The following is a 57671-nucleotide window of genomic DNA, read 5'->3' as shown; positions in this document are numbered from 1 at the left end:
TTGCTCTTGCGCAAACGTGCCGATGTCTGGGATGCCGCTGTTATACGCACGGCCTTTGTTACGTTGTGTGAAGCTTGCCAGCCCCTGGCTGAGCTCGTGCAGCACAAAACGTTGCGCTTCGTCGGCATTATTCATCCAGTCGGGCAGCTTGGTGTTGGCTTGCGTCGGGCTCTTTGGGCCAAACGTTGGTGGCGGGTTGACCAGGCTGTCGCCTCGATGCTGTTTAATGAGGGTGTTGGCCTGGGTGTCGAACATATTGCCGGTCAGTGCTGCATGGACATGCCCGGCTTTTTCGACGTCATCCCAGGAGTCGTAGGGGGTGATTTTTCCACTGGGCTCCACGAGCAAGAGAATGTTGCGGTTTGATTGCGACAGGTGTCGATGAATCAGCAGGTTCGGCGTAGCACCGCCCAAGGTATAGACGGTGGCACCCGATGAATTGCGGTCAAGTGGCGCGGGCCGCGTCGAGCCTTCGGGATGCCTCACGACCATGTCCACGGTTTTACGTTGTTCCTCATCCAGGCCGGGCTGCTGCATGCTGGCCAGTTGCAGGTTGCTGCGCAGAATATGACTGATCAACGTGCGACGGCTGTCGGGGAAGACGCTGTCGGCGTTGGTCGGAGAGCTGAAGGCCGGTTTGTTCCAATAGTCCTGCGAATCAGCCTCGTAGGCTGAGTTCAGAAGGCCCGGCAGTGCCCCTATGGCAGCGCTCACGGCTGATAAATCGAGGACCAGCGGCACCTCGGGATCGTTGCCGGTATGGGCAAATAAATCCGGGCGAGTGTCAAACGCTCTGTCGGTGCTGGTGAAGTTCGGGGCGTCACCGCCGGCCAGGTAGTTCAAGGCAAGCGCCATCAATTGTGTTCGCTTAACGTTCCCGGGGTTGTCCGGGTCGGGCGTTTCAATGGCGAGCTGGTTGACGTCGACGTCCAGTGACGGGGCCGCCTGTTTTATCCGCTCGCCGAGCAATCGCGCGACCACCGAGTACAGGTTGGGCTCGCCGGCAAACTGACGGCGTGCAATCGCAGCCACGGGGTTGAGGGCGGCGGTGGGCGTTTGCGTCGGTGCGGCAGGCACTTCAGGTTCCGTGGCGCTTGGGTTTTCGAGCCTCTGGATGGCAGCGCGTTGCTTTGCCTGGACCGCGCGCAAGTGTTCATCTGTTGGCGGGTTGTCTTTGTTCAAGGCGCGAAAGCCATCGCGAGTGAGCCTTGACGCATGTGTAAGGGTGCCCACCAACGTAAGGTCGCTGGGGGCCGGCTCAGCGTAAAACTCACTTATCGCGGCGAGGCTGATCTGCGCGTCTTTGCCAGGCGGCACCTGCGCGTTACGCAGGTGTTGCCCCAGGGTTGAGTATTCAGGTATTTCCGAGAATAAAAAGCCAGTGCGCGGGCCTTTGCCGTATGCGGCCATTTCGGGCCGCCGGCTCAACAAGGCACCGCTGTACATTCTGGCCATTTCCCGATCTGCGGCCTCAACCGACGGTTTGGGCGTGCGTTGCGAAGGGGAGAGCAGCTCGGGCTTTATTGCGATTTCCCCGCCAAAATCTTCTATCGCTTCGCGTTGTTGCTCTCGGATGCGCGAATAAGTCGCAGGGTTGAACTCGGGTGCCTTGGAGTCAGGCTCACGCAGCGAGTCGAAGGTGAGGTGATGTTGCTGCTCGGTGATCAAGCGGAGCGCGTTCGCCTGTGTGCCGTCCTGGCGCACGCCGTAGAAGTTGCCTATTACCTCGGTCGAGGCACGGTTTGCGCCGGTATACAGAACCGATGATTTAGGCGGCGAGTTGAACGCTCGAGCGGCGGCGGTAACGGCAGCCGTAGCCTGTTCATAGCCCTCATCATAAGTGCTGAAAGAGGCACGTTTGCCGTTTGCAATGCAATCAATAACCCAGCCTGACTGCGTGTTTATTTGGAGGGTTGATGTGTCTATTTTGTGTTTGCTTGCGAAACTTGCAAAAGGTTCGCTTTGAATCGCATGGGTAAGCTGAGCCCAGGCTCTACCGAACGTTGAGACCGGAGGAATATCGGAAATAACCGAGCTCTGCACCGGCAGATACTTGCCAGTGGGATTAGTCATGACTTCATCCATCAATGCCGCGCTATGCAGAGAGGAGAGGGCGGCATCGCCCGCTCTGATCAGCGTGGTGGCGGCTTTTTTTGTTTCCAGATCCACCACCGAACTGGCGCGTTTGGGCCGTGCATGCTCAACAGAGGAAATTTCGGACTGGGTTTGAGTGGCGGGTGTAAAAGAGGGGAGCAGGCTAGAGCGTAAGGGTTCGATTTTCATCAGAGTATCTTCCTGGGCGGTACGACAGCTGACTTATAGGCTGTAGTTTTTAGTGCGTACCTTGCGAATACGCGTCTTGGAAACTTATCGTTTAACCGTAGGATGATTGGTTTTGAGACGGCAGAAGTTCACCTTCTGGTATTGCAGGGTGTGAGGTGGGGCAGGCAATGGGTTCGGTAGGATGCAGCGCGGTGAGGCACGGGTTCACCCACAATCAGGGGAAAAGCCCTGCCGTTCAAACGCAGTGACTATTTCCCCTTTGGGTCAGGCAAGGCCTGCCCACTCGTTCCAATCTAATGTGACTGGCTTACTGTGCCGTTGACTTGGACGCTTTAACCGCTTGCACCAGCTTTTCAAGTGGCGACGGTGTTGCGTCGTACCTCTGACCGATTAAAGAAAATCGATGGGAGTGTGCTGACGGGAAGCCTAGGCCACTGTTCAACTTTCTGACTTTGGTCAATAAGGAATCGAGATTTTTTTTCTCCCACTGGTGTTCTGGCGCCTGATGTTGGGCGGGCATGCTTTCTTTGTAAAAGTCCATGACCTCTTCCAACGTTGCCTTGGTTTTGTTGTGAATCCGGCTGAATGAAGAAGCCTCAGGAATGTTGTCGAGCATGATCGGTGACTCGTGCTCTCCCATACTTGGAAGCAATTTTGCCAGTGCTTGCGCGCACAGTGCTTGCAACGCCTCATCGGGGGTTTTGAACCTAGGGATGCCACCTTTAGTTTCGAACGTGGCAAGAAGCGCGTTGAGCGGTTCCTCCTCAAGCTGCTCAATGCGTTGCACGGCCGCCTGTTGGAGCTGCTTGATGGGCGCATCGAGTGGGGCGTTACTGCTCAAACTCGGGAACGTCTGTTCGCGTAACAGTTGGCCGATGGCGGCCGTCATGGAATCGCTGTTGGTGGTGTCCACAGGCAAGCCGTAGAACTGGGCGATGGTAGCAATCGATGTCACATCTTCTTCGTAGCCTAAGTAGCTTATCCCAGCGGAAGGGTTGAGCGCGTCCTGGTAAGGCCCCACGAGGTCTTTGGCGGCGGCGATAACGGCTGCCGTAGCGGCTTTTGATTCGGCGCTTGCGTTCGCATCCCAGGTCCTGGGTTGTTTGCCGCTAAAATGGGTAATCGTTCCATTGGGGTGAACGACCATGTCGTTCAGATCGATGTTGTTTTTTTCGGCATAGGACTTGAACGGTTCCGATACCACGGCTTGATCGAACTTGGCCCACAACCTGCCGAAGGTCGATTCAGGCATAACATTCGCAATTTTATCCCAGCGAGTTGGTTTACCGGAGTCAATCGCTTGCCGCAGGTCCATCAACCTGTTCGCGACACTACTGGCCTGTTCCTGGTCAGCGTTTTTAACCACCGCATCGGCGAACGTGTGCATCAGTGTAGTGCTTGGCGGTTTCTGCGGATCCAGGCGCAGGCGCAACAAGCTATTGAGCGCGCCCGATGCGACGGGTGGTTGGTCAGAGGGTTTTGCCTGATCCTGTTTTGGCGGGTTGGGCGTGCTTGGCGGGTTCGGGGTGTGTTCCCGCTGATTAAGCGGTGGCTTCGGCTCGGCAGGCTGCGGGGTGGGGGCAATAATGGGTTGTGGCAGGCCGTTGATCATGGGTTGTCCTTTTGCTCTAGCGTTAATGAGTGGCAGCACCCGTCGATTGAAATCGGGCGATGCCTTCGCTGAGTGGCAGGGACAGCAAGAGCGTTCCTCTGGGTGCGTGGGAAGGGGGCCGTTTTGGCCGGGGATTTATGTTCGAGGTGTGTCGCCGCTGTCAGGCTTAAGCCAGGTTCTGTTCGGTCAGCCGCTGCACCGCCAGGCGCCGGTAGTGGGACGGCGTCATGCCCTTGAGCTGCTGAAAGCGCCGGTTGAAGTTGGAGATATTGTTGAACCCCGACTCGAAGCACACATCGGTCACCGCCTTGTTGCCATCGGCCAGCAATTCGCAGGACTTGCTGATGCGCAGGCGGTTCACAAACTCGATAAACGTGCGGCCGGTAGCCTGTTTGAACACACGGGAAAAATAGGTGGGCTTCATGCCCAGGTATTCAGCGACCTCTTCCAGCGACAGCTCGCGGGCGTAGTGGGCAAATATGTAGTCCACTGCGCGGTTGGTGCGATCAATGCTGTGTTCATCGGCCAATTGCGGCGTGGTCACGCCGGACAACAACTGGTAGTCCTCACACGCGCTCAACACTTCCAGCAGAATAAAGAAGTGCCCCAGGCGCGCCATGCCTTGGGCGTCTTCGATGCGTTGCATCAACGTCATGGCTTGGGCGATGGTTTTTTTGCAGCGAAATTCGATGCCGTATTGCGCGCGTTCCAGTAGCGGCGCCAGAGTCTTGAGTTCGGTGAAGATCTGGCTGCCGCCCTCAAACAACTCGTCGGTAAAATTCACCAGCATGTCGCGCTTGGGCACCACTTCATCTTCCTCTACCTGGCTGATCCAGTTGTGGGGCAGGTTAGGGCCGGTGAGGAACAGGCTTTGCGGGTAGAAGTTGCCGATGTAGTCGCCGATAAACACCTTGCCTGCGCTGGCGACGATCAAGTGCAGCTCGTATTCCTTGTGGAAGTGCCAGCGCACCAACGGGCAAGGGAAGCCGTGTTGGCGATAAATGATGGACAGACCGTTGTGATCGTCCATCAACTCGTAGGAAGGGTCGGTGATTCGCGTTGCTCGGGTCATGCTGCCGTCGCTTTATTGTGGTTGCTGCCTGGGATAATGCCCCCTTGCGCGCGACCTCGCCAGCGTCGGTGTTTATACGCTGCGGTTTTTCGCCTCGATCCACTGCGACATGTACTGCGTACTCTTGTGCGCGTGATGTCGCAGCATGCTGCCGATGAAGTTGTCCCGGCGATGGGCGGCAAGGTTACGACGGCACTGCTCCAGGCATTCAATCAGCGCCGGGCCGTGGATTGCGTGGTCGTAGCGACGGGCAAGCAACTGGCGGCCATCTTCCTGGGCCTGGGCCCAGCGCATCGGGTCCTGATACAACGCCACCGCAGCAGCGGCCAGCGCCTGTGCGCTGTGCTCGATTGCGCCCGGCCATGGTTGTTCATCGCCCATGCCTTCGGCGCCAATCGGCGTGGTGATGTTCGGCGTGCCGCAGAGCATGGCATCCGCCAGCTTGCCCTTGATGCCGGCACCAAAACGCAGCGGCGCCAGGCAGATACGCGCGGCGCTCATCACCTGCAACGCGTCTTCGGCCCAGTTCATGATGTGAAACCCCTGGGCGGGGTTGTGCAGGGCAGTGGCCTTGGGCGGCGTGTAGGAACCGTAAATGTGCAGTTGGGCGCCGGGCAATTGCTGGCGGATCAACGGCCAGAGGCTGTTCTTCATCCATAGCACCGCATCCCAGTTGGGCGCGTGGCGGAAATTGCCGATGCTGAGAAAGTGTGCACGCTCTTCAAAGGGCGCGAAGGCCTCGGCCGGTGGTGTCAGCATCAGCGGGCACCAGTGGAGCAGGGCGGCGGGCACCTTGAACTGTTCGGTGAGCAGCCGGGCTTCGACGTCGGAGATCATCAAGTTGATGTCGCAGCGTAAAATCGCCGCGATCTCGCGCTTGGCCACGTCCGTGTCGGCCATCAACTGGAATTCTTCCACCAGCGCCGGGGCGAACAGTGCGCTGAAGTCGTCGTTGTGAGGGTGTGCCTTGAGATGCTCCTTGAGGCGCTGCTGGCGCGCGTCGCGCAGGCTTTGCAGGTCGCAGGTCTCCAGCACACGCAGGGCATCAGGGCAGTGTTTTTCGACGCGCCAGCCGAACTGTTCCTCCATCATGAAACGGTCGAACAGCACGATATCCGGGGCCAGCTCGCGGATAAAATCATCGAAGCTGCTGTTATTGAGTTCGATGGCGCACTCATGGATGCCCAGTGCCGGCAAGTCGGCCTTGTGTTCGCCAACGGTCGCGGGGCTTGCGAAGGTAACGTCCCAACCTTGTGTCAGAAACGTTTCGAGAATCTGCATCATGTGCCCGCCGGCGGCCGAGGAGCGGGGTTCCGGCCAGACATAACCAATGACCAGGACTTTAGTGGCGGGCTGATTCATCAACAACGGATTCCTTGAGGGCTGGGTGAAAAGCGCGCAATTAAACCATAGCCGCCGTTAACAAGGCGCAGGCAGGACAATTTACGTTCGGCCATAGGTAGCCACGGCAGTTTGTGGTTAACTTCTGCCTCTCGAATTCGTTTTAATCAAACCCAGCATAAGGATTCCGTTCATGGCTCAAGTCACCCTTCGTGGTAACCCTGTCCAGGTTGAAGGCGAATTGCCGAAAACCGGTTCCACCGCCCCAGAGTTCGCCCTGACCACCGTTGATCTGTCCGAAGCAACTCTGGAAACCTTCGCCGGCAAGCGCAAAGTGTTGAACATCTTCCCAAGCGTTGACACCCCAACCTGCGCGACCTCGGTACGCAAGTTCAACGCCCAGGCCAACGACGTCAACAATACCGTCGTACTGTGCATCTCCTCAGACCTGCCGTTTGCCCAGAAGCGTTTCTGCGGTACCGAAGGTCTGGACAACGTGCTGAGCCTGTCGGATTTCCGCAACGCCGACTTCGCCGTTGACTACGGTGTGTCTATCGCTGAAGGCCCGCTGCAGGGCCTGACCGCCCGTGCCGTGGTCGTACTGGACGAAAACAACAACGTGCTGCACAGCGAACTGGTCAGCGAAATCGGTCAAGAGCCGAACTACGAAGCGGCCCTGGCTGTTTTGAAGTAACTGTTTCAGCGCATTACTGTCTTTTCGCAGTAACACGCTTGATAGATGATTGCGGCCTGGCCTAGTCCAGGCCGTTTTCATTTGGCGTCAGCGGTTTAGCGAAATAGCGGACGGACTAAGCTCAGAAGTTAAAAGTTGTAATCCAAGGTAAATAGCCGGTAAAGGCGCTTTTCTTAAGGCGCCCCAGTGCTTATCTTTCAGCCTCCCAAAGTAGAAGCTCTCGCGCCCAATGGTTGATCACTCCATGCAATCCTCCCCCCGCAACTCCCGCCGCTGGCTGTTCGGCCTGCTCGTGCTGCTGGTTATCGCCGGCCTGTGCTGGAAATTCTGGCCTGGCAGCCATAAGGATGCCGCCGAGAAGAAACCGGCCGGGCACGCCGGTAAATCGGGGATGATGCGCCCGGGCTTCGGTGGTTCTACCGGCCCGATTCCGGTGCGTGTGGCGCCGGCGGTCACGGGCGAGTTCCCGGTGTACTACAAGGCGTTGGGCACGGTGACCGCGCTCAACACCATCAATGTACGCAGCCGGGTGGGCGGAGAACTGGTGAAGATCGCCTTTGAAGAAGGGCAGATGGTCAAGGCCGGCGACCTGCTGGCGGAAATCGACCCGCGCAGCTACCAGAACGCCTTGCTCCAGGCCCAGGGCACGCTGATGCAGAACCAGGCACAGTTGAAAAACGCCCAGGTCGATGTGCAGCGTTACCGCGACCTGTATGCCCAGGACAGTATTGCCAAGCAGACCCTGGACACCGCCGAAGCGTTGGTCCTGCAATACCAGGGCACGGTCAAGACCAACCAGGGTGCGGTGGACGACGCCAAGCTCAACCTCGAATTCACCAAGATCCGTGCGCCGATCAGCGGCCGCGTCGGCCTGCGCCAGGTCGACGTCGGCAACCTGGTGGCTGCCAACGACACCACCTTCCTGGCGGTGATCACCCAGACCCAGCCGATCAGCGTGGTCTTCACCCTGCCGGAAAATACACTCGACACCGTGCTCACTCGTTACCACGCCGGCAACAAGCTGCCGGTGGAAGCCTGGGACCGTGGCGACGCGAAACTACAGGCCGTCGGTGTGCTGCAGAGTCTGGACAACCAGATCGACGTGACCACCGGCACCCTGAAATTCAAGGGCCGTTTCGATAACAAGGACCAGGCGCTGTTCCCCAACCAGTTCGTCAACGTGCACCTGCTCGCCGACACCTTGCACAACGTGGTGCTGGCGCCGTCCGCTGCAATCCAGTTCGGCAACAATGGCACCTTTGTCTACAAGCTCGATGGCGACAAGAAGGTCAAGGTCCAGCCGCTGGTAGTCGGCGATACCGATGGCGACAATACCGTGATCAAGGAAGGCCTGGCCGCCGGCGACCGCGTGGTACTGGAAGGCACCGACCGCTTGAAGGACGGCAGCGACATCGAAGTGGTCAACGACAGCAGCGAAGTGCCGACCACGCCGACCGAACACCTGCAAGGCAAGCCCGCCGCAAAAGGGGAGACCGGCGCTAACGCCGGCAAGGCGCAAAAGGTCGGGTCATGAACCTGTCGCGACTGTTTATCCTTCGCCCGGTTGCCACCACGCTGAGCATGCTGGCCATTGTCTTGGCCGGTATCATTTCCTATCGCTTGCTGCCGGTTTCGGCCTTGCCCCAGGTGGATTACCCGACCATCCGGGTGATGACCCTGTACCCCGGCGCCAGCCCGGATGTGATGACCAGCGCGGTGACGGCGCCGCTTGAGCGTCAGTTCGGGCAAATGCCCGGCCTGACCCAGATGGCGTCCACCAGCTCGGGCGGCGCGTCGGTGCTCACGCTGCGGTTCAACCTCGACATCAATATGGACGTTGCCGAGCAACAGGTGCAGGCCGCGATCAACGCCGCGACCAACCTGCTGCCCAAGGATTTACCGGCGCCGCCGGTGTACAACAAGGTCAACCCGGCAGACACCCCGGTGCTGACCCTGGCGATTACCTCCAAGACCATGTTGCTGCCCAAGTTGAATGACTTGGTGGACACACGCATGGCGCAAAAAATCGCGCAGATCAGTGGCGTCGGCATGGTCAGCATTGCCGGTGGCCAGCGCCAGGCCGTGCGCATCAAGGTTAACCCCGAGGCCCTGGCCGCCAATGGCTTGAACCTGTCGGACGTGCGCACCTTGATCGCGGCGTCCAACGTCAACCAGCCCAAGGGTAACTTCGACGGCCCGACGCGGGTGTCGATGCTCGACGCCAACGACCAGTTGGTCTCGCCCCAGCAATACGCCGAATTGATCCTGGCCTACAACAATGGCGCACCGTTGCGCCTTAAAGACGTGGCACAGATTGTCGACGGCGCCGAAAACGAGCGGCTCGCCGCCTGGGCCAATGAAAACCAGGCCGTGCTGCTGAATATCCAGCGCCAGCCGGGCGCCAACGTGATTGAGGTGGTCGACCGCATCAAGGCGTTGCTGCCGAGCATCACCGACAACCTGCCGGCCGGTCTGGACGTGACGGTGCTCACCGACCGTACCCAGACCATCCGCGCCTCGGTCACCGATGTGCAACACGAATTGCTCATCGCCATTGCCTTGGTGGTGATGGTGACGTTCCTGTTCCTGCGCCGTGTCAGCGCGACCATCATTCCGTCGATTGCCGTACCGCTGTCGCTGATCGGCACCTTTGGCGTGATGTACCTGGCGGGTTTCTCCATCAACAACCTGACGCTGATGGCCCTGACCATCGCCACCGGGTTTGTGGTGGACGATGCCATCGTGATGCTGGAGAACATTTCGCGGTACATCGAGGAGGGCGAGACGCCGCTCAATGCTGCGCTCAAGGGCGCCAAGCAGATCGGCTTTACCCTGATTTCCCTGACCTTGTCGCTGATCGCTGTATTGATCCCGCTGCTGTTCATGGCGGACGTGGTGGGGCGGCTGTTCCGCGAGTTCGCCATCACACTGGCGGTGGCGATCCTGATTTCACTGGTGGTCTCGCTGACCCTGACGCCGATGATGTGCGCGCGGTTGCTCAAGCGCGAACCCAAGGAAGAAGACCAGAGCCGCTTCTACAAGGCCAGCGGCGCCTGGATCGACTGGTTGATCGCGCGTTACGCAAGCATGTTGCAGTGGGTGCTCAAGCACCAGCCGCTGACCTTGCTGGTGGCTATCGCGACCCTTGGCCTGACCGTGGTGCTGTATCTGGTGGTGCCCAAGGGCTTTTTCCCGGTGCAGGACACCGGCGTGATCCAGGGTATTTCCGAGGCACCGCAGTCGATTTCGTTTGCGGCCATGAGCCAGCGTCAACAGGAGTTGGCCAAGGTCATCCTGGCTGACCCGGCGGTGGAAAGCCTGTCGTCCTATATTGGCGTGGATGGCGATAACGCCACCCTCAATAGCGGGCGTTTGTTGATCAACCTCAAGGCCCACGGCCAGCGCGACTTGAGCGCGGCCCAGGTGATTACGCGGCTGCAGCCACAAATCGACAAGCTGGTGGGTATTCGCCTGTTCATGCAGCCGGTGCAGGACCTGACCATCGAAGACCGTGTGAGCCGCACCCAGTACCAGTTCAGCATGTCGTCGCCCGACGCCGAGTTGCTGGCGCTGTGGAGCGACAAACTGGTACACGCCCTCAGCCAGTTGCCGGAACTCACCGACGTCGCCAGCGACCTTCAGGACAAAGGCCTGCAAGTGTTCCTGGTGATCGACCGCGATGCGGCTTCGCGCCTGGGCGTGAGTGTGTCGACCATCACCGATGCGCTGTACGACGCTTTCGGCCAACGGCAGATTTCCACCATCTACACCCAGGCCAGCCAGTACCGCGTGGTGCTGCAGGCCCAGTCCGGTGAAACCCTCGGGCCGGCGGCGCTGAACCAGATTCATGTGAAAACCACCGACGGCGGCCAGGTGCGCCTGTCGAGCCTGGCCCATGTGGAGCAGCGCCAGGCGCAGCTGGCGATTGCGCACATCGGCCAGTTCCCGGCGGTGATGATGTCGTTCAACCTGGCCCCCGGTGTCGCGCTGGGCAAAGGCGTGGAGCTGATCAACCAGACCCAGAAGGACATCGGCATGCCGGTTGGCGTGCAGACTCAGTTCCAGGGCGCGGCGCAGGCATTTGAGGCGTCGCTGTCGAGCACCTTGCTGCTGATCCTGGCGGCGGTGGTGACCATGTACATCGTGCTCGGTGTGCTCTACGAGAGTTATATCCACCCGATCACCATCCTGTCGACCTTGCCGTCGGCAGCGGTGGGCGCCTTGCTGGCGTTGCTGCTCAGTGGCAATGACCTGGGCATGATCGCGATCATCGGCATCATCCTGCTGATCGGTATCGTGAAGAAGAACGCGATCATGATGATCGACTTCGCCCTCGACGCCGAACGCAACCAGGGCCTCGACCCGCAGACGGCGATCTATCAAGCCGCGCTGTTGCGTTTCCGGCCCATCCTGATGACCACCCTGGCAGCCTTGTTCGGTGCGGTGCCGTTGATGTTGGCCACCGGCTCCGGCGCCGAGTTGCGCCAGCCGTTGGGCCTGGTGATGGTCGGCGGGTTGCTGGTGAGCCAGGTACTGACCCTGTTCACGACGCCGGTGATCTACCTGTACTTCGACCGTTTGGGCCGTCGCTGGCGCAAAGAGCCGCAGAGCCTGGAGCCGGTTGAGTCATGAACCTGTCCGGACCGTTCATTCGCCGGCCGGTAGCGACCATGCTGCTGAGCCTGGCGATCATGCTGCTCGGTGGCGTCAGCTTCAATTTGCTGCCGGTGTCGCCACTGCCACAGATCGACTTCCCGGTGATCGTGGTGTCGGCCAGCTTGCCCGGTGCCAGCCCCGAAGTGATGGCGTCCACCGTGGCCACGCCGCTGGAGCGTTCGTTCGGCGCGATTTCCGGCATCACCACCATGAGCAGCTCATCGAGCCAGGGCTCGACGCGGGTGATCCTGGCGTTCGACTCCGACCGTGATATCAACGGCGCGGCCCGCGAAGTGCAGGCAGCCATCAACGCCTCGCGCAACCTGCTGCCCAGCGGCATGCGCAGCATGCCGACCTACAAGAAGATCAACCCGTCCCAGGCACCGATCATGGTGCTGTCGCTGACCTCCGACGTGCTGCAAAAGGGCGAGTTGTACGACTTGGCCTCGACCATCCTTTCGCAAAGCCTGTCCCAGGTGCCGGGCGTGGGTGAAGTGCAGATCGGCGGCAGCTCCTTGCCGGCGGTACGCATCGAGCTGGAGCCCAAGGCCCTCGACCAGTACGGCGTGGCCCTCGACGACGTGCGTAACACCATCGCCAACGCCAACCAGCGCCGACCCAAAGGCTCTCTTGAAGACAGCGAGCGTAACTGGCAGATCCAGGCCAACGACCAACTGGAAAAGGCCAAGGATTACGAGCCGCTGCTGATTCGTTACCAGAACGGCGCCGCCTTGCGCCTGGGCGACGTGGCGAAGATCAGCGACGGCGTGGAAGACCGCTATAACAGCGGCTTTTTCAACAATGACGCGGCGGTGCTGCTGGTGATCAACCGCCAGTCCGGCGCCAACATCATCGAGACGGTCCGGCAGATCAAGGCACAGTTACCGGCGTTGCAGGCGGTGTTGCCGTCCAGCGTCAAGCTCAACCTGGCCATGGACCGTTCGCCGGTGATCACCGCCACCTTGCATGAAGCCGAGATGACCTTGCTGATTGCCGTGGCCCTTGTGGTGCTGGTGGTGTACCTGTTCCTGGGCAATTTCCGCGCGTCCCTGATCCCGACCCTGGCGGTGCCGGTGTCGCTGGTGGGCACCTTTGCGGTGATGTACCTGTTCGGCTTCTCGTTGAACAACTTCTCGCTGATGGCGCTGATCCTGGCCACCGGCCTGGTGGTGGACGATGCCATCGTGGTGCTGGAGAACATTTCGCGACACATCGACGATGGCGTGCCGCCGATGAAGGCGGCTTACCTGGGGGCGCAGGAAGTCGGCTTTACCTTGTTGTCGATGAACGTGTCGCTGGTGGCGGTGTTCCTGTCCATCCTGTTTATGGGCGGTATCGTTACCAACCTGTTCCGCGAGTTTTCCATCACCTTGTCGGCGGCGATCATCGTCTCGCTGATCGTGTCGCTGACCTTGACCCCGATGCTCTGCGCGCGCTGGCTCAAGCCGCATGTCAAAGGCCACATGACCGGTTTGCAGCGCTGGAGCCACAGCATCAACGAGCGCATGGTCGCGGCCTATGCGACCAGCCTGGACTGGGTGCTGCGCCATCGGCGCCTGACCCTGCTCAGCCTGTTGCTCACCGTGGGCGTGAACATCGCGCTGTACGTGGTGGTGCCGAAAACCTTCATGCCGCAGCAGGACACCGGCCAGTTGATCGGGTTTGTGCGCGGCGACGACGGGCTGTCATTCAACGTGATGCAGCCAAAGATGGAGACCTTCCGCAAGGCGGTGCTCAAGGACCCGGCGGTGCTCAGCGTGGCCGGCTTTATTGGCGGCAACAACGGCACCAACAACGCCGTGATGCTGGTGCGCCTCAAGCCGATTGCCGAGCGCAAGATCTCGGCCCAGGCGGTGATCGAGCGTATTCGCAAGGAAGTACCGCTGGTGCCGGGCGGGCGCTTGTTCCTGATGGCCGACCAGGACCTGCAATTTGGCGGCAGTCGCGACCAGACCAGCGCGCAGTATTCCTACATCCTGCAAAGTGGTGACCTGGCGGCGTTGCGCCTGTGGTATCCGAAAGTGGTCGCCGCGTTGCGCGAGCTGCCTGAGCTGACCGCCATCGACGCCCGTGAAGGCCGTGGTGCAGCGCAGGTAACGCTGGTGGTCGACCGTGACCAGGCCAAGCGCCTGGGCATCGACATGAGCATGGTCACGGCGGTGTTGAACAATGCCTACAGCCAACGGCAGATTTCCACCATCTACGACAGCCTCAACCAGTACCAGGTGGTGATGGAGGTCAACCCGAAATACGCCCAGGACCCGATTACCCTGAACCAGATGCAGGTGATCACCTCCACTGGCGCACGGGTGCCGTTGTCGACCATTGCCCATTACGAAAACAGCCTGGCTGACGACCGCGTCAGCCACGAAGGCCAATTCGCCTCGGAAAACATTGCCTTCGACATGTCGCCCGGGGTGACGGTGGAGCAGGGCACGGCCGCCATCGAACGGGCGATTGCCAAGGTGGGCTTGCCTGAAGATGTGATCGCCAAAATGGCCGGCACCGCCGATGCGTTTGCGGCAACCCAGAAAGGCCAGCCGTTCATGATCCTCGGCGCGCTGGTGGCGGTGTACCTGGTGCTGGGCATTCTGTATGAAAGCTACATTCACCCGCTGACGATTCTTTCGACCTTGCCGTCGGCCGGTGTCGGCGCGTTGCTCTCGATCTACCTGCTGGGCGGCGAGTTCAGCCTGATCTCGTTGCTGGGGCTGTTCCTGCTGATCGGGGTGGTGAAGAAGAACGCCATCCTGATGATCGACCTGGCACTGCAGTTGGAGCGCCATGACGGCATGAGCCCGCTGGAATCGATTCGCAGCGCCTGCCTGTTGCGGCTGCGGCCGATCCTGATGACCACGCTCGCCGCCATTCTCGGCGCCTTGCCGTTGCTGCTCGGCTCGGGCGACGGCGCAGAAATGCGCCAGCCCCTGGGCCTGACCATTATCGGCGGCCTGGTGTTCAGCCAGATCCTGACCCTTTACACCACCCCGGTGGTTTACCTCTATCTTGACCGCGCGCGCCACCGCTTCAACGCTTGGCGCGGTGTGCGTACCGATGCTGCCTTGGACACTGCACTATGACCGATTCAACGCTTGCCAAATTGGCCATGAGCATGCCCCGTGGCTCCCGTGTCGCCAGCCTGGTGCTGTGTGTGGCTTTGCTCAGCGCTTGCGCCATCGGCCCCGATTACAAACGGCCGGACGTGATCGAACCGGCGCAATTCAAGGAGGCCCAGGGCTGGACTCAGGCGACACCCAGCGATTCGCTGGCGCGTGGCGCCTGGTGGGAGCTGTACGGCGATCGCCAGTTGAATGACCTGGTCACGCGTCTGAATACTTCCAACCAGACCGTGGCCCAGGCCGAAGCGCGTTTTCGCCAGGCCCAGGCCCAGGTGCGCAGCGCGCGCGGTGCATTTTTCCCCACCGTGGACCTGAGCGCCGGGAAAACCCGCGCCAGCCAAGGCACTGGCAGCAGTAGCGCGAGCCTCAGCAGTTCCAGCAGCGGTATCCGCGACACCCTCAACGCGCAATTGGGCGTGAGTTGGGAGGCGGATGTGTGGGGCAAACTGCGCCGTGGCCTGGAAGCCAATGAAGCCACGGCCGAGGCCAGCTCGGCAGACCTGGCGGCGATGCGTTTGAGCCAGCAATCGGAACTGGTGCAGGACTATCTGCAACTGCGGGTCATGGATCAACAGACCCGGTTGTTGCAGGCCACGCTGGACACCTATCAGCGTTCGCTGAAAATGACCGAAAACCAATACCGCGCGGGCGTCTCCGGCAAAGATGCGATTGCCCAGGCGCAAACCCAGCTCAAGACCACCCAGGCGAGCCTGATTGATCTGATCTGGCAGCGGGCCCAGTTGGAGAACGCGATTGCGGTATTGATCGGTGAGGCACCGGCCAATTTCAACTTGGCAGTGAGCAAGGACATCCCGGCGTTGCCACAGATTCCTGTGAGCCTGCCGTCGCAATTGCTGGAACGTCGTCCGGACATCGCCTCGGCGGAGCGTTCGGTGATTGCCGCGAATGCGAATATCGGTGTGGCCAAGGCGGCTTATTATCCGGATTTGACCTTGAGTTTGGCGGGTGGGTATTCCAGCAGCACTTATGCCGATTGGATCAGCTTGCCGAATCGCTTCTGGTCGGTGGGGCCGAAGTTGGCGATGACCTTGTTCGACGGCGGGCAGCGGTCGGCGGAGGTTGATCGGACGGTGGCGTCCTACGATGAGACGGTGGCGAAGTATCGCCAGACAGTACTGGATGGCTTCCGTGAAGTGGAAAACTACATGGTGCAGTTGAAGGTACTTGAAGACGAGGCGGTGGTGAGCAATGAAGCCTTGGAGGCGGCGCGGGAGTCGCTGCGGTTGACCGAAAACCAGTACAAGGCCGGGCTGATTGCTTATCTGGATGTGGTGACGGTGCAGGCGACGGCGCTGAGTAACGAGCGCACGGTGCTGACGTTGCTGCAGACACGGTTGGTGGCGAGTGTGCAGTTGATTGCAGCGTTGGGTGGTGGTTGGGATGGGCAGACTGCTCTGACGCAGAAGAAATGACCGAGTGCACATCGTCCTGATCTACTGAGATCCCACATTTGATTGAGTACAGCCTCAGGGAACAGTCCCACCCCCAACATTTCCCAGTCATTAGATTGGCGTCAAAACGCCACTAATGGCCCTGTGATAATTAATCAACTGTCCAATAATTATTCTCGCTACAATCGCCCGCTTTGCCATCTGGCACGGGCGTTCCACGCCCGTCAGTTCTGAGAAATCCCCATGCTGATCGGTAGCTATTCCCCCTCCCTGGTGGTGATTTCACTGTTCGTCGCGATCCTGGCGTCCTACACCGCGCTGGACCTGGCCGGCCGCATCGCGACCGCCAAAGGCCGCGCCGTCTATGGGTGGATCGCGGGCGGTGCATTGGCGATGGGCGTCGGTGTCTGGTCGATGCACTTTATTGGCATGTTGGCCTTGCGCCTGCCATTTGCCCTCGGGTTTGACCTGGGTATCACCACGCTGTCGCTACTGATTGCGGTGTTGTCCAGCGGCTTCGCCTTATGGCTGGTCAGCCAACCCCGTCTGCCGGCATGGCAGTTGGCGTTTGGCGCGCTGATCATGGGGGCAGGTATCAGCAGCATGCACTACACCGGCATGGCCGCCATGCGCATGACCCCCGGTATCGATTACGACCCAACCCTGTTTGGTGCTTCGTTGCTGATTGCTGTCGGGGCCTCCGGCGCTGCGCTGTGGATCGCCTTCAACCTGCGTCGCAACACACCTTACGTGCGCCTGGCGCGTGGTGGCGCAGCCGTGGTGATGGGCATTGCGATTGTGGGCATGCACTACACCGGCATGGCCGCCGCGCAGTTTGATGACAACAGTTTCTGCGGCGCCGCGTTGACGGGGCTCAGCGGCAAGGGCCTGGACAATCTGGTGCTGGTCACCAGCCTGGCGGTGTTGATCATCGCGCTGCTGACCTCGTTGCTCGACGCGCGCCTCGAAGCGCGCACCGCCGTACTCGCCGACTCCCTGACCCTGGCCAATCAGGAACTGACCCACCTGGCCCTGCACGACATGCTCACCGGCCTGCCCAATCGCACCTTGCTCGCCGACCGCATTCAGCAAGCCATCCAGGCCGTGAACGAGCAGGGCGGCTGCTTTGCCCTGATGTTTATTGACCTGGACGGCTTTAAACCGGTCAACGATGCCTTTGGTCATCACATGGGTGACCAATTGCTGCGCGAAGTGGGCTTGCGTCTGCGCGAGGATCTGCGCAGCCAGGACACGCTGGCACGCATCGGCGGTGATGAATTCGTGTTGCTGGTGCAATTGACCCAGCCGGACGATGCCATGGGCCTCGCCGAGCGCCAGGTCGGCCTGATCAATCGGGCGTTCACGGTGGCCGAGCATGAGCTGAAAATTTCCGCCAGCCTCGGCATCGCGCTGTACCCTGGCAATGGCGGCAACCCACAGGAACTGTTGATGAACGCCGACGCCGCGATGTACCACGCCAAGGGCATGGGCAAGAACGGCTACAGCTTCTTTGATGTGTCGATGAACACCAATGCGCGCAAACAACTGCAGTTGTTGCAGGACCTGCGCAATGCCCTTGAGCACAATCAACTGCGGCTGTATTACCAGCCCAAGTTCGACGCGCTCAGCGGTCTCCCGGTGGGTGCCGAGGCGCTGTTGCGCTGGGAGCATCCGCAGCAGGGCTTATTGTTGCCGGCCGCCTTTATCGAGTTGGCGGAGAAGTCCGGGTTGATCATCCCCATCGGCGAGTGGGTGCTGAATGAAGCCTGTCGTCAGATGCGCCTGTGGTACGCCCAGGGTTATGAAGACTGGCGCATCGCGGTGAACCTGTCGGCATTGCAGTTCTGCCATGCCGGGCTGGTCAAAAGTGTCGCCGCAGCGCTCGACCGCCATCAGTTGCCGGCCAATAGCCTGACCCTGGAAATCACTGAAACTACTGCCATGAGCGATGCCGACGCGAGCATGACGGTATTGCAGGAGCTGTCGGACATGGGCGTTGACCTGTCCATCGACGATTTCGGCACCGGCTATTCCAGCCTGATGTACCTCAAGCGCCTGCCGGCCAACGAACTGAAGATAGACCGCGGTTTTGTCCGCGACCTGGAACACGACAGCGACGACGCTGCCATCGTCTCGGCCATCGTTGCCCTCGGCCAGGCCCTTGGCCTGCGGATTGTCGCCGAAGGCGTAGAGACCGATATGCAACAGCGTTTCCTGACGCGCTTGGGTTGCAACGCTCTGCAAGGCTACTTGCTGGGGCATCCCCTGCCGGCCGACGGTTTCATGGCCGACATCCTGCGGGCCGAAGCTGCAGCAGCGCCTGACAAAAGCCGTGGGTGACGGGTATTCTTGGATCCAACCTTAAACAAATGGTTGAATCAGGAGACCGCACGCATGGACAAAGTCGTCATCATCACCGGGGGCAGCCGTGGTATCGGCGCCGAGACGGCATTGCTGGCCGCCCGCGAGGGTTACCGCATCTGCATCAACTATCAGTCTGACGAAGCAGCCGCCCACCGTGTGCTGGAGCAGGTTCGTGGCCTGGGTGCCCAGGCGATCGCGGTGCGTGCGGACGTCAGCATCGAGGATGAGGTTATTGCGCTGTTCCACCGCGTGGACGCTGAGCTGGGGCGTGTCACCGCGCTGGTCAATAACGCCGGCACCGTCGGGCAAAAATCGCGGGTTGATGAGATGTCCGAATTCCGCATCCTGAAAATCCTGAAGACCAATGTGCTGGGGCCGATCCTGTGCGCCAAGCACGCGGTGCTGCGCATGTCGCCCAAACATGGCGGGCAGGGCGGCAGTATCGTCAACGTGTCGTCGGTGGCCGCACGCCTGGGTTCGCCGGGCGAATACGTCGACTACGCCGCCTCCAAAGGCGCGCTGGACACCTTCACCCTTGGCCTGTCGAAAGAGGTGGCGGGTGAGGGCATTCGCGTCAACGCCGTGCGCCCTGGCTATATCTTTACCGACTTCCACGCCCTCAGCGGCGACCCGGACCGCGTCAGCAAACTGGAATCCGGTATCCCCATGGCCCGTGGCGGGCGCCCGGATGAAGTGGCGGAAGCGATTATCTGGTTGCTGTCGGACAAGGCTTCGTACGCCACGGGTACATTCCTGGATTTGGGCGGCGGTCGTTAACGTGTTGCCTGATCAGGTTGGCAGATAGCGCAGCGTTTCATAGCCGTGCCAGGAAAACTGCTGGAGCAGCGAGGCTTCCGAGTTGTGCAGGTTGCCAAAGCCGTCTTCGGAAAACCCGTCGATATAGCCGTTGCGGCTATGGCTGGCGTTCAGGGTTCGGTCGTCCACGTTATCGATAAAGCGCAGTACCTTGTCGAGGTCGTAGGCCGCATCGGCCCTGGCTTGCGGATCGGGGTTGGCATCCGTCCAGTCACCGACCTGCTTTTTGAGGTCTTCACCCACCTGGTAATGATCGCGGCCTTCCAGGAAGCGTTTCATGACCCGGCTTTGCTCGATAATCCGTTCTGCCGAGCGGTGGTCGCCGGGTGGCCGGCCCATGGGGCCGGTCATTTCGCGCACTTGATTTTGCTCCGCTGCACGCATGTAGTTGGGTGGGACAGGCAAGGGATTAAAACCTGAGGGCGATAAGGGGTTCATAAAAATCCTTGATGTTGACTAAGAAAACGCACATTCCAGTGTGGGAAAAGTGCGCCTTCCTATGTGGTCCAGGCTTCGATTTGGTTCCAGCTCAAAAAGAGCGAACGATCCGCCCCAGCGTCTCCATCGCCTTCTCCGACGCCTCAGTCCAGGGGCTGCCATAGTTCAAGCGGATGCAGTTGCGAAAGCGCTGGGTCGCCGAGAAAATCGGCCCCGGCGCAATACTGATGCCCTGGGCCAGGGCCATCTGGAACAACTTCAACGAATCGGTCTTTTCCGGCAGTTCCAGCCACAGAAAGTACCCGCCGGCCGGCTGGCTGACCCGTGTCTGTGCCGGGAAGTAACGCGCGATGGCCGCGAGCATGGCGCTTTGCTGTTCTTCCAGAGCGTAACGTAATTTGCGCAGGTGCCGGTCATAGCCGCCATGTTGCAGGTAGTCGGCAATTGCCGCCTGGGCGGGCATCGAGGGGCACAGTGAGGTCATCAGTTTCAAACGCTCGACTTTCTGCGCATAGCGCCCGGCCGCCACCCAGCCGACGCGGTAACCCGGGGCCAGGCTCTTGGCAAAGGAGCCGCAGTGCATGACCAGGCCTTCGGTGTCGAAGGCCTTGGCCGGCTTCGGCGCCTGTTGCCCGTAATACAGCTCCGCATACACATCGTCTTCGATCAGCGGGACTTGGTGGCTGCGCAGCAGTTCTACCAGTGCTTGTTTTTTCGCCTCCGGCACCGTGGCACCCATGGGATTCTGGAAACTGGTCATGGCCCAGCAGGCCTTGATCGGGTAGCGCTCAAGGCTTTGTGCCAAGGCGTTGAGGTCGATACCGTCGCGCGGGTGCACGGGGATTTCCACGGCCTTGAGCTTCAAGCGCTCCAGCACTTGCAGACAGGCATAAAACGCCGGTGCTTCAATCGCCACCAGGTCGCCGGGCTCGGTCACCGCCTGCAGGCACAGGTTCAGCGCTTCCAGGGCGCCGTTGGTGATGAGCAATTCTTCCATGGGCAGCATCAGCCCACCGACCATGTAGCGCAGGGCAATCTGCCGGCGCAATTGCGGGTTGCCGGGTGACATGTCGGTGACCACCAGGCGCGGGTCCATCTCACGGCTGGCACTGGCCAGGGAGCGCGCCAGGCGTGGCAGCGGAAACAGCATCGGGCTGGGGAAGGCCGAGCCGAAGGGCACGGTGTTGGGGTCTTTGATGGAATCGAGCACCGAAAACACCAGCTCACTCACGTCCACTTCAGTGGACTCATGCACCTGCTCGCTCACCACCGGCTCGGAGAATGGGCTCGGCGCGTGGGTGTTGACGAAGTAACCGGAACGCGGCCGTGCGCGGATCAGGCCACGGCGCTCCAGCAGGTAGTAAGCCTGGAATACCGTGGACGGGCTGACGCCGTGGGTCTGGCTCGCATAGCGCACTGACGGCACGCGCTGGCCGGGCCCGAGGACGCCGGAGCGGATCAGTTCTGCGATGTCATCGGCGAATTTTTCGTAGCGTTTCATGAGGGCCTAATTAGCTTTCTAAAATTAAACGCAGGATTAAATGTGGGAGCTCAGCGGTTCATCGGCGCCACAAAGCGGCTGTCGGCAGCACTGTAGACCCACGGTTCATCCACATCCGTGACCTTGAACCGCAAGGTCTGCGAACTGCTTGCCGGCTTATCGGCCAGCAACGCCACCGACACCGGCACATCGCTGATTTCCCCCGGCGCCAGGCTGATCTCGGTCTTGCCCTGCAACTGGAAACCTTCAGCATCGACCAGCTCCAGGCGGTAGTCCTGACGCTGCTGTGTTTTGTTGATGACCTTGAGGCTGTAGATGTTTTCGATCAAGCCCTGGCTGTTTTCGCGGAACATGCCACGGTCCTTGGTCACGTCCAGCGACACCATCGGCCGACCCACCAGGGCCACCACCAGGGCCGCGATCATCACCAGCAGCACGGCACTGTAGCCGATCAGCCGTGGCCTGAGCAGTTGGGTGCTACCGCCCTGCAGTTGATGTTCGCTGGTATAGCTGACCAGGCCACGGGCATAGCCCATTTTGTCCATGATCGAGTCGCAGGCATCGATGCAGGCTGCGCAGCCGATGCATTCCATTTGCAGGCCGTCTCGGATATCGATGCCGGTGGGGCACACTTGCACGCAGAGCTGGCAGTCGATGCAATCACCCAGTCCGACGTCGGCAGGCTTGGCTTCGCGTTTGCGTGGCCCACGGTTTTCTCCACGCGCGGCGTCGTAGGAAATGGTCAGGGTGTCCTTGTCGAACATCACGCTCTGGAACCGCGCATAGGGGCACATGTGCATGCACACCGCTTCACGCAGCCAACCGGCGTTGAGGTAGGTGGCAGCGGTGAAAAACAGCACCCAGAACAGGCTCACGCCGCCCATTTGCCAGGTCAGCAGCTCCATGGCCAAGGGGCGAACGGGTGTGAAATAGCCGACAAACGTCAGCCCGGTAAGCACGCTGATGCCCAGCCATAACGTATGTTTGGCTGACCGTCGCGTCAGCTTGTTCAGGCTCCAGGGCGCCGCTTGCAACTTGATGCGCTGGTTGCGTTCGCCTTCGGTGACCTTTTCACACCACATGAACAGCCAGGTAAACGAGCTTTGCGGGCAGGTGTAGCCGCACCACACTCGACCTGCGAAGACGGTAACGGCAAACAGGCCGAAGGCGCAGATGATCAGCAGCGCTGACAACAGGATGAAGTCCTGAGGCCAGAACGTCGCACCGAAAATATGGAACTTGCTTTCAGCAAGGTCCCACAGCACCGCTTGGCGCCCACCCCAGTTCAGCCACACAGTGCCGAAAAACGCCAGAAACAGCAGGCCTGCACCGCTCACGCGCAAGGTGCGGAACAGGCCGGTGAAACTGCGGGTATGGATCAGGTTGTCACTGGATTTGGCCTTCACCTTCTTTGGGTGTATGGGCTCAAAGGTTTCCACGGTTGGGATTCTTTCGCTCATGGTCGTTCGCTCATCAGCCTCCATCAGGCAAATGAACTATGAACGCCACACTGTTTGCGTAACAGACTCAGCTACGGCGATAAAAAGCAGATCAGATGGGTTACTCAAACAGGCCTGCGACGATCTGCTGCACCCCGTGGCGTATGGAATGCAGCGGTTTCAATCGAGTGCTGATACAGATCAATCAGATCACCGAATCACTGTCGGTAGCCTTCAAGTGTTTGCGCCCGTCCTCTGCGCCGGCCACTGTCAATGCGTCGGCCTCGGCTTCGGTGATGTAGATCCTGTCGTTATCCACTGTGACAAAAGACATGGCTTTGAGACTGTCGGTACTGACTGTCACATCCGGGGCGGGCAGGCTGCGCTCCTGGCCGTTTTCGTCGACCTTGAAATAGCACGTCTGGTTTTCGATACGGACTGGCATGGTGATTTCCTTTCCCAGAGCTGGTGAACGTTAGGGTTCGGGGCCGGGTCAACGGTTCCAGGCAACTGACTGGCGGTCGCCGCTGTCAACCTTTTACCAACTCTTACAAAGGACTGCTTTCCATGGACGCCTGGTGGCATGAAGTGTGGCAAACCTTGCAAGCCGAATTCGCTGACATCGGCGATGCCAGGCAACTGACACAGATCACCGTGCGCTTGCTGATCGCCGCGATCCTGGGCGGTATTCTCGGGTTTGAGCGCGAGCAAAAAGGCAAGGCGGCGGGTGTACGCACCCATATGCTGGTGGCGTTGGGCGCAGCCCTCTTTGTGCTGGTGCCACAGATGTCCGGCAATCAGGCCGATGCCATGAGTCGCGTGGTGCAGGGCGTCATTGCGGGCATCGGCTTTCTCGGCGCCGGCACTATCCTCAAAGGCAAAGAAGATGAAGAGGGCCATGTCAAAGGTCTGACCACCGCCGCCGGCCTGTGGATGACCGCAGCGATTGGGGTCGCTGCCGGAATGGGCCGTGAATCTACAGCGGTGCTCAGTACGTTGTTGGCCTTGGCGGTATTTAGCGTGATGCCCAGGATTGTCAGAGCATTCGAGGCCACTGATGACCACCGGTCAGACCAGTAAGTCCTTTTCCTTCACTTGGCCGAATATCTTCGCGACCAGCGCGGGCTCCCCTTTGTTGCCGGAAATCACCAGCACAGTGGCATTATTTTCACGTGAGTATTTCAACTGCATTTCACCACTGGCGCCGGATAACTGGTTGACCCAGTGCAGGGGTTTATTGAGTTGCTTACTAATACCGGTGACGTCGATTTTGTCTCGGTCAGAGACGAAATTCCTGATTTCGCAGGGGTGTTCAAGGGTAGATGCCGCGGTATTACTGAAGCTGTAGGTTTTGGAATGCTGTGCGTGGTCAGGTTCGCGGTATATCTCTGGCCTCAAACCTTCAGGATGTGAAAATTGCAGCCCCCCGATCGCTTTATGCACCTCGGTGGCAATGTCGCAAAGGTGGCTACCCTTGGCGTGAAGGTCATTTAGATAGTCTTGAATGCTCGTCAGGCGGGGCTGCTCTTTTCGGGAAAAGTCGCGGACCATTTCAAAGCGACCGCTCTCCGGGGCCATTATCAAACGGGCCTTTAGATCAAACAGTATCGAGTCCACATGTTTGCGGTAGGCTTCGACCTGCTCGTTCGCGACAGGATCGAACGCAGTGATGATCGACTCTTGTTTTAATTGGGTCTCGATCTTGCCAAGGGTCTTTATGCAGGACGCCGCGTTCGGGCCGCTCAACACGCCTTTGATGTTGTCTGCGGTCAACACGCGGTCGATCTTTTCGAAGTGGGCTTTTGACTGCTCGGATTTAGGGTGGCGCATCATGTGGTCGAGCGTTTTAGGGGTTAGCTGGGCACTGAGGTCGTCGAGCTCTGCTTCGATTTTGGCCCGGCTTTCAGGCGTCATCCTCGGCTTATCGGGGCGCATTGGCTCCCTGGCGCTGTTGGGGCCGGACTGGAGCAGGTCGTCCACGGCTTTGGCAGACACGACTTCAGGTGCCGGGGGGCTGACGGGGGAAATAGTGTGGATTGGCGGTGCGTCTGAGCGAGCTTGCGATGGGGTAGAGATGGTCGACATGATGATTCCTCATAGACGGATCGGCTGAACGCTGGGGCCTCGGACTTGGCGTTGAGACCAGCGTAAAGTCAGTATGGGAAGTATCGGGTCTGGTGGAGTTAGGGCTTTCCCTTTTAAGTAAGTGGGAAATTTCGACTATTAACGTCCGCCTGCACGTCTTGGTGCAAGTGCCACCCTTGCACGGATCGAGCAAGCGGACGCCGAACCTACAGCGAATACGTCAGAGGATGACCGGCGGCTCGCTCGTTGGGGGTTCCTGCACGGGCGGCGGCTCATTTTCAGGGGGTTCCTGTTCAGGAATCGGCGGTGGCTGCGCAGGCGGTAATGTCGGGTCGTCGATGTTCGGGTCAGGTGTTTCAGCCGGAATCGGGATATTCATCGGTGTGGCCTCCTTTGTGCTTTGCTCTACCGGTGGACAACCGCCGGGGAGATTTGATTCCCCGCCCAATGGCGGTACATCCACCTGAACTTTTGCACTCACGGCAGGCTCGGACCTATTACGGCCCTGCTCAGGGAGAGCGCTGCCGCCTCAGAATTCGGATCAAGCAAAGAGCGTCCACAGGGCGTAAGGGGAAGATGCTCGATGACTGCTGAAACACTGGCTCCAGACGACTCCACATTACCGCTGTCCCAGGCGTTGCTATTGCCCAGGATCGCTATCGAAAGTACTGCACCGGTGATCGACGGCGGCGAATTTGCCGTCAAGGCGGTGGTTGGCCAACGGGTGACTGTCACCAGCAAGGTGTTTGCCGACGGCCACGACAAGCTGGCCGTGCTGATCCGCTGGCGCCCGCGGCAAGACGAAAGCTGGCACAGCGTGGTCATGGCCGACGTCGGCAATAACGGTTGGGAAGGCGCGTTTACGGTCGATCAGCAAGGCCCCCACGAATACTGCATTGAAGCCTGGATCGATACGTTTGCCAGCTTCTGCTACGAATTGCGTAAAAAGCACGAAGCCGGCGTGCCAGTCAGCCTTGAGTTGCAGGAAGGCCGCAGCCTGGTGCTGCAGGCAGCCGAGCGCAGTGACAATGAGCTGCGTGACCGCTTGATGCTGCTGCACCACGAACTCTCCGGGCTGCTGGAAACCGAGCAGGTCGCACAGTTCCTGCACGAAGACAGTGCGCACTTGATGACCCAGGCCGATCACCGTGCCTACTTGAGCGTCAGCCCCGTCTACCCGATCGATGTGGAGCGTGAGGCTGCGCAGTTCGCTAGCTGGTACGAGCTGTTTCCCCGCTCGATCACCGACGATCCCGCGCGCCACGGCACGTTTAACGATGTGCACTCACGGCTGTCGATGATCCATGACATGGGCTTCGACGTGCTGTATTTCCCGCCGATCCACCCGATTGGCCGCAGCCACCGTAAAGGCAAGAACAATTCCCTGACGGCAGGCCCCGATGATCCTGGCAGCCCGTATGCGATTGGCAGCGAGGAGGGCGGCCACGAGGCCATCCACCCGCAACTGGGCAGCCGCGACGACTTCCGCCGCCTGGTCAAGGCCGCTGCCGACCATGGCCTGGAAATCGCCCTGGACTTTGCGATCCAGTGCTCCCAGGACCACCCGTGGCTCAAAGAGCATCCCGGCTGGTTCAACTGGCGCCCGGACGGCACGATCAAATACGCCGAAAACCCGCCGAAGAAATACCAGGACATCGTCAACGTCGACTTCTATGCCGCCGACTCGATCCCGAGCCTGTGGACTGAGTTGCGCGACATCGTGGTCGGCTGGGTGGAAGAGGGCGTGAAGACCTTTCGCGTCGACAACCCGCACACCAAGCCGCTGCCGTTCTGGCAATGGTTGATCAGTGATGTACGTTCGAAGCACCCCGAGGTGATCTTCCTTGCCGAAGCATTCACCACCCCGGCGATGATGGCGCGCCTGGGCAAGGTCGGTTATTCGCAGAGTTACACCTATTTCACCTGGCGCAACACCAAGGCCGAGCTGAGTGAATACTTCGCGCAGTTGAACGAGTCGCCGTGGCGCGAGTGCTACCGGCCGAACTTCTTCGTCAATACGCCGGATATCAACCCGGGCTTCCTGCATGAGTCGGGTCGCCCAGGCTTCTTGATTCGCGCCGCGTTGGCCACCATGGGCTCGGGCCTGTGGGGCATGTATTCAGGCTTCGAATTGTGCGAAGCCGCGCCGGTGCCGGGCAAGGAAGAGTACCTGGATTCGGAGAAGTACGAGATCCGCCCGCGCGACTTCACGGCGCCGGGCAATATCATTGCCGAAATCGCCCAGCTCAACCGCATTCGCCGGCAGAACCCGGCGCTGCAAACGCACCTGGGCCTGAAGCTCTACAACGCCTGGAATGACAACATTCTGTACTTCGGCAAGCGCAGCGAAGACGGCAGTAACTTCATCCTGGTGGCGGTCAACCTCGATCCGTTCAATGCCCAGGAAGCGAACTTCGAATTGCCGCTGTGGGAAATGGGCTTGCCGGATGATGCCCAGACCCAGGGCGAAGACTTGATGAGCGGCCATCGCTGGACCTGGTACGGCAAGACCCAGTGGACGCGGCTGGAGCCGCACACCCCATTTGGAATCTGGCGAATCACAACATCCTGAGCCCGGCCCGATCTTCAGACCGATGAGGATCCAATGTGGGAGCTGGCTTGCCTGCGATAGCACTGTGTCAGGCGATGCACATGTCACTGGTAGACCGCTATCGCAGGCAAGCCAGCTCCCACAATGACCGTATTCCTTCAGGCGGTTTTTTCAGAATTTTCAGGAGTTTCCAATGGCGAAGAAACCCAAGGCTGCCACCTTTATCAAAGACCCGCTCTGGTACAAGGACGCGGTGATCTACCAGGTTCACGTCAAATCCTATTTCGACTCCAACAACGACGGCATCGGTGACTTTCCCGGGCTGATCGCCAAGCTCGACTACATCGCCGACCTGGGTGTGAACACCATCTGGCTGTTGCCGTTCTACCCCTCGCCACGCCGTGACGACGGCTATGACATCGCCGAATACCGTGGCGTGCACAGCGACTATGGGACCATGGCCGACGCCAAACGCTTTATCGCCGAGGCGCACAAACGCGGGCTGCGGGTGATTACCGAACTGGTGATCAACCACACCTCAGACCAGCACCCCTGGTTCCAGCGTGCACGCAAGGCCAAGCCGGGTTCGGCGGCGCGGGACTTCTACGTCTGGTCCGACGACGAGCAGAAGTACGACGGCACGCGCATCATCTTCCTCGACACCGAAAAGTCCAACTGGACCTGGGACCCGGTCGCCGGCCAGTACTTCTGGCACCGTTTCTACTCCCACCAGCCGGACCTGAATTTCGACAACCCGCAAGTCATGAAAGCGGTGCTGTCGGTGATGCGCTATTGGCTCGACATGGGCATCGACGGCCTGCGCCTGGACGCCATTCCCTACCTGATTGAGCGCGACGGCACCAATAACGAAAACCTGCCGGAAACCCACGACGTCCTTAAACAGATCCGCGCCGAAATCGACGCCCATTACCCGGACCGCATGCTGCTGGCCGAAGCCAACCAGTGGCCGGAAGACACGCAGCTGTATTTTGGGGACAAGAAGGGCGATGACGGCGATGAATGCCATATGGCCTTTCACTTCCCGTTGATGCCACGCATGTACATGGCCCTGGCCCAGGAAGATCGCTTCCCTATCACCGATATTTTGCGCCAGACCCCGGAGATACCCGCCAATTGCCAATGGGCAATCTTCCTGCGCAACCACGATGAACTGACCCTGGAAATGGTCACCGACAAAGAGCGCGACTACCTGTGGAATTACTACGCCGCTGACCGTCGTGCCCGCATCAACCTGGGCATTCGTCGGCGCCTGGCGCCGCTGGTGGAGCGTGACCGCCGCCGCGTCGAGTTGCTCAACAGCCTGCTGCTGTCGATGCCCGGCACGCCGACCTTGTACTACGGCGACGAAATCGGCATGGGCGATAACATCTACTTGGGCGACCGCGACGGCGTGCGCACGCCGATGCAGTGGTCCATCGACCGCAATGGCGGCTTCTCGCGCGCCGACCCGGCCAGCCTGGTATTGCCGCCGATCATGGACCCGCTTTACGGCTACCAGTCGGTCAACGTTGAAACCCAGGCCCAGGACCCGCATTCGCTGCTCAACTGGACGCGGCGCATGCTCGCGGTGCGTAAGCAGTCCAAGGCCTTTGGCCGTGGCAGCTTGAAGATGCTTTCGCCGAGCAACCGCCGCATCTTGGCCTACACCCGTGAATTCACCGGCGAAGACGGGCGCACGGAAATCATCCTGTGCGTGGCCAACGTGTCGCGCAGTGCCCAGGCGGCTGAGCTGGACCTGTCGGCCTTCGCCGGCATGGTGCCGGTGGAAATGCTCGGCGGTAATGCCTTCCCGCCGATTGGCCAGCTGAATTTCCTGCTGACCCTGGCGCCGTACGGTTTCTATTGGTTCGTGCTGGCGGCGGAAAACCAGATGCCGAGCTGGCATGTGGAACCGGCGCAAAGCATCCCGGACTTCACCACGCTGGTATTGAAAAAACGCATGGAAGAGTTGCTCGAAGAGCCGTGCCGCACCACCCTGGAGCAGACGTCACTGCCGGCCTGGCTGCCCAAGCGGCGTTGGTTCGCTGGCAAGGACGTGGCCATCGACAGCGTGCGCATTGCCTACGGCGTGCGTTTCGGCGACCCACAGCACCCGGTGCTGCTGAGCGAAATTGAGGTCAGCAGCGGCGGCCAGGTCAGTCGTTATCAGCTGCCGTTCGGCTTCCTCGCCGAAGACCAGTTCACCAGCGCCTTGCCGCAGCAACTGGCCCTGGCCCGTGTACGCCGCACGCGTCAGGTGGGGTTGGTGACCGATGCCTTCAGCCTTGAGCACTTTATTCGTGCGGTGATCCACGGCTTGCAAGCCGGCACCGTACTGAACACCCCTGAAGGCGATTTGCGCTTTGAGGCCACGCCGCACCTGGCCAGTTTGCACCTGAGCGATGAGTCGCAGGTTCGCTACCTGTCGGCCGAGCAGTCCAACAGTTCGGTGGTGGTGGGCGAAAGCCTGGTGCTCAAGCTGATCCGTAAAGTCAGCAGCGGTGTGCACCCGGAGCTGGAAATGAGCGCCTACCTGACCGCCGCCGGTTACCCGAACATTTCGCCCTTGCTCGGTTCGATGATTCGTCGCTATGCCCAGGGCGAAGACAACCTGTTGATGATTGCCCAAGGCTACTTGAGCAATCAGGGCGATGCCTGGGCCTGGACACAGAACAGCCTGGAGCGCGCGATTCGCGACGAGCTGGCCGAAGCCATTTCTGAACAGGAACAGCACTACAACGCCCTCGGCGAGTTGCAGGATTTTGCCGGCCTGCTCGGCCAGCGCCTGGGTGAAATGCACGTGGTGCTGGCGGCGAAAACCGCCAATAAAGACTTCAAGCCCGAAGCGACTACCGTCAAGGACACCCAGGCCTGGGCCAAGGATGTCGGCGCGCAGATCGACCGCGCCCTGCAATTGCTCAAACTTCATCAAAGCCAATTGAACCCTGCCGATCAGGCGCTGGTCAGTGAGTTGCTGGCGCAGAAAAAAGCCATCGGCGCTCACGTCCAGGCCCTGGCGAAAGCCACGGCGGGCGGCCTGCGGATCCGCGTCCACGGTGACTTGCACCTGGGCCAGGTACTGGTGGTGAAAGGCGATGCCTACTTGATCGACTTTGAAGGCGAACCGGCGCGTCCGCTGCATGAACGGCGCGGCAAGCACAGCCCGTATAAAGATGTGAGTGGTGTGCTGCGTTCGTTTGATTACGCTGCCGCCATGGCCCTGAATGTGCAAGGCGTGGATCACTCGCCGCAAGCGGACATCGCCCGCAAGCGCGTGACCGACCGTTACTTGAGTGAGGCGCGTGAGGCATTTATCCAGGCTTATCATCAGGCTACGACTACACTGGCGCATGACTGGCAGGATGCCAAAGGCCAGAGCGCCGCGCTGACGTTGTTCAGTTTGGAGAAGGCCGCGTACGAAGTGGCTTACGAAGCGGAAAATCGCCCGACCTGGTTGCCGGTGCCGTTGCAAGGTTTGCACGGCCTGCTCAGTGGGCTAACACCTATATCGAAAACTGCACGCGGTGGGGAGACGTCATGAGCTTTACAAATAAAGAACCGCTGCAACCGAAGTTGACGGCCATGCCGGCGTCCAAGGACGTCGAAGCACTGGTCAGAGCCGAACACCACGACCCGTTCTCGATTCTCGGGCCCCATGATGACGAGCAGGGCGGGCAATTTATCCGCGCGTTCCTGCCTGAAGCCTTGAGTGTGAAGGTCTTGGCCCGCGACAGCGGTGAACAGATTGGCAGCCTCGACGCAACCCAAGTGCCGGGTCTGTTTGTCGGGCATTTCGCCACTCGCCAGGAATACCTGCTGAAGATCCAGTGGGCCGGCGGCGAGCAAATCACCGAAGACCCCTACAGTTTCAGCCAGTTGCTGCTCGGTGAAATGGACCTGTACCTGTTTGCCGAAGGCAATCACCGTGACCTGAGCAGTTGCCTCGGCGCCCAGGTGACCAGCGTCGACGGCGTGCAAGGCGTGCGCTTCGCCGTGTGGGCGCCGAATGCGCGGCGCGTGTCGGTGGTGGGCGATTTCAATATCTGGGATGGCCGCCGTCACCCGATGCGCCTGCGTCACCCGTCCGGCGTGTGGGAGATCTTCATTCCGCGCCTGCAACCGGGCGCAGCCTACAAGTACGAAATTCTCGGCGCCCACGGCATTCTGCCACTTAAGGCCGACCCGATGGCCTTGGCTACTCAGTTGCCGCCCGACACCGCGTCGAAAGTCGCCGCGCCGTTGCAGGTGGATTGGCAAGACCATGAGTGGATGCAGTTGCGCGCCGACAAGCAGAAACCCACGGCACCGCTGTCGATCTATGAGCTGCACGTCGGTTCCTGGCAGTGCGAATTGGACGAAGCCGGTGAAGTGTCACGCCAGTACGGCTGGCGCGAACTGGCTGAGCGTCTGATTCCGTATGTGCAGGAATTGGGCTTCACCCACATCGAACTGATGCCGATCATGGAACACCCGTTCGGCGGTTCCTGGGGCTATCAGGCGCTGTCGCAATTTGCCCCAAGTGCGCGTTTTGGTTCGCCGGAAGATTTCGGCTTTTTCGTCAACGCCCTGCACCAGGCCAATATTGGCGTGATCCTCGACTGGGTGCCGGCGCATTTTCCCACCGACACCCACGGCCTGGCCCAGTTCGACGGCACGGCGCTGTATGAATACGCCAACCCGCTGGAAGGTTTCCATCAGGATTGGGACACGCTGATCTACAACCTGGGTCGCACCGAAGTGCACGGCTTTATGCTGGCCTCGGCGTTGCACTGGCTTAAACACTTCCATATCGACGGTTTGCGTGTGGATGCCGTGGCCTCGATGCTGTACCGCGACTATTCGCGTAAAGCCGGTGAGTGGGTGCCTAACCGCCACGGCGGCCGCGAGAACCTGGAGGCCATCGACTTCCTGCGCCACTTGAACGATGTGGTGGCACTGGAAGCGCCGGGCGCGCTGGTGATCGCCGAAGAGTCGACCGCCTGGCCCGGCGTCAGCCAGAGTACGCAGCAAGGTGGCCTGGGCTTCAATTACAAGTGGAACATGGGCTGGATGCACGACTCGCTGCATTACATCCAGCAAGACCCGGTGTACCGCGCCCATCATCACAACGAGTTGAGTTTCGGCCTGGTGTATGCCTGGTCCGAGCGGTTTATCCTGCCGATTTCCCACGATGAAGTGGTGCACGGCAAGCACTCGCTGATCGACAAGATGCCCGGCGACCGCTGGCAGAAGTTCGCCAACCTGCGCGCTTACCTGAGTTTCATGTGGATGCACCCCGGCAAGAAACTGCTGTTCATGGGCTGCGAATTCGGCCAATGGCGCGAATGGAACCACGACCAGCAGCTGGACTGGTACTTGCTGCAATACCCCGAACACCGGGGCGTGCAGAAGCTGGTTGGTGACCTCAACCGTCTGTACCGCGAGGAACCGGCGCTGCATGAACAGGACGACGCCCCGCAAGGTTTCCAATGGTTGATCGGCGACGATGCGATCAACAGCGTCTACGCTTGGCTACGCTGGAGCAAAGACGGCAAGCCGGTCCTGGTGGTCGCCAACTTCACCCCGGTGCCGCGTGAGGCGTATGCGGTCGGCGTGCCGTTTGCCGGGCGTTGGAGCGAGTTGATCAACAGTGATGCCGACATGTATGCCGGTTCCAACTTCGGCAATGGCGGGGAAGTGTTTACCCAGGATGAGCCGCGTCATGGGCAACCGGTGTCGCTGTCGTTGAACCTGCCGCCGTTGGGCGTGTTGATTCTGCGCCCGGAAACGCTTTAAGGGCTCTAGCATGGCGGATTCTGTTGTCCGCGCTACTGGCAGGGTGCCACAATGGCGCCTTTGTCGTGGCAGTCGAAGCAGGCGTATTTAATGAACGGCCTTGGGCGTGGACAGGAACAGGATTGCTTTATCGAGGAGCAGGTGCGAACGGACCGTTTGCACCAGCTGTTTCGCCAATCGTTCGCCGCCATTTTCGGCAGTTACCTGGGCGCCGTCATGCTCTGCTGGCTGTGCTGGGACCGTTTTGACCACAATGTCATGCTGGTCTGGCTGGTGGTGCTGGCGGTCACATCCCTGCTGCGCGTCAAGATGTTCACCGAGTGGTTTCGCTGCCCTGACAACGAGCGCACGCCCGACCGCTGGGAACGCCGTTACTGGGTCACGCTGATGCTCTCTGCGGGTGTCTGGGGCATTGGCGCCCTGGCGGTCATGCCCCCCGACGATCGTGTATCGCAAGTGCTGGTCATGCTGTTTACCGTCGGCATGTCGGTCAGCGCAGTGTCCTGTTATTCCGCCTATCGCTACATGACCATGGGCTCCATGGCGCTGGTGCTATTGCCGTGCACGCTGTGGTTGCTGTTCCAGCCATCGCCGATGCAAGTGGGCGTGGCGGTGGCGGTGTTGGTGTTTTCGACCTTCGTGGTCAGCGCCACACGCAAATTTTCCGATGCCTTGGAAAAAGCCTTTCGCCTGACCCGGCAAATGGAACGTGCCCACCATATTTCTACCCGCGCCGCGCAGACCGATGAACTCACCGGGCTGATGAATCGCCGCGCATTCTTCGAACATGCCCAGCTGTTGTATGAGCAATGTCGCCATAACCAGCAGCCGCTGTGCGCATTGATGATGGACATGGATCACTTCAAGGACATCAACGACACCTACGGCCACCAGGCCGGCGACCAGGTGTTGCGCCAGATTGGCGGGGTGATCAGTGCGTCGTTTCGCCAGGCCGATGTGTATGGCCGGCTGGGGGGCGAGGAGTTTGCGGTGTTGTTGCCCAATACGTCGCTGGAGACCGCGCGGGGCATCGCCGAGCAACTGGTCAAGGCGATTTCGGGCCTGGCTTCAGCGCCCGTGCAGGGCTTGACCGCCAGCCTCGGCGTGGCCACTACCCGCAGCCTCGACCAGGACCTGCACAGCCTGATGAACACCGCCGACAAGGCGCTGTATCGCGCCAAGGCCATGGGCCGCAATCAAGTGGCGGTGGCGGAATAAAGCCTCAATCCTTGCGCATCGATTTGGCCAACACCTGCGCCACCTGCTCGGCGGAGTAGGGCTTGGGCAGGAATTCAAAGCCGTCGTAACCACTGTCGGCCAGCTCTTCGCTGTAGCCCGACGTCAACACCACCGGCAGATCCGGGCGGCGTTCGCGCAGCAGCTTGGCCATGGCCACGCCGGTCATGCCGGGCATCACCACGTCCGAGAAAATCGCGTCGAATCCCGTAACTGCAGGGCCAGCCAGCGTGAGTGCCTGTTCGGCATGGGTGGCCCAGGTGGTCTGGTAGCCCAGGTCCTGCAGGATCTGATTGGCGAAACGGCCGACTTCCAGGTTGTCTTCGACGATCAGGATATGGCACAGCGAGGTGTCGTGAGCCAGGCTGCGCGCGTCCTGCATCAGGTTGGACGGCATAGCCGCAGCTTCCGCTTCGGGCAAATACAGGGTAAACACGCTGCCGTTGCCAAGGTGGCTGGCCACATCGACGTTGCCGCCCGACTGCTTGGCAAATCCGAACACCTGCGACAAGCCCAGGCCAGTGCCTTTGCCCACAGCCTTGGTGGTAAAGAACGGCTCGAAAATACGCTCCACGGTGCCGTCGTCAATGCCACTGCCGGTATCGGCCAGTGCAATCGCCACAAACGGTTGGCGGGCTTCGGCCTCGCCACGAATGCGTGGCAGCGCCGTCAGCGTGCTCACGCGCAGCGTGAGGGTGCCGCACCCGTCCATGGCATCCCGGGCGTTGAGCGCGATGTTGATCAATGCGGTTTCGAACTGGCTGGGGTCGACGCGCACGTAGCAAGGCTGGTGCGGCAGCTCAATCTGCACATGGATGCGTGCGCCGGTGACGCTTTCGAGCATCTCGCCGATGTTTTTCACCCGCAGGCACACATCGAAGACTTCCGGGTTCAGCGGCTGGCGACGGGCGAAGGCGAGCAGTTGGCTGGTGAGCTTGCTGGCGCGCTCGACCGTGTCCGACACGGCGCCCATGTAGCGTTGGCGCCGCTCTTCGGACAAACCTGGCTGGCGCAAGAAGTCCACCGAGGAGCGAATAATCGTCAGCAGGTTGTTGAAGTCATGGGCCACGCCACCGGTCAACTGGCCAATCGCTTCGAGCTTTTGCGACTGGTGCAGCGCTGCCTCGGCCTGGGTCAAGGCGTGGGTGCGTTCTTCTACCCGCTGTTCCAGCGTCGCATTCAGCTCGGTAATGGCGGCAAGGCCTTCGCGTACGGCAGCGTCGGCGCGCACGCGCTCGATATGCGCCCAGGAGCGCTCGGTGACTTCACCCACCAACGCCAGGTCGTACGGCGACCACAGGCGCGCGGATTTGTGGTGCACGGCCATCAGCGCGGTCAGGCGCCCGTCCTTGATCAGCGGGAAACACACGGTCGCCGTGACGCCCAGGGCCTGGTAGCTGGCCGATTCTTCTGGCGGGAATTCGTCGCGGTTGTCGCGAATCACCAGCGCTTCACCGGCACGCAACTGCTTGACCGCACGGGCGCCGAACGACGCCAGGCTGTAACGCCCGACGATACTTGGCGAGCCGGGCGCGGCCCAGTTGCCGCGAATGGTGAAGCCGTCTTCATCGGCGTCCATATCGGCATAGGCGCAATTGGACACTGACAGGTGCTCGGCCAACAGACGCGTGGTGGTGGTCATGATCGCTTCGGCGTCGGTGGCGTTGGTCACGGCGCTGCCGATGGCATCCAGTACGGCCAGGCGGCGTGCGAGGAACACGGTGGCGGTGGTCTCAGTGACGGTATTGAGCATGCCAACGACCGTGCCTTGAGGGTCGCGCAAAGGGCTGTAGCAAAATGTGAAGTAGGCCTGTTCGGGGCCGTTACCGCGCTCAATCACCAACGGAAAGTTTTCGACGTAGGTCGCATGCCCTTGAAAGGCTGCGTCAGCTATTGGACTGACCTCATCCCAGACCTCACTCCAGGTCTCGCTGAACGGCCGCCCCAATGAATACGGTTTATCGCCAAGAATAGGCACAAATGCATCGTTGTAGAGCGTGATCAAGTGTGGCCCCCAAACAATGGCGTGGGGGAAGCTTGAGGCAAAGCACAGCGCAACGGTGGTCTTGAGTACATCGGGCCACTGCTCAAGCGGGCCCAGGGGTGTACTGGCCCAATCGTGCCGGCGAACCCTTTCAGCCATGTCGCTGCTGCTTTGCAGCCAATTCATCATCGGGTGAACACCTTATTTGCCGCGGCCTCTGAATGCCTGTAAACATCAGCACATCCAGCTACAGACCTGCATGGACGCTGCCAGTTCAGCGCGATTATCCATGAGATGGCACTTTGATGCTCACTCCAAATGAATAGATGAGTCGGGCGGCGTGATAACTGCCGCCTGGCCGTTATTGCGAACCGAAAACCCCGGTCCAATAAATCCCGGCGTCACTCTTCGGGTCCATGGCATAGGCCGCGCCCAATTCGCGAAATTGCGGGTTCATCAAGTTGGCGCAATGGCCTGGGCTGGCGAGCCAGCCGTCCACGACTTTTCTCGGGGTATCGAGGCCCGCCGCGATGTTCTCGCCGATGTTTTTCGCGATGTACCCGGCCAGCTCGGCCCGGTCGCCGGGTGTGCGGCCATCGTGGTCGAGGTGGTCGAAGAAGTTGCCGTTGGCCATGTTGCGGGTGTGGCTGTTGGCGGCACCGGCCAAGTCATCGTTCCATGACAGCGGCGTGGTTGCGGTGAACGCTTGGGTGCCACATTGGCGCGGTTGCGCGCGGGCGGCATTGACCAGGTTGAGCAATTGCTTGCCTTCGGTCTGCCAATCGCCCAGGCCGCTGGACAGCAGCGGGCGTGCCAGCACGATGCGCCAGTCCTGGCCGCTGTTGCTCACGCCGATGTCGACAAATTGTGGGTCGAGCACCACGCGGCAGAAGCTTTCGCGCACGGCCTTCATGGCCGCCTGGGCATCCTTGGGGCCTGACAGGCTGATGGCCTGCACGTTGACCATCGGGTACGCGGCCCGCGCCAACGCCTGCTGCAAGTCGCCGACATTGGTCGCCGGCAGCACCAGCCGCGTATCGCTGGCCAAGGGTGGCAGTTCCTGGGAACCCTGGTTACCGCAGCGCTGCACCTGGCTGCGGTACTGATTGATCTGTTGCACCAACTGACTTTCTTCATTCGCCATCGCGCTGGCGCAGAACGCCAGACTGGCGGCCAGCGTCGTAAGACCCATCATCAATGACAGCACGCGCATGGACGTTACCCTTGAGCTTGAAAGTGCCCATGATGCGCGATGTAACCCGGTCTGGCGCAACGCCTTTTTTGTTTTTTTGCCTCAACGGGTGTTCTGCAGGCCGTTCACGGCGCTGTGGCGGCGCCAGGCAAAGGTGCTGGCGGCGATGATCAAGGCCAGTGCGACGGCGAAGGTCACGTGCAGGCCATTAGCCACGGCTTGCCCTGTGGCGTGGGTTACATCGGGGCTGGCCCAGGCGAACACTGCGCCCAGGCCCGAGGCGCCAACAATCAGGCCGAGGTTGCGCGACAGGTTCAGCAGGCCGGAAATCGTGCCGCGTCGCGAGGCTGCGACATCGCTCATCACCGCAGTGTTATTGGCGGCCTGGAACAGGCTGTAGCCCAGCGTCAACAGAATCAGCGAGGCCAGGTACGCCAACAGGCCTGCGGCGAGAGACAGTGACAAGGCGCCGAAGGCCATGAGGCCCAACCCCGTGAGGGTCATGCGCTGGCTGCCGAAGCGGTCGGTGAAGTGGCCCGCCGGTAAGCCGTTGAGCGCTGAGACACAGGGCCCGACCGCCATCGTCAGGCCCATTGCGGCGGCGTCGAGCCCCAGGCCATGGGACAAATAGAACGGCCCGACCACGAAGGTAGCCATGATCACAGCTGACACCAACGCACTCATTGCCAGGCCGGCGCGCAATGCCGGGTCGCGCAATGGCACCCAGAATGCCTCACGCGCAGGCGCGGTGCCGTGCTGCCGATCCACCGGCAAATAGCGCCAGGCGAGGGCGGCAGCCAACACACCCAAGGGCACACCCACCAGAAACAACGCGCGCCAGCCCCACACACCGAGCAGCACGCCGCCGACGCTGGGGCCCATGGCCGTGCCCACGGCTGACATCGTGCCGAGCAAGCCCATCACGCGCCCGGTGCGTTCTTTGGTGGCGGTGTCGCCGACCATGCCCAAGGTCATCGCCATCATGACCGCCGCACCCAGGCCTTGCAGGATGCGCGCGCCAATCAGCCATTCAAGTGTGGGCGCGACGCCGCACAGCGCGCAGGCCCCGGTGAACAGCAGCAAGCCCATGACCAACAGTCGACGGCGCCCGAAGCGATCACCGAGGCTACCGGCGCTGACAATGACCGCCGTGATCGCCAGCAGGTAGGCCAGCACCACCCATTGCACGGCGTGAAACGATGCATCAAACACCTGCGCCAGGCGCGGCAGGCCGACATTGGCGATGCTGGTGCCGAGCGAGGCCAGCAACATGGACAGCGACAGCGCGACAAGGCTGCCGCTTGGAGACGTGGGCATGGGGCGATTCCTTGAATGAAGGTAGCTGTCGCCAATCTACGTCGTCGCCTAATATGGCGGAAGGCGCACGGTTTGCAGCCTATACGTGCATCAAACGCCTTATAAGGATTGCCCATGCCCGATCTCAACTTGCTGATCACCCTGGATGTGTTGCTCACCGAAGGCAGTGTCGCGCGTGCGGCCCAGCGCTTGCGCCTGAGTCCGTCGGCCATGAGCCGCGCACTCGCACGCTTGCGCGAAACCACCGGCGACCCCTTGCTGGTGCGCGCCGGTCGCGGCCTGGTGCCGACGCCGCGCGCGTTCGAATTACGTGAGCAGGTCAGCCGACTGGTGCAGGAAGCGCAGGCGGTATTGCGGCCCGCGCAAACTTTGGACATGGGGCAGGTGGCGCGCACCTTCACGCTGCGCGCCAGCGAGGAATTTGTCGAAAACCTCGGCCCGGCGTTGCTGGCGCGTATCGCCCAGGAGGCGCCGGGCGTGCGCTTGCACTTCGTCAACAAAACCGACAACGACTCTGCGCTGCTGCGCGAGGGCAGCGTCGACCTGGTGATCGGTGTGGTCGACCCCGGCGCCAGCCCTGAGGTGCTGACCCAGGCGCTGTTTCGTGATCGCCTGGTCGGCGTGGTGCGCAGCGGCCATCCGCTGAGCCAGGGCGCCGTCAGCGCCGAACGTTTTGCCGAGGGCCGGCACGTGTACGTCTCCAGGCGTGGGCTCGACCGTGGCCAGGTCGACGAGGCCCTGCAAGCACAAGGCCTGACCCGTGACATCAGCACCATCGTCGCCGGGTTTGCCACCGCGATTGCCCTGGCCCGCGACACAGACCTGATCGCCAGCGTGCCCGAACGCTACACCGTCAACCAACGCGAGGGGCTCTACAGCTTTGCGCTGCCGCTATCGATACCGACGTTTACCGTGGCCATGCTCTGGCACCCACGCCTGGACGCCGACCTGGCGCATCGCTGGTTGCGCGGTTGTTTGCGCGAGGTGTGCGGGCCATGACCCGGCTGCAACAGGTACAATCGCCGCTGCCTTGACGCGAAACCCCAGGAATTTGCATGTTCAGCCTTACCCGCTACACCACACCGTGCCCCGAGCCGATCAACGCGCAGATCCTGCAGATGGTGGTGGACAACCTCACCGACATCAGCAGCGTGGCGCTGCCGCCGAGTAACTTGCTCTACAACATCTACCAGTACGCCACTGGCTTTGAGGTGCACCTGTACCTGGAGGCACTGAACGGCTCGAAAGGCATTGCCGTTGAGCTGGTGGTGGCGATGGACGCGGAACAGCTGGTTGGCTTTTGCCTGTACCTGCCGGTCAAAGATGACCCGCAAGCCTGCGGTATCGCGTTCATGGCGGTGCAGGCCGGCAGGCGCCGCCAGGGTGTGGCCCGCGCGATGATTGAGGACGTGCTGGCGCGCTATCCCCACGCCGAGTTGGCCTGTGCGGTGGAAAAGGTCCCGGCTTTTGTGGCGATGGGTTTTCAAGTACGCGGCGCGCGCGGCACGCAGGTGCTGATGAACACCCGCGACTACGGCACTGACGGCTTGATGGGCGTGCTGGACGTGGCGGCGATTTATAGCTCGCTGGAAGTGCGGCAGATTCACACGTACCTGCTGCAAAAGCACGGCAAGCGCGCGATGGTGGATGCCGAGAAACAGCGCGATCGGCACCTGGACCAGTTGGTGCGCAAGGTTCAGCGGTTTATCGCTGAACAATAAAGTGCCCGCCGTGGTTGCTGTGGCAAGCCCGCTCGCCACGACAGGCCCGCTGGCCACGAGAAGCCTGCTTGCCACAAATGCTTACTGGGCGAAACAAGCTCACTGCCAGCAGCAAGCCTGTTTGCTACAAGTGCTTAGGGCTTGGCCAGGTTCCAGTTGCCGCCAACGCCGTCACCGGTGATGTCGCCCGGTTTGCTGTCCACCAGCACTTTGCCTTTGGCGCTGTCGGCCACGTTGGCCGGGGCGGCAAACGCCATGGACGACGCACAGGCAATCAGGACGGCAGCAGCGAGGGAGAATTTTTTCAGCATGACGAGCTCCTGGGTGTTTTCGAATTGGGGGTCTGGCCTTGTGCTGTATTCACAAGCCGTACTCAGGTAAACACCCGTCGCGCCGCTTTATTCCCCCCGCGTGAGCAATTATTTAACTGCGCCCGCGATTGACCATCGCCACGATCGTCGCCAGCAATTCCTGCTGCGCCTCGTCGCGGCTGATCTCACCATTGGCCGCCGCCTGCGAAAGGGCTTCCGCCGCGCCGAGCATCGCCCGCAGCCCGGCCTTTGACAGCGTGGCGCCAGGGGCAAATGGCGCCAGTGCGTCGCGGCATTTGTCGAGGAAGATCGCCTCGTATTTGCGCTTGAGGGTTTCCAGCTCCGGCGAACTGCTCAGCGCCGCGATCACCCCCGGAATTTCCCGACCCTGCAGCAACACACAATCGACATAGCACGTGGCGACCACCTGCGCGCGCTCAGCCAGCGTGGCACTGCTGGTGTCGAGGGCTTCGTCAAACAGCTGGTTCTGGCGCGCGTCGAAGTCTTCATACAGCGCGGCGAGCAAGCCTGCGCGGGTGACGAAATGGTCATAGACCACCGGCTTGGTCACGCCTGCCAGTTCCGCCAGGCGGCCCAGAGTCAGTGCGTCGGTGCCTTCCTCGCGTACCAGTTGCCAGGCCACATCAAGCAGTTGGCGCAGGCGATCTTCGCGCGCAAGGCGACGGCGTGGAGCGGGAGATTCAGTACTTGACATGCTTATATACCAAAAGTAACTTAATTGCCGTAACTTACCAATAGTAACTTACCAATAGTAGCCTACCAAAAGTAGCTTGGGCCCAGACTAAACCGAAAGGGAGTCATTGTCATGCACGCACTCATCGTTGTTGCTCATCACGACCCACAATCCCTCACCCATAGCTTGGCCACGCAAGTGGCGGCGGGGCTGACCGAGGCCGGCCACACCTTCGAAATCGCCGACCTGGCCGCTGAAGGTTTCGACCCGCGCTACACCGCCGCCGACCACCGCGTCCACCGTAGCCGCGCCGCGCCGCCTGCCGAGATCCTCGCCGAGCAAGCGCGCATCGATCGCGCCGACGCCCTGGTCATTGCCTTCCCAATCTACTGGTGGTCGCTGCCGGCCTTGCTCAAAGGTTGGGTTGATCGTGTGTTCGTCAACGGCTGGGCCATCGATTACGGCCCCGACCAACCGGTGGTGAAAAAACTGCGGCACTTGCAGGTACACCTGCTCGCCTTGGGCGCAGCGGACGAAAGTGCGTTTGACCGCCACGGCTATGCCAAAGCGATGCGCACGCAAATTGACTACGGGATGTTTGATTACTGCGGGGCCAACGTGCTGACCTCCGAACTGTTGCTGGACTCGGAAAGCGGCGCTGCCCAGGCACATTTGCACACGGCAAACGCCTTGGGGCAGGGCCTGTTTCAGCGCGAGACAGTCGCCGGGTAATTCAACCTTCGCGAAACAAATCGTGGGCATCGAGCAAGCGGTAGGCAATTTCCGGGCGTTTTTCCATGCCGCGCCGAATGGCTGCCGGAATCGATTGCCGGGTCTTGCGGCACAGGCCGGGCAGGTCATCGATAACAATCTGTATGCCGCGCATGCTCTTGACCTCGGTGTAACCCGGCGCGACATGCACGCGGATGCCCAATTGCTGGTACATCAGCTGTTGCATGCGCTCCAGGTCTTGCAGGCTCTTGAGGTCTTCGAGGCGCTCGATCAGCTTTTTCTCTTCCTGGCGTGTCAGGTTCAGAATGCGCAGATCGGCGCCGGGCGCCTGCAGCAGCTGTTCGCGTTCACAGACACAGGCGCCGGGTGGGCAGGGTTGGCGAATGTTCATAGGCAAGCCCTCCCCAATGGCGATGCTGCTTTAGTAGCTCAGTGCGACCCCAAGACTGCCCAGGGCCTTCCAGTACTCAGGGTAGGTCTTGGCCACGCAATCGGGGTCTTGAATGCGGATACCCGAGACTTTCAGCCCGGCGAGGGCAAAGCACATGGCGATGCGGTGGTCGGCGTGGGTGTCGATCAGCGCGTTGCACGATGTACCGGCCAAGGCTGGATCGCTGGCCACCAGCAGGTCGTCACCTTCAATGCTGGCCAAACCCGGACGGATTTCATTCAGGCCGTCGTGCAGCGCCTGCACACGGTCGCATTCCTTTACGCGCAGGTTGGCCAATTCGGTGAAGCGCACCGGGGTGTTGTTGAACGCCGCGAGTACCGCCAGGGTCGGGATCGCGTCCTGCATTTGCGAACCGACAACGGAGGCCTGCATGTTCGGGAACTGGGCGATCACGGCCTGGGCCTTGGCGTCCGGCTGGGTGAAATCCTGTGCCGCCACGCCAATGTCGATGCGCCCACCGGTCAACACTTCTGCGGCCCACAAATAGGTCGCAGCGGAAGCATCGGGTTCAATGAGGTAGTCGTGGGCGGTGTAGCCGGTCGGGGCCACGCGCCAGGTGGTGTCGTCGACGACGTCGACCTGCGCGCCAAAGGCCCGCATGCAGTCCAGGGTCAGGTCCACATAACCCCGCGCGCCGATGTCCTTGCCGGTCAATGCCACGTCAATCGGAGCTTCGCCGCAGGCCGCAAGCATCAGCAAGGCCGACACGTACTGGCTGGACAAACCGCCATCGATTTCAAAGCGCTTGGCCTGCACCTTGCCGACGCCGTGCACGGTCACCGGCGGGCAGCCAGTGGGGCTGTCGACGCGAATGCCATTTTGGCCAAGGGTGGCCAGCAGCGGGCCAATCGGGCGTTTTTGCATGTAGTCGTCGCCGGTCAGCACCACGGTGCCTTGCACCGTCGCCACGGCGGCCGTGAGAAAGCGCATCGCGGTGCCGGCGTTGCCGAGGAACAGCGGCTGCGCCGGCAATTGCAGCTTGCCGGAGCCGGTGACGACGAAGGTGGTGTCGTCCGGCTCATCGATGCTCACGCCCATCTGGCGCAGGGCCACCGACATGTGGCGGGTGTCATCGCTTTTCAGCGCGCCGCTCAAGCGGCTGGTGCCCTTGGCCAGGGCCGCCAGCAACAGGGCGCGGTTGGTAATGGATTTGGAGCCGGGGGGCGCGACCTTGCCGTTCAGGGCGAAATTGGGCGGTGTAACGGTCACGGTTTTCTGCGAACTCAAGGTGCAAGGCTCCTGATCAAGGCGAGGTGGTGCGCAGTGGCGCGACGGGACCCGAATAATCAGCCAAACACGCCACGCTTGTCGAGCAGGGATCGTTGTGCGGCGTGTATTGCCGCGTAATCCGCTGGCGGACAGTGATCAGCGTTTGCTCAACCAATAATCATGCAGCGCCCGCGCAGCCGGTTCGATTGCGCTGACTCGCTTTTGATGGGCGTCTACATCCAGGTCCGCCGGCAACTCGAAGTTGTCCTGCTCGGCACACCAGGAAATTTTCTCCAGCAGTGCGGCCTGCTCGACGGGCAGTTCAGGCCAATTGCCAATCGCGGCGCCACGGATGTAGCCAAAGCACCATTCCTCAGCCAGCGTCACGGTGTGGCCCTGATGCTCGGTGTCATCAAAACGAGCTTTGAATGCCTGGGCATCGGTCGCCAGTTGCGCGGCGAGGGTATTCATATGGCGCACGCACAGTTCCAGGAACCGCTGGGCCTCATCCACGCTTTCCCAGTCCGGGTTCTGCCCACCCCAGATGGCCGGGAACCACTGCGCGACGTCCACTTGCGCCGGGCTTGAAACCAGCGCGGTGAAGTAGCCGTCGAGTTCGGCCAGGTTCAGCACCGAATGATCGTCGCCGTATTTGAGCAGGGTGTCTTCGATGAATTCGAAATCGGCGGCGTTGAGAGGTTGGGCGTGCATGGCATTTCCTTTGAGCGTCGAGCGCCGCGAGTGGGGCGGCTTAAAGCGCAAAGGATGGCGCTTAGGCGGGCTTTTTTCCAGCGTTTTCCCAGCGCGCGCACAGCTTGCTCACGCACATCGAACCCACCACCGCGAGGATGATCGGCACCAGAAAGTCGTGATCGATGCGAGTAAATTCCGCCACCAGCACAATCGCGGTCAGCGGCATGCTCATGCTCGCCGCCAGGAACGCCGCCGCGCCGATGATTGCAAAAGCGCCCAACGGCACACCGGGCCACACCAGGCTCCAGGCGCCGCCGAGGATGATTGCCAATAAGGCACCATTCGCCAGCCCCGGCGTCAGCAGGCCGCCTTCGGCCCCGGCGCGCAGGCTGCTGGCGGTGATCAGCACCTTGACCACCAGTAGAATGGCGGCCAGGGTGATCGTCAGCTCATTGTCGAAGCCCAATTGCGCCGGGCCTTTGCCATTGCCGAGGATTGGCGGCAGCAGCATCGCCAGCCCGCCGATGATCGTGAAGTTGAGCAGCGCCAACACCGGCAGGCGCCAGCCACGCGCGGCATTCGCCCTGGCGGCGCCGGTAAAGCGGGTAAAACCGTAGGCGGCCAGGCCAAACACCGGCCCGCACACCACCGCCCAGGCGATCAGCGCCGGGCTCAGCACAAAGTGCGGCACTACATATTGCGACTCTGCGCCCAGGCCGATCCACGCCACCGCCGCACCAATCGCCGAGGTTGCCAGCGCAATCACCGCCGCCGGCCAGCTGAACGCCGCTACCAGCACTTCCAGCACAAACACCGCGCCGCCCAGCGGCACGTTGTACACCGCCGCGAGCCCGGCGCCCGCGCCGCAGGCCACGATCAATCGGTGCATCCGGGGTTCCAGTCGTGCGCGCTGGGATAACCAGCTTGCCACCACCGCGCCGACTTCACGCGGCGCCACTTCGCGTCCCAGCGGCGAGCCGAGGGCTACGGTGATGATCTGCAACAGGGCGTGGGCGAGGGTGGTTTTGGGCGGCATGCTTGGCATGGTTTCCGAGACCGCCTGCTTGATACTCACCAGTGGGCGGCCATAGCGATAGATCGTCCACCAACCCACGCCGGCGACCAGGCCGCACATCACCAGGACGATAAACCGGCGCTCCGGCGCGGCGGCCGTCACGCCCCATAAAAAGGTTTCATGGCTGACCAGGCTGTCGAGGCTGTAGCCATAAGCCAGGTGCTGGATGCCGTGCAGCAGCAGCGCCAGAAGCATGCCGCCCAGGCCGGCGCCGATACCGGTCAGCACGACCACCAGGGCCAGAATCAACGATGAACGAAACGTGGACGGCATACACGGCTCCAGGCAAGGGCCCTGATTGTATAGCCGATAACGCGCGCTTCCGGGATGAAATGTAACGCGGGTGCATGAACCGCACGCCCACAACATTCCATTACGTTGCCAGTCCCGTTTTTGGCCGATGCGCCGTCGCGCTCCCTTGTTATAGTTCGGGCCTTATCACTCGCCAGTCAGGGATCACTGCCATGTCCGAATACCACGCTTTCGTCGTCGAACTCACCGGCAACGTTGCCCATGTGCAGATCAACCGCCCGGAAAAGATCAACGCGATGAACGCGGCGTTCTGGACCGAAATCATCGACATCTTCCAATGGGTCGAAGACACCGACGCCGTGCGCGCCGTGGTGCTCAGCGGCGCCGGCAAGCATTTTTCTTCCGGTATCGACCTGATGATGCTCGCCTCGGTGGCCAATGACTTCGGCAAGGACGTGGGCCGTAACGCACGCCTGCTGCGCCGCAAGATCCTTGAGTTGCAAGCCTCGTTCAATGCCGTCGACAACTGCCGCAAGCCCGTGCTGGCGGCGATCCACGGCTACTGCATCGGCGGCGCTATCGACCTGATCAGTGCCTGTGATATGCGCTACGCCGCTGAAGACGCGCAATTTTCGATCAAGGAAATCGACATTGGCATGGCCGCCGACGTCGGCACCTTGCAGCGCCTGCCGCGCATCGTCGGTGACGGTATGCTGCGTGAGTTGGCCTACACCGGCCGCCAATTTGGCGCCGAGGAAGCGCGCAGCATCGGCCTGGTGAATCGCGTGTACGCGGATTACGAAAGCCTGCTGGCCGGGGTGATGGAAATCGCCCGGCAGATCGCCGCCAAGTCGCCGATTGCCGTGACTGGCACCAAGGCCATGATCAGCTACATGCGTGACCATTCGGTCAATGATGGTTTGGAATACGTTGCCACCTGGAACTCGGCTATGTTGCAATCCAACGACTTGCGCGTGGCCATCGCGGCCCATATGAGTAAGCAGAAACCCGAATTCGTGGATTGACTGACATGACCCCAGGCTGGATTACCACAACGCTGCTGGACAACGACGCCCCCGGCGGCTGGGCCGTCGCCCGCAGCCGCGAAGGCTTTTTGCATGACACCAACGGCCCGCTGTTCCCGCGTGAATGGCTCAAGCGCCAGGACCTTTCAGTGTTCGCCGAACACGGCATCGGTCACCTCGACGGCGAGCCGGTGTACTTGCTGGAGCTCAACGCCGCCAGTGAAGTGCCCGGCTGCAGTTGGCAGGGCCTGCGCGGTTTCATGCTGCAAGGCGACCACACGCTTTACAAAGTGCTGGGCTACGCCGCGCAAATCGGCACCTGGGCGCGCGAGCACCGCTTTTGTGGCAGTTGCGGCCAGGCCATGGTCCAGGTGCCGCGCGAGCGTGCGATGTTCTGCCAGGCCTGCGACCTGCGCAGCTACCCACGCATTTCGCCGAGCATGATTGTGCTGGTGACGCGCGGCGACGAGATTCTGCTGGCACGCTCGCCGCGTTTCGTCACGGGCGTCTACAGCACCCTGGCCGGGTTTGCCGAGCCGGGCGAGTCGGCTGAAGACTGCCTGATCCGTGAAGTGCGCGAAGAAGTGCAGGTGGAGGTCAAGAACATCCAGTACATGGGCAGCCAGTGCTGGCCGTTCCCGCATTCGATGATGCTGGGCTTCCATGCCGAGTACGCCGGTGGCGAGATCGTGCCCCAGGCCGATGAGATCGAAGACGCGCAGTGGTTCAACATCCACGACCTGCCGCCGTTGCCGGCGTCACGTTCGATTGCGCGTTACCTGATCGACCTCTACCTGGCGCGCCGTTTAGGCCACGCTGAACCAGTGTTGCCAGGCTAGTCGCACCGTCAGGCCGAGGACCACGGTGATAAACACCGGGCGAATGAATTTGGCGCCGCCGCTGATCGCGCTGCGTGCGCCAAAGAACGCGCCACACATCACCGAGAAGCCCATCGCCATGCCGACAATCCAATCCACCGAGCCGTTGAAGATAAACACTGACAGCGCCGCCGCGTTGCTGACGAAGTTCATGCTGCGCGCCACGCCGCTGGCTTTGACCAGGTCGATGGGGTGCAGCAGCATCGTGCTCACGGTCCAGAACGCGCCGGTGCCGGGGCCGGCCACGCCATCGTAGAAGCCCAGGCCGAAGCCCTGAGTGGATTGCCATTTTTTCTTGATCGGCGCGTCGGCATCCAGCGGCGCCTTGGGCGTGCCGCCGAACAGCAGGTACACACCGCAGCCGAAGACGATCACCGGGAGCATTTTGTTCAGGGTTTCGGCGGGCAGGTAGTGGGCGACCACCGCGCCAGCGAGGGCGCCGATCAGGGTGCCGACGATGGCGTGCACCCATTGGCGCGGGTGGAACAGCTTGCGTCGGTAGAAGGTGAAGCTGGCAGTGGCGGAGCCGAAGGTGGAGCTGAGTTTGTTGGTGCCCAGTACCAGGTGCGGCGGCATGCCGGCGGTGAGCAGGGCCGGCGTGGTGAGCAGGCCGCCGCCGCCGGCGATGGCGTCGATGAAGCCGGCGATAAATGCAACGACGGCGAGAATGGCGAGGGTGGTCAGGTCAACGCTGAGTTCGAAGGGCATGGGCAGGGCTTATTCTTGGCAGGGCGCAGCGAAGGGGCTGCGCCAAAGGCCTGCATCTTACCTGCCGGATGTACACAGATCCAAATGTGGGAGCTGGGTTGATCAGACCTAGTACATATCCATTCCTGCGGTAACGGCCACTTAGGGTTCCGCTTTTACAGCGGCTCACTTTTGGAAGGACCCAAAAGTAAGCAAAAGGTCCTCGCCCCACCACTCGGCACCTCGCCTAGGCTCGGTGTGCCCTCACTCCGGCTTTGGAGCGGGGGCCGCCGCGATGGGCCATCCCTGGCCCAGCGCGGCTAAACCGGCGTCCTGCCGGTTTACCCCCGCTCCAAAGCCTGCGTTCGGCCAGCGTGGTTGACGGGGCGATCCCAGATCAAGATCAAGATCAAGATCAAAAGCAAGAGCAAGAGCAAGAGCAAGAGCAAGAGCACGGCGGCCTAGTAGCCGACCTGAGTGGTTGAAGCAAAAGCAGGGCAAAAGCACATCTTCCTGATGTACTGCGATCCAAGTGTGGGAGCTGGCTTGCCTGCGATGGCATCAACTCGGTGTACCTGACACACCGAGGTGTCTGCATCGCAGGCAAGCCAGCTCCCACATTTGATTGAGTTCAGCTTCAAAAGTTAGGTCGGCTGTGCTTTTGATCCAACCACTCAGGTCGGCTATTAGGCCGCCGTGCTCTGCTTTTGATCTTGCTTTTGATTTTGATCTTAGGCGCCCCGTTAAACCACGCTGGCCGAACGCAGGCTTGAATCCGTGGGTAACCCGGCAGGACGCCGGGTTAGCCGCGCTGGGCCAGGGATGGCCCATCGCGGCGGCCCACGGATTCGAGCCGGAGTGAGGGCACACCGAGCCTAGGCGAGGTGCCGAGTGGTGGGGCAAGAGCGTTTTGCTTACTTTTGCGCTGTTCAAAAGTGAGCCGCCGTAAGGGCGGAACCCATAGCAGCCGTGATCGAAATAACGGATATGTACCCAGCGGCCCCGCGCCAACCGCAGTACTCAACCCGTAAAAAATAGTAGGCTGCGATAGCGGTAGGGCAGGCCCAACGGCTGTCACTGACCCGGCGCCATCGCAGGCAAGCCGGCTCCCACCTATTTATGGGTGCCCAACCACTCCAAGGCCGTGCGCCACACACAAATCCCCAGGAAGTAAGCCGACATCAGCGACCACAACCCGAACGTCCACGGGTTGGTATTCGGATAATCCACCACCATCAAAAAGCTGCACAGCAACCAGATCGTGGTCACGGCGATGTTGATCGGCATAAACCGCTTGACCCGAAACGGGTGCAAAAACTTCATCGGCGTCACGGTCAGCAGCGCCAGGCCGATCACAGTCAGCAAGGTGACCCAGGCTTCCGGCTGGATGATGTACACGCACAGGGCAACCACGTTCCAGGCGGCGGGGAAGCCGACAAAGTAGTTGTCCTTGCTCTTCATGTTCACATTGCAGAAGCAGAACAGCGACGACACCAGAATCACCGAGACGGTGAACAGGTGGGTAAAGTCCGGCAGGTCGATATAGCGGTAGATAAACAGCGCCGGAATAAACACATAGGTCAGGTAATCAATCACCAGGTCCAGCACCGAGCCGTCGAAACTTGGCAATACCGTGCTGACATTCACCCGTCGCGCCAGCGAACCGTCTACGCCATCGACCACCAGCGCCAGGCCCAGCCACAGCAGGCATGCCTTGGGAGAGTTTTCCAGCAGGGCCAGGGTGGCCAGGAAGGCCAATACCACACCGGTGGCGGTAAAGCCGTGGGCGCCCCAGGCTTTGAGTCTGGCTACATGCAGGGTCGATATCACGGGCGGTTCTCCAAAAGGTGAAACAGGGCAGCCGACGACGTAACGCCGTCGAGTCTGGCCAGGGAATGCAGGTATCGACCGGGAAGGGGAGGATAAGGTTCACCGCCCCGGTGTATGACTTAGCGTAGCAAGCGTAGGACGTTTCAGCATCAACCCTGACGGAACACCAGCGCCTTCAGGCCACTTTGCGGGTCGATATCCGGGAATTCAGGCGGGTTTTGCAGCCGTTCCACAAAGCGTAGGCCCGGTGCTTCGCGGGTGACGCCGTCGATCAGGAAGTCTTCACCGAACGCCGGGTCGTTCATGCACGCCAGCACGGTGCCTTGTGGCGTCAGCAAATCCGGCAGGCGGCGTAGCACGCGCTGGTAGTCTTTGGTCAGCAGGAAACTGCCTTTCTGGAAGGATGGCGGGTCGATGATCACCAAGTCATAAGGGCCGCTGTGAGTGACCTTGGCCCACGACTTGAACAGGTCGTGGCCGAGGAAGGTGACCTTGCCGAGGTCATGGCCATTCAAGCGGTGGTTGTCGCGGCCACGGCTGAGGGCGCCACGGGCCATGTCGAGGTTCACGACGTGGCCGGCGCCGCCTTCGATGGCGGCGACCGAAAAGCCGCAGGTGTAGGCAAACAAGTTCAGCACCCGCTGGCCCTTGGCCTGCTCGCGCACCCAGTTGCGGCCGTAGCGCATGTCGAGGAACAGCCCGCTGTTCTGTTTTTTGCCCAGGTCGATCAGGTAACGCAGGCCGCCCTCGGTGATGGTCAACTCGTCCACGGCTTCACCGACCAGCCATTCGGTGGTGCTTTGCGGCAGGTAGCGGTGTTGCAGGGCGACGGTATAAACGCCGAACTGCTGCCTGAGCATATGTTTCAACGCCTCCAACTGCTCGGCGTCGGGCTCTTTGAACAGCGACACCAGCATCACACCTTGCAACCAGTCCACCGTCAGTTGCTCCAGGCCCGGCCAGCAGCGGCCACGGCCGTGGAACAGGCGCCGGGTCTCGGTGGGCGGGTTGGCCAGGGCGGTGAGCAGGTGGGCGTGCAGGGTGGCGAGTACGTCTGGGGTCATCGGTCAGCGTCGGTCATTAAGCGGGCGGCATTTTAAACACAGTTGCAACATTTCGTGTGGCTTGAGCACAACGTGCTGGGAAAAAGCCAATTGGCAGTGATTCATGCTCAAAATCGACGCGTCTGCGCCGGATAACAGGCAAAAAATCCTCAAGCCCCGACATAAACTGGAAAAAAAGCCCGGAGGTGCCCATGAACGGTTTCGCGAGTGCAGTCAATCACACCGCCTTGGATCAGGTAGAGCAGGACGAGTGGCGCGACGCCCTGGCCTCGCTGGTGGCCAACGCCGGCCCCGAACGCGCACGGCAGATCCTCGACCTGCTGGCCCGCGAAGGCAGCGCCGCGCACATCGACTGGAAACCGCGCCACGGCACGCCTTACATCAACAGCATCAGCGTCGAGCAGCAGCCGGCCTTTCCCGGCGACCTCGCCACCGAAGAACGCCTGGCCTCGCTGGTGCGCTGGAATGCCTTGGCCATGGTGGTGCGCGCCAATCAGGCGTATGGCGAGTTGGGTGGCCATATCGCCAGCTACGCCAGTGCGGCGGATTTGTTCGAAGTGGGCTTCAACCACTTTTTCCGCGCCCGCAACGATGGCTTTGGCGGTGACCTGGTGTTCTACCAGCCGCATTCCGCGCCGGGTATTTATGCGCGCGCCTATCTGGAAGGCCGCCTGACTGAAAACGACCTGGCGCACTACCGCCAGGAAATCGGCGGGCCAAAAACCGGCGCCCGGGGGCTCTCCAGCTACCCGCACCCGTGGCTGATGCCGGACTTCTGGCAGTTCCCCACCGGCTCCATGGGCATCGGCCCGATCAGTTCGATATTCCAGGCGCGCTTCATGCGCTACCTGCAGCATCGCGGCTTGCTCGATACCACCGACCGCCATGTCTGGGGCGTCTTCGGCGACGGCGAAATGGACGAGCCGGAAAGCATGTCGGCCCTGACCCTGGCCGCCCGCGAAGGCCTGGACAACCTGACCTGGGTGGTCAACTGCAACCTGCAACGCCTCGACGGCCCGGTGCGCGGCAATGGGCGGATCATCGACGAACTTGAGGCGTTGTTCGCCGGCGCCGGCTGGAATGTGATCAAACTGGTGTGGGGCTCGGATTGGGATGGGTTGCTCGCCAAAGACGCTGACGGCGCGCTGGTGAACACCCTGTCGCAGACCGTCGACGGGCAATTCCAGACCTTTGCCGCCAAGGACGGCGCCTATAACCGCGAACATTTCTTCGGTCAAAGCGCGTCACTCGCCAAACTGGTCGAGGGCATGAGTGACGAACAGATCGACCGCCTCAAGCGCGGCGGCCATGACATGGTCAAGATCCACGCCGCCTACCACGCCGCACGCCGAGTCAAAGGCCAGCCGACGGTGATCCTGGCCCAGACCAAAAAGGGTTTCGGCATGGGCGAAGCCGGGCAGGGCAAGATGACCACCCATCAGCAGAAGAAGCTGGATCGCGACGCGCTGATCGCCTTCCGCAATCGCTTCCAGCTGCCGCTGTCGGACGAACAGACCGAATCGCTGAGCTTCTTCAAACCCGCCGATGACAGCCTTGAACTGCGCTACCTGCACCAACGCCGCAACGCGCTCGGCGGCTATGTACCGAGCCGCAGCCAGGCCGCGGCGCCAGTCGCTGTGCCGCCAGTGACGGGCTACGCCGGTTTCGCCATGGCGGCCGACGGCAAGGAAATGTCGACCACCATGGCCTTCGTGCGCATGCTCACCAACCTGCTCAAGGACAAGACTCTCGGCCCGCGCATTGTGCCGATCGTGGCGGATGAAGCGCGTACCTTCGGCATGGCCAACCTGTTCAAGCAGATCGGCATCTATTCCAGCGTCGGCCAGCGTTACGAGCCGGAAGACATCGGTTCGATCCTCAGCTACCGCGAAGCCACCGACGGGCAGATTCTCGAAGAGGGCATCAGCGAAGCCAGCGCCATCAGTTCCTGGGTGGCGTCGGCGACCAGCTACTCGGTGCATGGCCTGCGTATGTTGCCGTTCTACATCTATTACTCGATGTTCGGCTTTCAGCGCGTCGGTGACCTGATCTGGGCCGCCGCCGACCAACGCGCCCGTGGCTTCCTGCTCGGTGCCACGGCCGGGCGCACTACCCTGGGCGGCGAAGGCTTGCAGCACCAGGATGGCAGCAGCCACCTCAGCGCCGCCACCGTGCCCAATTGCCGCGCCTACGACCCGGCGTTTGCCGGCGAGTTCGCGGTGATCCTCGACCACGGCATGCGCCAGATGCTCGAACACGACGTGGACGAGTTCTACTACGTGACCCTCATGAACGAAAACTACCCGCAGCCAAGCCTGCCGCAAGGCGTGGAAGCCGCGATCATCAAAGGCATGTACCGCCTGCAGGGCGCGGCTGACGCCAAGGTGCGCCTGCTGGGTTCTGGCACGCTGCTGCGCGAAGCCGAGGCGGCGGCACAGTTACTGGCTGAGGATTGGCACGTGGCGAGCGAGGTGTTCAGCGTCACCAGTTTCAGCGAGTTGGCGCGGGATGCACGGCAGGTGGAGCGCTGGAATCGCCTGCACCCGCAGGGCGCAAAGCGCGTCAGCCATGTGAATGCCTGCTTGCCCAAAGGCGCGCCGGTGATTGCCGTGTCCGACTATGTGCGGGCGGTGCCGCAAATGATCGCGTCGTATCTGGACTCCCGCTACACGGTGCTCGGCACCGACGGGTTTGGGCGCAGTGATACACGGGCGGCGTTGCGTGATTTCTTTGAGGTGGACAGGCACCACCTGGTGCTGGCGGCGCTGACGGCGTTGGTGGAGCAGGGGAATCTGGAGCCCGAGGTGTGTCAGCAGGCGATTGAACGGTATGGCTTGCAGACGGAAAGGCACGCGTCCTGGATCTCCTGAACAACAGAGATCACCTGTGGGAGCTGGCTCCCACACTGTTTTGGGGTGTCTGTTAGAGAGTGGCAATCAGGGCAGGCCCAAAGGCCTCTTTCAGAAACCCCGGCGCGATGTAGCGCTCGTAGTGCGCCTCGGACAACAGGAAAAACTCCCGATCAATCGCATCACGCAAATCCGCAAGGCTGCGCTCACGAAATTCCGGCAACAACGCCAAGCCATACGCATCCAGCCTGGAAATCACCCGCGCACCCCGAGCAATCAACTGGTACGCCCAGCAATACGGCGACTGGTGCGGCATAAAGCGAATCTTGCGGTCTTCCAACTGCTGGCGCAGGCGTTGTGGGTCGAACACTTCCAGCTTGCTGGCCATCACCTGCACCAGCAACTGCTCCAGGCGCAGCCACACGGCCTGTTTCTCGTCAGCGTTGTAGCCGTTCCACTGAATCACTTCATGGTGATAACGCTTGCAGCCCCGGCAGACCAGGTCACCGTAAACGGTGGAGCACAGGCCGACGCAAGGCGTTTTGATGGTTTGATTGGGCATAAATAACGACGGCTTTTCTAATCCATGACAGGGGGGGTTAATGCGTTGAACCGCTGGCTCAGCCACTGATACAACTGAGTGACGGCGCGTGACATCTGCCCGCGATGGGGGCAGGCAAAACTTAAGGGGTACACGTCGCCAGGGTGATCGGGCATCAGCACGACCAGGCGCTCGGCCTGCACATCCGTGCTGACGTCGAGCCAGCATTTATAAGCGATGCCTTCGCCGTCCAGCGCCCAGCGCCGAACCACATCGGCGTCATCGCTGAACAGTGGCCCAGCGACTTTGACTGTTTGCGTGCCCAGTTGCCAGCGGTCATGGACCCGGCCGTTTTGCAGGTACAGCAAGCACGCGTGATGCGCCAGGTCGTCCGGGACGACGGGCGCGCCGTGTCGGGCCACATAGTCGGCAGACGCCACCAGCACGCGGCGGTTACGCGGGGCCAGGGGCAGGGCGATGTAGTTGGCATCCTCGTTGAGGCCATATCGGATAGCGACGTCCACCGGGTCGCGGAACAGGTTGCTTAACTGATCGGAGATGAAAAGGCGCAGGGTCAGCCCAGGGTGCAGGCGCCGAAACTCGGTGAGCCAGGGGAGCAGGACATTGCGCCCCAGGTCTGAAGGTGCGGCGATCTGCAGGGTGCCGCATAAGGGTGCATCGTCACCCCGCAGCTTCTGGCGGCCTTGTTCCAGGTGTTCGAGTACCGCCTGGGCGGTGGGCAAGTACTGCTCGCCCTCTGCGCTCAGGCGCAGGCTGCGCGTTGTGCGGGTAAACAGGCGCACCTGCAACTCGCGCTCCAGGCGCTTGATGGCTGCCGCCACTTGCCCCGGGAGCAGGTCGGCTTCCAGCGCCGCCGCGGTAAAGCTGCCCAGGGCGGCACTGCGCAGGAATAATTCAAGATCATCGATGCGGATCATTTTCACTCCAGCAGTGAAAGTGTTGCTGCATTGTGTCGATTTTTCTTTGCAGTGGGAACGGTAAAGATGCACGCAACCCCATCACCCATGAGTTGCCATGAAAGCCATTATTTTTACCGAGCACGGCCTGCCCATTGACGACCCGCGTGCGCTGCAAGACGTGGACATCCCCGCGCCCAAGCCCGGCCCTCGGGATTTGCTGGTGGCGGTGGAGGCCGTTGCCGTCAACCCGGTGGACACCAAAGTGCGTTCCGGCTCGTTCGGCAAAGAGCCGAAAACACTCGGCTGGGACGCCGCCGGCACGGTGCGTGAAGTCGGCGTCGACGTCACCTTGTTCAAGCCGGGCGACAAGGTCTACTACGCCGGTTCCCTGACCCGTGCCGGCAGCTACAGCGAACTGCATGTGGTGGACGAGCGTATTGTCGGGCACCGCCCGCGGTCGCTGAGCGCCGCTGATGCGGCTGCGTTGCCGCTCACCTCGATCACGGCCTGGGAATTGCTGTTCGACCGCCTGGGCGTGAGCGAAGACGGCGGCGACGGCGAGGTACTGCTGGTGGTGGGCGCCGCCGGTGGTGTGGGCTCGATGCTGGTGCAACTGGCACGTGAGCTCACTGGGATGACCGTGATTGGCACGGCCTCGCGCCCGGAGACCTTCGAATGGGTCAAGCGCATGGGCGCCGACCACGTGATTGACCATCATCAACCGCTGCTGGCGCAGTTGCAGGCGCTGGGAATAGGCGAAGTCAGTCATGTGGCCAGCCTTACGCATACCGACGCGCACTTGGCGCAATTGATCGAAGTGCTGCGCCCGCAGGGTCGCCTGGGGGTGATCGATGACCCGCGCAGCCTGGATGTGATGCCGCTCAAGCTCAAGTCCTTATCCTTGCACTGGGAGCTGATGTTCACGCGCTCCCTGTTCGAAACCCCGGACATGATCAACCAGCATCACCTGCTCAATCGCATTGCCCAACTGATCGATCAAGGCATTTTGCACACCACCATGGGCGCGCATTTTGGCGTGATCAACGCCGCCAACATGCGCCGCGCCCATGCCCTGGTCGAAAGCGGCAAGGCCCGGGGCAAGATCGTTCTCGAGGGCTTCGTATGAAACCGCTGACCCTGTGGCTGTGCGTGCTGATGATCACAGGATGCAGCCGCTGGCAACCGACACCTTCACCCACCGGAGTGACCGCCATGCATAATTCTTTAGTATCTCTTGCCGTACTCAAGGCCAAGCCCGGCCAGCAACAGGCCCTTAAAGCGGGCCTGTTGAGCCTGATCGAACCGACACGGGCGGAGCCCGGTAACCTCGATTACGTATTGTTCGAACGACGCGACGAACCCGGCACGTTTTACATGCGCGAAGCGTTCAGGGACCAAGCGGCACTCGATGCGCATTTTGCGACACCTTACTTTCAGCGGTTCGCCGCCACGGCGGATGATCTGCTCAGCGAGCCTTTGCAGTTGATCTTTTTGCAGCAGGTGTCGAACTGAGTGTCACCCCATGGACCGTTATCGCACGGTCCATGGGGCCAGCGGTTAATCCCAGCTCAGCGCGCCGCCGGTCTGGTACTCGATGACGCGGGTCTCGAAGAAGTTTTTCTCTTTCTTCAAGTCCATAATCTCGCTCATCCACGGGAACGGGTTGGTGGTCCCCGGATACTCTTCTTTCAAGCCGATCTGCGACAGACGACGGTTCGCGATGAACTTGAGGTAATCCTCCATCATCGCCGCATTCATGCCCAACACGCCGCGCGGCATGGTATCGCGCGCATATTCAATCTCCAGCTGCGTCCCTTGCAGAATCATCTGGGTCGCTTCTTCCTTCATCTCG

General features: G+C 61.1%; 45 protein-coding genes (1 of these 45 running past the window's edge). 20 read left to right on the top strand and 25 right to left on the bottom strand.

Annotated elements, in window-relative coordinates; all coding sequences use genetic code 11:
- The 4 genes from L8I05_RS24820 to L8I05_RS24805 all read right to left on the bottom strand — a co-directional run.
- Nucleotides 1-2283, bottom strand: the 5' portion of a protein-coding gene (locus L8I05_RS24820) for a DUF6543 domain-containing protein (RefSeq protein WP_242172070.1). It extends 2397 nt beyond the left edge of the window; the window shows 2283 of its 4680 coding nt (coding positions 1-2283); its start codon is at nucleotides 2281-2283; its stop codon lies off the left edge, out of view.
- A 307-nt stretch (nucleotides 2284-2590) separates the two neighbouring features.
- A complete protein-coding gene (locus L8I05_RS24815) occupies nucleotides 2591-3895 on the bottom strand; it encodes a hypothetical protein (RefSeq protein ID WP_242172067.1) in 1305 nt (434 codons plus the stop codon).
- A 166-nt stretch (nucleotides 3896-4061) separates the two neighbouring features.
- Nucleotides 4062-4967 (bottom strand): AraC family transcriptional regulator, encoded by a 906-nt coding sequence (locus tag L8I05_RS24810; RefSeq protein ID WP_242172066.1) that lies wholly within the window; start codon nucleotides 4965-4967, stop codon nucleotides 4062-4064.
- Nucleotides 4968-5039: 72 nt separating this feature from the next.
- Complete coding sequence (locus tag L8I05_RS24805) at nucleotides 5040-6329, bottom strand: glycosyltransferase (RefSeq protein WP_242172064.1); 1290 nt, start codon at nucleotides 6327-6329, stop codon at nucleotides 5040-5042.
- A 172-nt stretch (nucleotides 6330-6501) separates the two neighbouring features.
- Here L8I05_RS24805 and tpx point away from each other — a divergent pair, with 172 nt between their 5' ends.
- The 7 genes from tpx (at nucleotide 6502) to L8I05_RS24770 (ending at nucleotide 19330) form a co-directional block, all read left to right on the top strand.
- Nucleotides 6502-7002 (top strand): thiol peroxidase, encoded by a 501-nt coding sequence (tpx, locus tag L8I05_RS24800; protein WP_197627918.1) that lies wholly within the window; start codon nucleotides 6502-6504, stop codon nucleotides 7000-7002.
- A 229-nt stretch (nucleotides 7003-7231) separates the two neighbouring features.
- A complete protein-coding gene (locus L8I05_RS24795; RefSeq protein WP_242172056.1) occupies nucleotides 7232-8536 on the top strand; it encodes an MdtA/MuxA family multidrug efflux RND transporter periplasmic adaptor subunit in 1305 nt (434 codons plus the stop codon).
- Nucleotides 8533-11634 (top strand): MdtB/MuxB family multidrug efflux RND transporter permease subunit, encoded by a 3102-nt coding sequence (locus tag L8I05_RS24790; protein WP_177018842.1) that lies wholly within the window; start codon nucleotides 8533-8535, stop codon nucleotides 11632-11634. The genes L8I05_RS24795 and L8I05_RS24790 overlap by 4 nt, the downstream gene beginning before the upstream one ends.
- Nucleotides 11631-14738: an efflux RND transporter permease subunit gene (locus tag L8I05_RS24785; RefSeq protein WP_242172054.1), complete on the top strand. Its 3108-nt coding sequence runs from the start codon at nucleotides 11631-11633 to the stop codon at nucleotides 14736-14738. Before L8I05_RS24790 ends, L8I05_RS24785 begins: the two co-directional genes overlap by 4 nt.
- Complete coding sequence (locus L8I05_RS24780; protein ID WP_242172050.1) at nucleotides 14735-16210, top strand: efflux transporter outer membrane subunit; 1476 nt, start codon at nucleotides 14735-14737, stop codon at nucleotides 16208-16210. Before L8I05_RS24785 ends, L8I05_RS24780 begins: the two co-directional genes overlap by 4 nt.
- Nucleotides 16211-16432: 222 nt before the next feature.
- Nucleotides 16433-18529, top strand: a complete 2097-nt coding sequence (locus L8I05_RS24775) for an EAL domain-containing protein (protein WP_242172045.1) — start codon at nucleotides 16433-16435, stop codon at nucleotides 18527-18529.
- A 54-nt stretch (nucleotides 18530-18583) separates the two neighbouring features.
- Nucleotides 18584-19330, top strand: a complete 747-nt coding sequence (locus L8I05_RS24770; RefSeq protein WP_242172042.1) for an SDR family oxidoreductase — start codon at nucleotides 18584-18586, stop codon at nucleotides 19328-19330.
- 12 nt (nucleotides 19331-19342) lie between these two features.
- On the opposite strand, the gene L8I05_RS24765 is transcribed toward L8I05_RS24770, so the two are convergent.
- From L8I05_RS24765 to L8I05_RS24750, 4 genes are all read right to left on the bottom strand, one after another.
- Nucleotides 19343-19774 (bottom strand): hypothetical protein, encoded by a 432-nt coding sequence (locus L8I05_RS24765; RefSeq protein WP_242172039.1) that lies wholly within the window; start codon nucleotides 19772-19774, stop codon nucleotides 19343-19345.
- Nucleotides 19775-19898: 124 nt separating this feature from the next.
- Nucleotides 19899-21308, bottom strand: a complete 1410-nt coding sequence (gene mapR / locus L8I05_RS24760) for a GntR family transcriptional regulator MpaR (RefSeq protein WP_177018848.1) — start codon at nucleotides 21306-21308, stop codon at nucleotides 19899-19901.
- A 50-nt stretch (nucleotides 21309-21358) separates the two neighbouring features.
- The gene (gene ccoG / locus L8I05_RS24755; RefSeq protein ID WP_242172036.1) at nucleotides 21359-22768 is read right to left on the bottom strand and encodes a cytochrome c oxidase accessory protein CcoG; all 1410 of its coding nucleotides are present in this window, start codon (nucleotides 22766-22768) and stop codon (nucleotides 21359-21361) included.
- Between the two features lie 184 nt (nucleotides 22769-22952).
- A complete protein-coding gene (locus L8I05_RS24750; protein WP_242172033.1) occupies nucleotides 22953-23192 on the bottom strand; it encodes a DUF3203 family protein in 240 nt (79 codons plus the stop codon).
- A gap of 122 nt (nucleotides 23193-23314) precedes the next feature.
- Here L8I05_RS24750 and L8I05_RS24745 point away from each other — a divergent pair, with 122 nt between their 5' ends.
- Nucleotides 23315-23827: an MgtC/SapB family protein gene (locus tag L8I05_RS24745; RefSeq protein ID WP_242172031.1), complete on the top strand. Its 513-nt coding sequence runs from the start codon at nucleotides 23315-23317 to the stop codon at nucleotides 23825-23827.
- Here L8I05_RS24745 and L8I05_RS24740 read toward each other — a convergent pair.
- Nucleotides 23816-24832, bottom strand: a complete 1017-nt coding sequence (locus tag L8I05_RS24740; protein WP_242172024.1) for a M10 family metallopeptidase C-terminal domain-containing protein — start codon at nucleotides 24830-24832, stop codon at nucleotides 23816-23818. The genes L8I05_RS24745 and L8I05_RS24740 overlap by 12 nt on opposite strands.
- Nucleotides 24833-25052: 220 nt before the next feature.
- On the bottom strand, nucleotides 25053-25211 hold the full coding sequence (locus tag L8I05_RS24735; protein ID WP_174245633.1) for a hypothetical protein: 159 nt from the start codon (nucleotides 25209-25211) through the stop codon (nucleotides 25053-25055).
- A 204-nt stretch (nucleotides 25212-25415) separates the two neighbouring features.
- Between L8I05_RS24735 and L8I05_RS24730 the strand changes: the two genes are divergently transcribed.
- The 4 genes from L8I05_RS24730 (at nucleotide 25416) to L8I05_RS24715 (ending at nucleotide 34376) form a co-directional block, all read left to right on the top strand.
- Nucleotides 25416-27404, top strand: coding sequence for an alpha-1,4-glucan--maltose-1-phosphate maltosyltransferase (locus L8I05_RS24730; protein WP_242172022.1), 1989 nt, complete (start codon nucleotides 25416-25418; stop codon nucleotides 27402-27404).
- Nucleotides 27405-27576: 172 nt separating this feature from the next.
- A complete protein-coding gene (treS, locus tag L8I05_RS24725; protein WP_242172021.1) occupies nucleotides 27577-30924 on the top strand; it encodes a maltose alpha-D-glucosyltransferase in 3348 nt (1115 codons plus the stop codon).
- Nucleotides 30921-33158, top strand: coding sequence for a 1,4-alpha-glucan branching protein GlgB (gene glgB, locus L8I05_RS24720; RefSeq protein ID WP_242172018.1), 2238 nt, complete (start codon nucleotides 30921-30923; stop codon nucleotides 33156-33158). Before treS ends, glgB begins: the two co-directional genes overlap by 4 nt.
- Before the next feature lie 51 nt (nucleotides 33159-33209).
- Nucleotides 33210-34376 carry a diguanylate cyclase gene (locus L8I05_RS24715; protein ID WP_242172016.1) on the top strand — a complete coding sequence of 389 codons (1167 nt, stop codon included), beginning with the start codon at nucleotides 33210-33212 and terminating at the stop codon, nucleotides 34374-34376.
- 4 nt (nucleotides 34377-34380) lie between these two features.
- Here the strand turns inward: L8I05_RS24715 and L8I05_RS24710 are convergent, their stop codons facing one another.
- The 3 genes from L8I05_RS24710 to L8I05_RS24700 form a co-directional block, all read right to left on the bottom strand.
- Entirely contained in the window at nucleotides 34381-36567 is a 2187-nt protein-coding gene (locus L8I05_RS24710; RefSeq protein ID WP_242172015.1) for an ATP-binding protein, read from the bottom strand.
- A gap of 172 nt (nucleotides 36568-36739) precedes the next feature.
- On the bottom strand, nucleotides 36740-37591 hold the full coding sequence (locus L8I05_RS24705) for a CAP domain-containing protein (protein ID WP_159957031.1): 852 nt from the start codon (nucleotides 37589-37591) through the stop codon (nucleotides 36740-36742).
- An 81-nt stretch (nucleotides 37592-37672) separates the two neighbouring features.
- The gene (locus L8I05_RS24700) at nucleotides 37673-38887 is read right to left on the bottom strand and encodes an MFS transporter (protein WP_242172011.1); all 1215 of its coding nucleotides are present in this window, start codon (nucleotides 38885-38887) and stop codon (nucleotides 37673-37675) included.
- A gap of 114 nt (nucleotides 38888-39001) precedes the next feature.
- Here L8I05_RS24700 and L8I05_RS24695 point away from each other — a divergent pair, with 114 nt between their 5' ends.
- Together L8I05_RS24695 and L8I05_RS24690 are read left to right on the top strand one after the other, a co-directional pair.
- Nucleotides 39002-39886 carry a LysR family transcriptional regulator gene (locus L8I05_RS24695; protein ID WP_242172009.1) on the top strand — a complete coding sequence of 295 codons (885 nt, stop codon included), beginning with the start codon at nucleotides 39002-39004 and terminating at the stop codon, nucleotides 39884-39886.
- Between the two features lie 56 nt (nucleotides 39887-39942).
- Nucleotides 39943-40608 (top strand): GNAT family N-acetyltransferase, encoded by a 666-nt coding sequence (locus L8I05_RS24690; RefSeq protein WP_242172002.1) that lies wholly within the window; start codon nucleotides 39943-39945, stop codon nucleotides 40606-40608.
- Between the two features lie 134 nt (nucleotides 40609-40742).
- Here the strand turns inward: L8I05_RS24690 and L8I05_RS24685 are convergent, their stop codons facing one another.
- Nucleotides 40743-40919, bottom strand: a complete 177-nt coding sequence (locus L8I05_RS24685) for a hypothetical protein (RefSeq protein ID WP_242172000.1) — start codon at nucleotides 40917-40919, stop codon at nucleotides 40743-40745.
- A 112-nt stretch (nucleotides 40920-41031) separates the two neighbouring features.
- A complete protein-coding gene (locus L8I05_RS24680; protein ID WP_242171998.1) occupies nucleotides 41032-41634 on the bottom strand; it encodes a TetR/AcrR family transcriptional regulator in 603 nt (200 codons plus the stop codon).
- Nucleotides 41635-41745: 111 nt separating this feature from the next.
- Between L8I05_RS24680 and L8I05_RS24675 the strand changes: the two genes are divergently transcribed.
- Nucleotides 41746-42345: an NAD(P)H-dependent oxidoreductase gene (locus tag L8I05_RS24675; protein WP_242171995.1), complete on the top strand. Its 600-nt coding sequence runs from the start codon at nucleotides 41746-41748 to the stop codon at nucleotides 42343-42345.
- A gap of 1 nt (nucleotide 42346) precedes the next feature.
- On the opposite strand, the gene L8I05_RS24670 is transcribed toward L8I05_RS24675, so the two are convergent.
- The 4 genes from L8I05_RS24670 to L8I05_RS24655 all read right to left on the bottom strand — a co-directional run bounded on the left by L8I05_RS24670 (nucleotide 42347) and on the right by L8I05_RS24655 (nucleotide 46046).
- Nucleotides 42347-42736 carry a hypothetical protein gene (locus L8I05_RS24670; RefSeq protein WP_177018862.1) on the bottom strand — a complete coding sequence of 130 codons (390 nt, stop codon included), beginning with the start codon at nucleotides 42734-42736 and terminating at the stop codon, nucleotides 42347-42349.
- 30 nt (nucleotides 42737-42766) lie between these two features.
- The gene (locus tag L8I05_RS24665; protein ID WP_242171993.1) at nucleotides 42767-44023 is read right to left on the bottom strand and encodes a 3-phosphoshikimate 1-carboxyvinyltransferase; all 1257 of its coding nucleotides are present in this window, start codon (nucleotides 44021-44023) and stop codon (nucleotides 42767-42769) included.
- 138 nt (nucleotides 44024-44161) lie between these two features.
- Nucleotides 44162-44716: a UPF0149 family protein gene (locus tag L8I05_RS24660; RefSeq protein ID WP_242171989.1), complete on the bottom strand. Its 555-nt coding sequence runs from the start codon at nucleotides 44714-44716 to the stop codon at nucleotides 44162-44164.
- Nucleotides 44717-44777: 61 nt separating this feature from the next.
- Nucleotides 44778-46046 (bottom strand): chloride channel protein, encoded by a 1269-nt coding sequence (locus tag L8I05_RS24655; RefSeq protein WP_242171986.1) that lies wholly within the window; start codon nucleotides 46044-46046, stop codon nucleotides 44778-44780.
- 191 nt (nucleotides 46047-46237) lie between these two features.
- Here L8I05_RS24655 and L8I05_RS24650 point away from each other — a divergent pair, with 191 nt between their 5' ends.
- Both L8I05_RS24650 and nudC read left to right on the top strand, forming a co-directional pair.
- A complete protein-coding gene (locus tag L8I05_RS24650) occupies nucleotides 46238-47050 on the top strand; it encodes a crotonase/enoyl-CoA hydratase family protein (RefSeq protein ID WP_242171985.1) in 813 nt (270 codons plus the stop codon).
- Between the two features lie 5 nt (nucleotides 47051-47055).
- A complete protein-coding gene (gene nudC, locus L8I05_RS24645; protein WP_242171980.1) occupies nucleotides 47056-47889 on the top strand; it encodes an NAD(+) diphosphatase in 834 nt (277 codons plus the stop codon).
- On the opposite strand, the gene L8I05_RS24640 is transcribed toward nudC, so the two are convergent.
- From L8I05_RS24640 to L8I05_RS24630, 3 genes are all read right to left on the bottom strand, one after another.
- Entirely contained in the window at nucleotides 47857-48636 is a 780-nt protein-coding gene (locus tag L8I05_RS24640) for a TSUP family transporter (protein ID WP_242171977.1), read from the bottom strand. The genes nudC and L8I05_RS24640 overlap by 33 nt on opposite strands.
- A 1092-nt stretch (nucleotides 48637-49728) precedes the next feature.
- Complete coding sequence (pcsA, locus tag L8I05_RS24635) at nucleotides 49729-50445, bottom strand: phosphatidylcholine synthase (protein WP_177015460.1); 717 nt, start codon at nucleotides 50443-50445, stop codon at nucleotides 49729-49731.
- Nucleotides 50446-50594: 149 nt separating this feature from the next.
- Nucleotides 50595-51509 carry a class I SAM-dependent methyltransferase gene (locus L8I05_RS24630; protein WP_242171974.1) on the bottom strand — a complete coding sequence of 305 codons (915 nt, stop codon included), beginning with the start codon at nucleotides 51507-51509 and terminating at the stop codon, nucleotides 50595-50597.
- 191 nt (nucleotides 51510-51700) lie between these two features.
- On the opposite strand from L8I05_RS24630, the gene mdeB reads away from it, so the two are divergent.
- Complete coding sequence (gene mdeB, locus L8I05_RS24625; protein ID WP_242171971.1) at nucleotides 51701-54379, top strand: alpha-ketoglutarate dehydrogenase; 2679 nt, start codon at nucleotides 51701-51703, stop codon at nucleotides 54377-54379.
- A 52-nt stretch (nucleotides 54380-54431) separates the two neighbouring features.
- Here the strand turns inward: mdeB and L8I05_RS24620 are convergent, their stop codons facing one another.
- On the bottom strand, nucleotides 54432-54920 hold the full coding sequence (locus L8I05_RS24620; protein ID WP_242171970.1) for a DUF1289 domain-containing protein: 489 nt from the start codon (nucleotides 54918-54920) through the stop codon (nucleotides 54432-54434).
- A 17-nt stretch (nucleotides 54921-54937) separates the two neighbouring features.
- Nucleotides 54938-55837: a LysR family transcriptional regulator gene (locus L8I05_RS24615; protein WP_242171967.1), complete on the bottom strand. Its 900-nt coding sequence runs from the start codon at nucleotides 55835-55837 to the stop codon at nucleotides 54938-54940.
- A 97-nt stretch (nucleotides 55838-55934) separates the two neighbouring features.
- Between L8I05_RS24615 and L8I05_RS24610 the strand changes: the two genes are divergently transcribed.
- Entirely contained in the window at nucleotides 55935-56945 is a 1011-nt protein-coding gene (locus L8I05_RS24610; protein ID WP_242171964.1) for a zinc-binding alcohol dehydrogenase family protein, read from the top strand.
- 86 nt (nucleotides 56946-57031) lie between these two features.
- Nucleotides 57032-57331 (top strand): putative quinol monooxygenase, encoded by a 300-nt coding sequence (locus L8I05_RS24605; protein ID WP_242171959.1) that lies wholly within the window; start codon nucleotides 57032-57034, stop codon nucleotides 57329-57331.
- Between the two features lie 45 nt (nucleotides 57332-57376).
- On the opposite strand, the gene L8I05_RS24600 is transcribed toward L8I05_RS24605, so the two are convergent.
- Nucleotides 57377-57671 (bottom strand): ribonucleotide-diphosphate reductase subunit beta (locus L8I05_RS24600; RefSeq protein WP_178083548.1); only part of this gene is annotated, 295 nt, incomplete at its 5' end.

It is taken from the genome of Pseudomonas sp. MONT-RG-20F-20-E-7-02, assembly GCF_022662395.1.
Lineage (GTDB): Bacteria > Pseudomonadota > Gammaproteobacteria > Pseudomonadales > Pseudomonadaceae > Aquipseudomonas.
This window is presented reverse-complemented; position numbering and strand designations above follow the sequence as displayed.

Bases quoted from the DNA above. Each gene is read 5' to 3' on its own strand.
- L8I05_RS24790 (WP_177018842.1), top strand. From the start codon at position 8,533: ATGAACCTGTCGCGACTGTTTATCCTTCGCCCGGTTGCCACCACGCTG.
- L8I05_RS24700 (WP_242172011.1), bottom strand. From the start codon at position 38,887: ATGCCCACGTCTCCAAGCGGCAGCCTTGTCGCGCTGTCGCTGTCCATG.
- L8I05_RS24695 (WP_242172009.1), top strand. From the start codon at position 39,002: ATGCCCGATCTCAACTTGCTGATCACCCTGGATGTGTTGCTCACCGAA.
- L8I05_RS24785 (WP_242172054.1), top strand. From the start codon at position 11,631: ATGAACCTGTCCGGACCGTTCATTCGCCGGCCGGTAGCGACCATGCTG.
- L8I05_RS24705 (WP_159957031.1), bottom strand. From the start codon at position 37,591: ATGCGCGTGCTGTCATTGATGATGGGTCTTACGACGCTGGCCGCCAGT.
- L8I05_RS24620 (WP_242171970.1), bottom strand. From the start codon at position 54,920: ATGCCCAATCAAACCATCAAAACGCCTTGCGTCGGCCTGTGCTCCACC.
- L8I05_RS24810 (WP_242172066.1), bottom strand. From the start codon at position 4,967: ATGACCCGAGCAACGCGAATCACCGACCCTTCCTACGAGTTGATGGAC.
- L8I05_RS24670 (WP_177018862.1), bottom strand. From the start codon at position 42,736: ATGAACATTCGCCAACCCTGCCCACCCGGCGCCTGTGTCTGTGAACGC.
- L8I05_RS24805 (WP_242172064.1), bottom strand. From the start codon at position 6,329: ATGAATCAGCCCGCCACTAAAGTCCTGGTCATTGGTTATGTCTGGCCG.
- mapR (WP_177018848.1), bottom strand. From the start codon at position 21,308: ATGAAACGCTACGAAAAATTCGCCGATGACATCGCAGAACTGATCCGC.
- nudC (WP_242171980.1), top strand. From the start codon at position 47,056: ATGACCCCAGGCTGGATTACCACAACGCTGCTGGACAACGACGCCCCC.
- L8I05_RS24730 (WP_242172022.1), top strand. From the start codon at position 25,416: ATGACTGCTGAAACACTGGCTCCAGACGACTCCACATTACCGCTGTCC.
- L8I05_RS24675 (WP_242171995.1), top strand. From the start codon at position 41,746: ATGCACGCACTCATCGTTGTTGCTCATCACGACCCACAATCCCTCACC.
- L8I05_RS24680 (WP_242171998.1), bottom strand. From the start codon at position 41,634: ATGTCAAGTACTGAATCTCCCGCTCCACGCCGTCGCCTTGCGCGCGAA.
- ccoG (WP_242172036.1), bottom strand. From the start codon at position 22,768: ATGAGCGAAAGAATCCCAACCGTGGAAACCTTTGAGCCCATACACCCA.
- L8I05_RS24715 (WP_242172016.1), top strand. From the start codon at position 33,210: ATGGCGCCTTTGTCGTGGCAGTCGAAGCAGGCGTATTTAATGAACGGC.
- L8I05_RS24745 (WP_242172031.1), top strand. From the start codon at position 23,315: ATGGACGCCTGGTGGCATGAAGTGTGGCAAACCTTGCAAGCCGAATTC.
- L8I05_RS24615 (WP_242171967.1), bottom strand. From the start codon at position 55,837: ATGATCCGCATCGATGATCTTGAATTATTCCTGCGCAGTGCCGCCCTG.
- L8I05_RS24640 (WP_242171977.1), bottom strand. From the start codon at position 48,636: ATGCCCTTCGAACTCAGCGTTGACCTGACCACCCTCGCCATTCTCGCC.
- L8I05_RS24815 (WP_242172067.1), bottom strand. From the start codon at position 3,895: ATGATCAACGGCCTGCCACAACCCATTATTGCCCCCACCCCGCAGCCT.
- mdeB (WP_242171971.1), top strand. From the start codon at position 51,701: ATGAACGGTTTCGCGAGTGCAGTCAATCACACCGCCTTGGATCAGGTA.
- L8I05_RS24750 (WP_242172033.1), bottom strand. From the start codon at position 23,192: ATGCCAGTCCGTATCGAAAACCAGACGTGCTATTTCAAGGTCGACGAA.
- L8I05_RS24660 (WP_242171989.1), bottom strand. From the start codon at position 44,716: ATGCACGCCCAACCTCTCAACGCCGCCGATTTCGAATTCATCGAAGAC.
- glgB (WP_242172018.1), top strand. From the start codon at position 30,921: ATGAGCTTTACAAATAAAGAACCGCTGCAACCGAAGTTGACGGCCATG.
- L8I05_RS24630 (WP_242171974.1), bottom strand. From the start codon at position 51,509: ATGACCCCAGACGTACTCGCCACCCTGCACGCCCACCTGCTCACCGCC.
- L8I05_RS24795 (WP_242172056.1), top strand. From the start codon at position 7,232: ATGGTTGATCACTCCATGCAATCCTCCCCCCGCAACTCCCGCCGCTGG.
- L8I05_RS24740 (WP_242172024.1), bottom strand. From the start codon at position 24,832: ATGTCGACCATCTCTACCCCATCGCAAGCTCGCTCAGACGCACCGCCA.
- L8I05_RS24655 (WP_242171986.1), bottom strand. From the start codon at position 46,046: ATGCCGTCCACGTTTCGTTCATCGTTGATTCTGGCCCTGGTGGTCGTG.
- L8I05_RS24685 (WP_242172000.1), bottom strand. From the start codon at position 40,919: ATGCTGAAAAAATTCTCCCTCGCTGCTGCCGTCCTGATTGCCTGTGCG.
- L8I05_RS24735 (WP_174245633.1), bottom strand. From the start codon at position 25,211: ATGAATATCCCGATTCCGGCTGAAACACCTGACCCGAACATCGACGAC.
- L8I05_RS24605 (WP_242171959.1), top strand. From the start codon at position 57,032: ATGCATAATTCTTTAGTATCTCTTGCCGTACTCAAGGCCAAGCCCGGC.
- tpx (WP_197627918.1), top strand. From the start codon at position 6,502: ATGGCTCAAGTCACCCTTCGTGGTAACCCTGTCCAGGTTGAAGGCGAA.
- L8I05_RS24780 (WP_242172050.1), top strand. From the start codon at position 14,735: ATGACCGATTCAACGCTTGCCAAATTGGCCATGAGCATGCCCCGTGGC.
- L8I05_RS24650 (WP_242171985.1), top strand. From the start codon at position 46,238: ATGTCCGAATACCACGCTTTCGTCGTCGAACTCACCGGCAACGTTGCC.
- L8I05_RS24775 (WP_242172045.1), top strand. From the start codon at position 16,433: ATGCTGATCGGTAGCTATTCCCCCTCCCTGGTGGTGATTTCACTGTTC.
- treS (WP_242172021.1), top strand. From the start codon at position 27,577: ATGGCGAAGAAACCCAAGGCTGCCACCTTTATCAAAGACCCGCTCTGG.
- L8I05_RS24690 (WP_242172002.1), top strand. From the start codon at position 39,943: ATGTTCAGCCTTACCCGCTACACCACACCGTGCCCCGAGCCGATCAAC.
- L8I05_RS24710 (WP_242172015.1), bottom strand. From the start codon at position 36,567: ATGATGAATTGGCTGCAAAGCAGCAGCGACATGGCTGAAAGGGTTCGC.
- L8I05_RS24770 (WP_242172042.1), top strand. From the start codon at position 18,584: ATGGACAAAGTCGTCATCATCACCGGGGGCAGCCGTGGTATCGGCGCC.
- L8I05_RS24610 (WP_242171964.1), top strand. From the start codon at position 55,935: ATGAAAGCCATTATTTTTACCGAGCACGGCCTGCCCATTGACGACCCG.